This window comes from Shimia abyssi, from assembly GCF_003014475.1.
GTDB lineage: Bacteria > Pseudomonadota > Alphaproteobacteria > Rhodobacterales > Rhodobacteraceae > Shimia > Shimia abyssi.
Genome location: NZ_PYGJ01000017.1, coordinates 56,214 through 107,792, shown reverse-complemented (window position 1 = coordinate 107,792; position 51,579 = coordinate 56,214). Strand labels below are relative to the sequence as shown.

The 51,579-nt window shown below is 56.3% G+C and carries 47 protein-coding genes, 1 tRNA gene and 1 pseudogene (1 of these 49 cut by a window edge); 17 read left to right on the top strand and 32 right to left on the bottom strand.

Annotated features, from left to right (window positions below; genetic code table 11):
- Positions 1–114, top strand: a pseudogene (locus tag CLV88_RS19310) (electron transfer flavoprotein subunit alpha/FixB family protein); the annotation flags it as partial.
- A 20-nt stretch (positions 115–134) separates the two neighbouring features.
- Here the strand turns inward: CLV88_RS19310 and CLV88_RS19305 are convergent.
- A complete protein-coding gene (locus tag CLV88_RS19305; protein ID WP_106610040.1) occupies positions 135–998 on the bottom strand; it encodes a DUF6473 family protein in 864 nt (287 codons plus the stop codon).
- A 160-nt stretch (positions 999–1,158) separates the two neighbouring features.
- Between CLV88_RS19305 and CLV88_RS19300 the strand changes: the two genes are divergently transcribed.
- Positions 1,159–2,034, top strand: a complete 876-nt coding sequence (locus CLV88_RS19300; protein ID WP_106610039.1) for a 3-hydroxybutyryl-CoA dehydrogenase — start codon at positions 1,159–1,161, stop codon at positions 2,032–2,034.
- Between the two features lie 57 nt (positions 2,035–2,091).
- Here the strand turns inward: CLV88_RS19300 and CLV88_RS19295 are convergent, their stop codons facing one another.
- Genes CLV88_RS19295 through CLV88_RS19265 form a run of 7 tightly spaced genes read right to left on the bottom strand, consistent with a single transcriptional unit; the run spans position 2,092 to position 7,517 of the window.
- Positions 2,092–2,991, bottom strand: a complete 900-nt coding sequence (locus CLV88_RS19295; protein WP_106610038.1) for a lysophospholipid acyltransferase family protein — start codon at positions 2,989–2,991, stop codon at positions 2,092–2,094.
- A gap of 30 nt (positions 2,992–3,021) precedes the next feature.
- The gene (locus CLV88_RS19290; protein ID WP_106610037.1) at positions 3,022–3,300 is read right to left on the bottom strand and encodes an HPr family phosphocarrier protein; all 279 of its coding nucleotides are present in this window, start codon (positions 3,298–3,300) and stop codon (positions 3,022–3,024) included.
- A 5-nt stretch (positions 3,301–3,305) separates the two neighbouring features.
- The gene (locus CLV88_RS19285) at positions 3,306–3,698 is read right to left on the bottom strand and encodes a PTS sugar transporter subunit IIA (protein WP_106610036.1); all 393 of its coding nucleotides are present in this window, start codon (positions 3,696–3,698) and stop codon (positions 3,306–3,308) included.
- The gene (gene rapZ, locus CLV88_RS19280) at positions 3,695–4,618 is read right to left on the bottom strand and encodes an RNase adapter RapZ (protein ID WP_106610050.1); all 924 of its coding nucleotides are present in this window, start codon (positions 4,616–4,618) and stop codon (positions 3,695–3,697) included. Before rapZ ends, CLV88_RS19285 begins: the two co-directional genes overlap by 4 nt.
- A 5-nt stretch (positions 4,619–4,623) precedes the next feature.
- Positions 4,624–5,064, bottom strand: coding sequence for an HPr kinase/phosphorylase (locus CLV88_RS19275; protein WP_341477191.1), 441 nt, complete (start codon positions 5,062–5,064; stop codon positions 4,624–4,626).
- Between the two features lie 30 nt (positions 5,065–5,094).
- Positions 5,095–6,783 (bottom strand): sensor histidine kinase, encoded by a 1,689-nt coding sequence (locus tag CLV88_RS19270; protein WP_106610034.1) that lies wholly within the window; start codon positions 6,781–6,783, stop codon positions 5,095–5,097.
- Between the two features lie 32 nt (positions 6,784–6,815).
- Positions 6,816–7,517: a response regulator transcription factor gene (locus tag CLV88_RS19265; protein ID WP_106610033.1), complete on the bottom strand. Its 702-nt coding sequence runs from the start codon at positions 7,515–7,517 to the stop codon at positions 6,816–6,818.
- 375 nt (positions 7,518–7,892) lie between these two features.
- Here CLV88_RS19265 and CLV88_RS19260 point away from each other — a divergent pair, with 375 nt between their 5' ends.
- The 5 genes from CLV88_RS19260 (at position 7,893) to speB (ending at position 14,973) form a co-directional block, all read left to right on the top strand.
- Positions 7,893–9,491 carry a phosphoenolpyruvate carboxykinase gene (locus CLV88_RS19260; protein WP_106610032.1) on the top strand — a complete coding sequence of 533 codons (1,599 nt, stop codon included), beginning with the start codon at positions 7,893–7,895 and terminating at the stop codon, positions 9,489–9,491.
- Positions 9,492–9,720: 229 nt separating this feature from the next.
- The gene (speA, locus tag CLV88_RS19255; RefSeq protein WP_106610031.1) at positions 9,721–11,610 is read left to right on the top strand and encodes a biosynthetic arginine decarboxylase; all 1,890 of its coding nucleotides are present in this window, start codon (positions 9,721–9,723) and stop codon (positions 11,608–11,610) included.
- Between the two features lie 22 nt (positions 11,611–11,632).
- A complete protein-coding gene (locus CLV88_RS19250) occupies positions 11,633–12,844 on the top strand; it encodes a saccharopine dehydrogenase family protein (RefSeq protein ID WP_106610030.1) in 1,212 nt (403 codons plus the stop codon).
- A 117-nt stretch (positions 12,845–12,961) separates the two neighbouring features.
- On the top strand, positions 12,962–14,131 hold the full coding sequence (locus CLV88_RS19245) for a carboxynorspermidine decarboxylase (protein ID WP_106610029.1): 1,170 nt from the start codon (positions 12,962–12,964) through the stop codon (positions 14,129–14,131).
- The gene (speB, locus tag CLV88_RS19240) at positions 14,128–14,973 is read left to right on the top strand and encodes an agmatinase (RefSeq protein WP_106610028.1); all 846 of its coding nucleotides are present in this window, start codon (positions 14,128–14,130) and stop codon (positions 14,971–14,973) included. The genes CLV88_RS19245 and speB overlap by 4 nt, the downstream gene beginning before the upstream one ends.
- Before the next feature lie 38 nt (positions 14,974–15,011).
- On the opposite strand, the gene CLV88_RS19235 is transcribed toward speB, so the two are convergent.
- A complete protein-coding gene (locus CLV88_RS19235; RefSeq protein ID WP_106610027.1) occupies positions 15,012–16,157 on the bottom strand; it encodes an alpha-D-ribose 1-methylphosphonate 5-triphosphate diphosphatase in 1,146 nt (381 codons plus the stop codon).
- Between the two features lie 53 nt (positions 16,158–16,210).
- Here CLV88_RS19235 and CLV88_RS19230 point away from each other — a divergent pair, with 53 nt between their 5' ends.
- Positions 16,211–16,897, top strand: coding sequence for a DUF1045 domain-containing protein (locus CLV88_RS19230; RefSeq protein WP_106610049.1), 687 nt, complete (start codon positions 16,211–16,213; stop codon positions 16,895–16,897).
- Here the strand turns inward: CLV88_RS19230 and phnN are convergent.
- From phnN to phnG, 7 genes are all read right to left on the bottom strand, one after another.
- Complete coding sequence (phnN, locus tag CLV88_RS19225; RefSeq protein WP_106610026.1) at positions 16,873–17,421, bottom strand: phosphonate metabolism protein/1,5-bisphosphokinase (PRPP-forming) PhnN; 549 nt, start codon at positions 17,419–17,421, stop codon at positions 16,873–16,875. The two genes, CLV88_RS19230 and phnN, sit on opposite strands and share 25 nt — an antisense overlap.
- Positions 17,421–18,101, bottom strand: a complete 681-nt coding sequence (gene phnL / locus CLV88_RS19220) for a phosphonate C-P lyase system protein PhnL (RefSeq protein WP_106610025.1) — start codon at positions 18,099–18,101, stop codon at positions 17,421–17,423. The genes phnN and phnL overlap by 1 nt, the downstream gene beginning before the upstream one ends.
- A 77-nt stretch (positions 18,102–18,178) precedes the next feature.
- On the bottom strand, positions 18,179–18,949 hold the full coding sequence (phnK, locus tag CLV88_RS19215) for a phosphonate C-P lyase system protein PhnK (protein WP_106610024.1): 771 nt from the start codon (positions 18,947–18,949) through the stop codon (positions 18,179–18,181).
- Positions 18,946–19,815 carry an alpha-D-ribose 1-methylphosphonate 5-phosphate C-P-lyase PhnJ gene (locus tag CLV88_RS19210; RefSeq protein WP_106610048.1) on the bottom strand — a complete coding sequence of 290 codons (870 nt, stop codon included), beginning with the start codon at positions 19,813–19,815 and terminating at the stop codon, positions 18,946–18,948. The genes phnK and CLV88_RS19210 overlap by 4 nt, the downstream gene beginning before the upstream one ends.
- A gap of 220 nt (positions 19,816–20,035) precedes the next feature.
- The gene (locus tag CLV88_RS19205; protein WP_106610023.1) at positions 20,036–21,166 is read right to left on the bottom strand and encodes a carbon-phosphorus lyase complex subunit; all 1,131 of its coding nucleotides are present in this window, start codon (positions 21,164–21,166) and stop codon (positions 20,036–20,038) included.
- Positions 21,166–21,735: a phosphonate C-P lyase system protein PhnH gene (phnH, locus tag CLV88_RS19200; RefSeq protein ID WP_106610022.1), complete on the bottom strand. Its 570-nt coding sequence runs from the start codon at positions 21,733–21,735 to the stop codon at positions 21,166–21,168. Before phnH ends, CLV88_RS19205 begins: the two co-directional genes overlap by 1 nt.
- Complete coding sequence (gene phnG, locus CLV88_RS19195) at positions 21,732–22,178, bottom strand: phosphonate C-P lyase system protein PhnG (protein WP_106610021.1); 447 nt, start codon at positions 22,176–22,178, stop codon at positions 21,732–21,734. The genes phnH and phnG overlap by 4 nt, the downstream gene beginning before the upstream one ends.
- A 101-nt stretch (positions 22,179–22,279) precedes the next feature.
- On the opposite strand from phnG, the gene phnF reads away from it, so the two are divergent.
- From phnF to CLV88_RS19180, 3 genes are all read left to right on the top strand, one after another.
- Positions 22,280–22,993, top strand: a complete 714-nt coding sequence (gene phnF, locus CLV88_RS19190) for a phosphonate metabolism transcriptional regulator PhnF (protein WP_106610020.1) — start codon at positions 22,280–22,282, stop codon at positions 22,991–22,993.
- A gap of 88 nt (positions 22,994–23,081) precedes the next feature.
- Positions 23,082–24,263 carry an alpha-D-ribose 1-methylphosphonate 5-triphosphate diphosphatase gene (locus CLV88_RS19185; RefSeq protein WP_106610019.1) on the top strand — a complete coding sequence of 394 codons (1,182 nt, stop codon included), beginning with the start codon at positions 23,082–23,084 and terminating at the stop codon, positions 24,261–24,263.
- A 346-nt stretch (positions 24,264–24,609) separates the two neighbouring features.
- Positions 24,610–25,017 carry a DUF1801 domain-containing protein gene (locus tag CLV88_RS19180; protein ID WP_106610018.1) on the top strand — a complete coding sequence of 136 codons (408 nt, stop codon included), beginning with the start codon at positions 24,610–24,612 and terminating at the stop codon, positions 25,015–25,017.
- Positions 25,018–25,143: 126 nt separating this feature from the next.
- Here the strand turns inward: CLV88_RS19180 and phnE (CLV88_RS19170) are convergent, their stop codons facing one another.
- From phnE (CLV88_RS19170) to phnC, 4 genes are all read right to left on the bottom strand, one after another.
- Positions 25,144–26,460, bottom strand: coding sequence for a phosphonate ABC transporter, permease protein PhnE (phnE, locus tag CLV88_RS19170; protein ID WP_106610047.1), 1,317 nt, complete (start codon positions 26,458–26,460; stop codon positions 25,144–25,146).
- Between the two features lie 2 nt (positions 26,461–26,462).
- Entirely contained in the window at positions 26,463–27,335 is an 873-nt protein-coding gene (phnE, locus tag CLV88_RS19165) for a phosphonate ABC transporter, permease protein PhnE (RefSeq protein WP_106610017.1), read from the bottom strand.
- A gap of 71 nt (positions 27,336–27,406) precedes the next feature.
- A complete protein-coding gene (gene phnD, locus CLV88_RS19160; RefSeq protein WP_106610016.1) occupies positions 27,407–28,309 on the bottom strand; it encodes a phosphonate ABC transporter substrate-binding protein in 903 nt (300 codons plus the stop codon).
- 51 nt (positions 28,310–28,360) lie between these two features.
- Positions 28,361–29,155, bottom strand: coding sequence for a phosphonate ABC transporter ATP-binding protein (gene phnC, locus CLV88_RS19155; RefSeq protein WP_106610015.1), 795 nt, complete (start codon positions 29,153–29,155; stop codon positions 28,361–28,363).
- Between the two features lie 256 nt (positions 29,156–29,411).
- On the opposite strand from phnC, the gene CLV88_RS19150 reads away from it, so the two are divergent.
- Positions 29,412–29,488 (top strand) — tRNA-Met (locus tag CLV88_RS19150).
- Between the two features lie 84 nt (positions 29,489–29,572).
- Here the strand turns inward: CLV88_RS19150 and glpK are convergent.
- Together glpK and glpD are read right to left on the bottom strand one after the other, a co-directional pair.
- The gene (gene glpK, locus CLV88_RS19145; RefSeq protein ID WP_106610014.1) at positions 29,573–31,060 is read right to left on the bottom strand and encodes a glycerol kinase GlpK; all 1,488 of its coding nucleotides are present in this window, start codon (positions 31,058–31,060) and stop codon (positions 29,573–29,575) included.
- Between the two features lie 86 nt (positions 31,061–31,146).
- Positions 31,147–32,724: a glycerol-3-phosphate dehydrogenase gene (gene glpD, locus CLV88_RS19140; protein WP_106610046.1), complete on the bottom strand. Its 1,578-nt coding sequence runs from the start codon at positions 32,722–32,724 to the stop codon at positions 31,147–31,149.
- Positions 32,725–33,008: 284 nt separating this feature from the next.
- Here glpD and CLV88_RS19135 point away from each other — a divergent pair, with 284 nt between their 5' ends.
- Positions 33,009–33,776, top strand: coding sequence for a DeoR/GlpR family DNA-binding transcription regulator (locus CLV88_RS19135; RefSeq protein ID WP_106610013.1), 768 nt, complete (start codon positions 33,009–33,011; stop codon positions 33,774–33,776).
- Positions 33,777–33,889: 113 nt separating this feature from the next.
- Positions 33,890–34,330, top strand: a complete 441-nt coding sequence (gene aroQ, locus CLV88_RS19130; protein WP_106610012.1) for a type II 3-dehydroquinate dehydratase — start codon at positions 33,890–33,892, stop codon at positions 34,328–34,330.
- 36 nt (positions 34,331–34,366) lie between these two features.
- On the opposite strand, the gene CLV88_RS19125 is transcribed toward aroQ, so the two are convergent.
- The 4 genes from CLV88_RS19125 to modA form a co-directional block, all read right to left on the bottom strand.
- Positions 34,367–36,700 (bottom strand): Tex family protein, encoded by a 2,334-nt coding sequence (locus CLV88_RS19125; protein WP_106610011.1) that lies wholly within the window; start codon positions 36,698–36,700, stop codon positions 34,367–34,369.
- Between the two features lie 119 nt (positions 36,701–36,819).
- Positions 36,820–37,905, bottom strand: coding sequence for a molybdenum ABC transporter ATP-binding protein (gene modC / locus CLV88_RS19120; protein WP_106610010.1), 1,086 nt, complete (start codon positions 37,903–37,905; stop codon positions 36,820–36,822).
- A complete protein-coding gene (modB, locus tag CLV88_RS19115) occupies positions 37,902–38,594 on the bottom strand; it encodes a molybdate ABC transporter permease subunit (protein ID WP_106610045.1) in 693 nt (230 codons plus the stop codon). Before modB ends, modC begins: the two co-directional genes overlap by 4 nt.
- Complete coding sequence (gene modA, locus CLV88_RS19110; protein ID WP_106610009.1) at positions 38,594–39,370, bottom strand: molybdate ABC transporter substrate-binding protein; 777 nt, start codon at positions 39,368–39,370, stop codon at positions 38,594–38,596. The genes modB and modA overlap by 1 nt, the downstream gene beginning before the upstream one ends.
- 77 nt (positions 39,371–39,447) lie before the next feature.
- On the opposite strand from modA, the gene CLV88_RS19105 reads away from it, so the two are divergent.
- A complete protein-coding gene (locus CLV88_RS19105; protein WP_106610008.1) occupies positions 39,448–40,731 on the top strand; it encodes a flavin-dependent oxidoreductase in 1,284 nt (427 codons plus the stop codon).
- On the opposite strand, the gene CLV88_RS19100 is transcribed toward CLV88_RS19105, so the two are convergent.
- The 5 genes from CLV88_RS19100 to CLV88_RS19080 form a co-directional block, all read right to left on the bottom strand.
- Positions 40,728–41,729 (bottom strand): ABC transporter ATP-binding protein, encoded by a 1,002-nt coding sequence (locus CLV88_RS19100; protein WP_106610007.1) that lies wholly within the window; start codon positions 41,727–41,729, stop codon positions 40,728–40,730. The two genes, CLV88_RS19105 and CLV88_RS19100, sit on opposite strands and share 4 nt — an antisense overlap.
- Entirely contained in the window at positions 41,726–42,724 is a 999-nt protein-coding gene (locus tag CLV88_RS19095) for an ABC transporter ATP-binding protein (RefSeq protein WP_207797107.1), read from the bottom strand. Before CLV88_RS19095 ends, CLV88_RS19100 begins: the two co-directional genes overlap by 4 nt.
- Positions 42,721–43,875: an ABC transporter permease gene (locus CLV88_RS19090; protein WP_106610006.1), complete on the bottom strand. Its 1,155-nt coding sequence runs from the start codon at positions 43,873–43,875 to the stop codon at positions 42,721–42,723. Before CLV88_RS19090 ends, CLV88_RS19095 begins: the two co-directional genes overlap by 4 nt.
- A 3-nt stretch (positions 43,876–43,878) precedes the next feature.
- Positions 43,879–44,883: an ABC transporter permease gene (locus CLV88_RS19085; protein ID WP_106610005.1), complete on the bottom strand. Its 1,005-nt coding sequence runs from the start codon at positions 44,881–44,883 to the stop codon at positions 43,879–43,881.
- A gap of 117 nt (positions 44,884–45,000) precedes the next feature.
- Positions 45,001–47,040 (bottom strand): ABC transporter substrate-binding protein, encoded by a 2,040-nt coding sequence (locus tag CLV88_RS19080; protein ID WP_106610004.1) that lies wholly within the window; start codon positions 47,038–47,040, stop codon positions 45,001–45,003.
- An 878-nt stretch (positions 47,041–47,918) separates the two neighbouring features.
- Here CLV88_RS19080 and CLV88_RS19075 point away from each other — a divergent pair.
- On the top strand, positions 47,919–48,698 hold the full coding sequence (locus tag CLV88_RS19075) for a DeoR/GlpR family DNA-binding transcription regulator (protein ID WP_106610003.1): 780 nt from the start codon (positions 47,919–47,921) through the stop codon (positions 48,696–48,698).
- Positions 48,699–48,704: 6 nt separating this feature from the next.
- On the opposite strand, the gene CLV88_RS19070 is transcribed toward CLV88_RS19075, so the two are convergent.
- Positions 48,705–50,246, bottom strand: a complete 1,542-nt coding sequence (locus CLV88_RS19070) for a sulfatase-like hydrolase/transferase (RefSeq protein WP_106610002.1) — start codon at positions 50,244–50,246, stop codon at positions 48,705–48,707.
- A gap of 305 nt (positions 50,247–50,551) precedes the next feature.
- Between CLV88_RS19070 and CLV88_RS19065 the strand changes: the two genes are divergently transcribed.
- On the top strand, positions 50,552–51,579 hold the 5' portion of the coding sequence (locus CLV88_RS19065) for a glutamine synthetase family protein (RefSeq protein ID WP_106610001.1). Its footprint extends 334 nt past the window's final position; only the first 1,028 of its 1,362 coding nucleotides appear in the window; it begins with the start codon at positions 50,552–50,554; its stop codon lies beyond the right edge, outside the window.

Below are 51,579 nucleotides of genomic sequence, written 5' to 3'. Positions count from 1 at the left end.
GTGATCGTCGCCATCAACAAGGACGAAGAGGCCCCCATCTTCCAGGTCGCAGACTTCGGTCTCGTCGAAGACCTCTTCAAAGCCGTGCCTGAACTGACAGAGAAACTCGGCTGATCAGCACTGACATACTTGAACTACCCCAGAGGCCCGCTTTTTGGCGGGCCTTTCTTTGTGAGCGCTCGCTCTAAGGATCCGACCAACACCTCTGACGCCTCTGTATGTGCAGCAGGCCCTAACATCCGCTGCGCTGCGACGCGCTCCATTTGAGTGCAGTTCATGCCCTCAACGCCCTTGGCCAAGGCAGCATCGCTCGCGACAACTTCGACAATGTCATCTACCAACGGGCGCAACTCCTCTAACATATGCCTATCCACAAACAATGGATCCGGACCCAGACCGCTCATACCCAAAGACATGTCCGGCATATGATCTGCAAACCACAGCAGCAGAATCTTACCACCGATTGTATTCAGCAACAGTTTCATGCGAGCGGCCCACGCCATACGCAGCTCGTCACGGACCATGCTGTATCGATCCGGTGCCCGTGCGCAAACCGTACCAAGCATATGTCGCGTAAAGTGAAATTCGCTAAAGTCAATTTCCCGAAACACCATTCGCATCATATTCGACGCCCCCAGAAACCGATCATTGCGGCGGGGGTGCACTTTGTAAAATCTGTTCGACATGTTTTGGGCACCCATGACCTGCACAACGGTCACTCGCGCCTTCCGAGCAATATCCAACACAGATGGTTCCGCCAAAAAAACATCGACTCCGGCATTTACGAACCCAAGATTGACGCATGGCCTTGAGAGCTCACGCTCTACCAAGTCAGGGAACGGTTGAGGGATAAACTTTCCATATGTTTCGGTCCCCCCGAGAAACGCTACATCGCCCTCCTCTAAGTCTTTCTTTGGCCCTCTGAACAATAGTCGAGAGGAGCCGTATTGGCATGGCTCATAATCTAGATCGCCACCACCCATTTTCTCGTAAGACATAATCTCACCACCAATTTTTTCACCCGCTTGGGAGATTCGCTTATATAGATTGCGAAATCGCTAATGATTGACTTTGTATTAATTTTTAGGCGTTGGCGCCCCTTGCAGGCCAACCACCAGCAAGCGTAAAGTCCGCGCGAAATGCAGCAAGGGGTGTATCATGGAAATCAATACAGTCGGTGTGATCGGCGCGGGTCAAATGGGCAATGGCATCGCACATGTTCTGGCTACCGCCGGTTACAATGTGATGTTGAACGACGTCACGCAGGACGCGCTAGATGCAGCCATTTCCAAAATTGAGAAAAACCTTGACCGGCAGGTTTCAAAGGAAACCATATCAGCAACCGAAAAAGCCGCGGCGCTCAATAGAATTGAAACGACACTTCACTTGCCAGCATTGGGAAGCTCAGAACTCGTCATTGAGGCGGCAACCGAGCGTGAAGAAATCAAAAACCAAATTTTCGACACCCTCGGACCACACCTTAAACCCGACACACTATTGACTACGAACACGTCTTCCATTTCGATCACGCGGCTTGCATCTCGTACAGATCGCCCAGAGCGGTTTATGGGTTTCCATTTCATGAATCCCGTTCCCCTAATGAAACTGGTAGAATTGATCCGAGGCATCGCGACGGACGAAGAAACATATAAGGCCTGCCATGGTATTGTCGAGCGTTTGGGCAAGACAGCCTCAAGCTCGGAAGATTACCCTGCATTTATCGTCAACCGGATCTTGATCCCCATGATAAATGAGGCCTGCTACGCGCTATATGAGGGCGTGGGTAACGTGTCTTCTATCGACAATGCGATGAAGCTGGGCGCGAACCACCCAATGGGACCATTGGAACTGGGCGACTTTATCGGCCTGGACACATGTTTGGCTATTATGAATGTCTTGCACGACGGGCTCGCAGACACGAAATACCGCCCATGCCCATTGCTGACAAAATATGTCGAGGCAGGTTGGCTTGGGCGTAAAACGAGGCGTGGCTTTTACGACTACCGCGGCGACATCCCGGTACCTACACGCTAATTCAACTGAGCTCCGCTTAGGCTGAATCTGCAAGTGTTTGAGGCAACTTTTGCACGCTCAGGAATTGTGTTTGGAGGCTTGGCCCAAGGATAAAGTATGTTCTCGAAGCCAAGCCATGAACCCTCGTGGGTCCTTTGCCAGCGTTGCCATTTGCTCTTCTGTCAAAGGTGCGCCAACAATAGGTGCCTGAGGCTTGTGACAGGACCGAACAATTTCGTGCAAAAGCAGACCCTGGCGAAGAATGGGGGAAACTTGGCAGGCGATCTGATAGGCCCGCGAATTGTGGCCGGGAAAGAACAACGGCACCACCGTAGCACCCGATTTGCGAATCATTTTAGCCGTGAACACATTCCATTCACGCTCGACAGGTGAACCCCACCATGAATCCGACGACATAACGACACCCGACGGGAACAGCGCCACCACACCACCTTCAGCGAGATGCGCCATGGATTTGGCGCGCATCTCTACCATTTTTCGCTGTGCTTCCGGATCATGCGGGAATGGCACCGGGATCATGAATGACGTTGCCGCTTCATCCAGCCCGGTAAGAACAGATCTGGTCAGGATACGATAATCCTGACGCACACGACCAATCAGGTCAGCGAAGATCATCCCATCGACCATACCATGCGGATGGTTGGCAACGACCACAACGGGCCCTGTTTTGGGAATATTCGCTAATTGCTCCTCCGGGGTTAACAGGTCGATTCCCATAATATTGAGGGCACCGCGCCAGAAACTCTGACCTCGGAACTCAGCATTCTGGCGCTCAAACTTGTTTACCATGCGCAGCACGGTCAATTTCCCAGTGAACCACTCGATGGTTTTTATGGCCGTCGACGTCCAGCGATCGTCAAAGGAATTTGCATAGGTCAGCGTGCGACGGTCATAGGTCTGACCTTCGTCCTTCTTTTCCCTTTTTGCCGCACGCGGCTGTGGCAATGTTTCCACCACGGTTCATTTCCTTATACGACACTTACAGTGTCAAAACCCTTCCCCAAACTTGTCCTCGACCAGCGCTTGGATCGCATCCGCCAAAGCATTGGCATCCGGCCCGTTGGTTGCAACATCAATCGATGTCCCTTTGCTGGCCGCCAACATCAGCAGTCCCATAATACTGTCGCCGCCCGCACTCAACCCATCCTTTGATACTTCGGCGGTCGCGTCAAATCCTTCGACAACTTCCACCAGTTTGGCAGAAGCGCGCGCGTGCAATCCTTTTTCGTTAATTATCTTCAAAGAGCGGGAAGTCGTTGCGGACATTCTATTCAATCCGTTTGTATGTTTTGACTATCAATATATTTGCGTCCGGCCTCAAGAGAGGTGCGCACCGCATCAGGCACTGGCAAATGGCGAGACTTCGCCAATTTGATCAACATTGGCAAATTTGCGCCGTACAGGATGCGCCGGTTTTCCGGCGCACATGCCATGAGACTCAAATTCGACGGAGAGCCACCGAACATGTCGGTCACGATAATCACCCCTTGGCCTCGGTCGACATCGTCTGCGGCGGCACAAATTTCTTTTTGCTTAGCTGGGCGATCGTGTTCGGCATCTATGGTTATTGCGCGCGCGCCATGAAGTGACCCAACTACATGTTCCATTGCGGCCAGATATTCCTTTGCCAGTCCGCCGTGTGCCACGATCACAATACCGATCACGCTTTCGCCTCTCCATCTAACACGTCCGGCCGGTTCTTTCCGGATAATGTCGCAAACTTGTTAAGTTCGCGGTGTCTTATTGACACTTGCCACCCCTGTTGCGCAAGGGCTTGCGCAACAGTTTCTGCAATGAATACCGAACGATGCTTTCCGCCGGTACATCCGAACGTAATTACCATGTGGCTACGCCCCTCCCCGATATATGCTGGTAGAAGCATTTCCACCATTCCCATCAACCGCTCTGTAAATGGCGCAAAGTGTTCGTCTTCGGAGACATATTCACCGACCAATGAGTCTAATCCGGTCAAAGGGCGGAGGTTTTCAATCCAGTGGGGGTTTCGAAGGAACCGACAATCAAACACCAGATCGGCCACCTGTGGCAACGCCCGCTTGTAACTAAAAGACTGAATGGTCAATGCGAGCGATTGCCGACCTGGATTGGCAAACCATTTCTCAACCGAGGCGCGCAATTCATGTGGCGACAGTGAAGACGTGTCAATCAGAACATCCGCCATGTCGCGGACCAATTGCAGCATCGCAAACTCGCGTTCAATTCCTTCTCGTGGACTTGTGTCAGGTGCCATAGGATGACGACGCCGCGTTTCATTATAACGGCGCATCAATACGTCCTGATGGCAATCGAGAAACAACAATTCCGGCGAAAGACCGGGCAAATCACGCAACTGATCTAACGTTTCAAGCAGCGCCTGTGGCGAAAAGTCTCTGTTTCTTGTGTCCACCCCAAGAGCCATGGGGCGCGTCAACGGGCCAGCAAACAACCTTTCCAGCAAGCCAAGCGGCATGTTGTCGATGGTCTCGTATCCCGCATCTTCCAACGTACGAATTGCGGTTGACCGACCTGCCCCCGAAGGGCCGGTCACCAGAACCAGTCGTTGCTCAGAATCTATAGCATCCGTCATGGTCGTCACGCACCTCTTCCCAAGCGCAAGAATTGCATTATCCCTGCCGCAAAATGTGGGGCGTTCACCTTATAATACAACGGGACGTTTTGCCCCAATAGCCGCATTTCATGTGGTTGTGGCAACCTGTCTGTCTCTCTGCGGTTGAGGTCGATCGATAAAACGACCTGAGTACTCTCTACAGCCTGAGCGTTCAGAATGCCGATACCGCGAGCTTCCACTTGACCACGAATAGTTTCTGGGCATACGGCAATGAGCTTTTCATCACGAACCGTCAACAATGTCTGATCATCCGAAACCAATTGAGCGCCAAATGCCATCAATTGAAGGGCCAGCCCGGATTTTCCACTCCCCGAAGCTCCGGTTATCAGTACTCCGCGCCCGCTCAACGAAACGCACGAGGCATGTAGCAACTGTTGCTCAGTTCTCTCTGACCTAGCGATCACGAACAGCCCCTGACCGGTCGCCGATCTCGCTTAAACTGGCAAACCAACAACAAACCTTGCTCCCAACGGATCAGAGGTTACATCAGCTTCGGTGGGTCGAATATTTTCGGCCCAGATCACACCGCCATGTGCTTCGACGATTTGTTTCGAAATCGCAAGGCCCAGACCAGAGTTGTTGCCGAATTGGTTTTCTGGTCGATGCGAATAGAACCGATTGAAAATCTTGTTCAATGCTTGTTCCGGAATTCCCGGCCCGGTGTCTTCGACAACAATCAAAACACGGTTCTCTCGTTTGCGCGCCCACAACCGGATTGCGTCGCCATCTTCGCAGAAACTGATTGCGTTTGTGATCAGATTGACAAAAACCTGCGCCAGCCTCGCTTCAAGCCCATTAATCTCAATGGGTGTCTCAGGCATATCCGTGATGAACTCGATCCCTTTGCCCTTTGCATCCTCTCCAAGGTATTGGGCAAGATTTCCAATCATCGCCAACAGGTTGAATTGTTCTTCTTCCTCTTTGACTAGCTCACTATCAAGCCGCGAGGCGTTGGAAATGTCGCTAACCAACCTGTCCAAACGCCGCACATCGTGCTCAATCACATCTAGCAGTTTTTCTCGATGTTCTTCCTTTTTGACCAAGCGCAGCGACCCAACGGCAGACCGAAGGGACGCAAGCGGGTTCTTAATTTCATGTGCGACGTCGGCGGCAAACTGTTCATTGCTATCAATGCGATCATACAGCGCTGACACCATACCTCGAAGCGCTCCTGACAATCGTCCGATCTCATCCGGACGTGCAGTCAAATCAGGGATGCGCACTCGACCGGGATTCACCTTGCGTGTATCGGTGTCACGTCCGATTTCCGCAGCCGCAGCCAGATCCGAAAGTGGGTTTGATATGGTCGAAGCCAAAACCATGGATAGGCCAACCGACACAACCGTCGCAATCAGGATCATCTGCAATACGCGTTCTCGCTCGGAACGTACCATTTGGTCCAGTTCACCTACAGCGCTCGTCAAAACCACTGCGCCAACGATTGAACTCCCTTGTGATATGGGTACCGCGACGGCGAAAACGCTTGCACCACGCGGATCCTCCAACGCAACCAGTTGTTCCTGACCTTCAAGCGCTTGATCCGTGAGCTCGCGCACTTGTTCATCAATTGTTGGTCGTTGCGAATTTACGCTGTCTTCGTCGCCCCCTCGAAAAAGGCCCCAAAACCAATTCAACGCTGTCGTAAACGGTATTCCTTGCGGACGCTCAGCAAGGGCAGAAGCCGCGTCCGCAGAGGCGTCGCCCGCTCGCATGCCGACCTCGTTCTGCGCGGTGTCGAAAACAAAGACGTGTGTTCCGGTGCGAAGCGGCAGCTTTTCTAGCGATGTCCCAACATCTACGCCATCCCCGGTCGCCAAATTTACAGGCGCTCCCGCAGGTATCTGCACCTCGAAAGCTCCAGCAATCAAACGCGCCTCGGTCATCAAACCCGCGGCGCGCTGAACGGCAAATCCATCCCGCGCTGAATTGAGGTACAAAATACCACCACCCAACACCAACAAAGCGATCAAATTAAAGGTTATGATCTTTCTAGTGAGAGGTGACTTTGATAGCGGCAGCAGGCGCCGTCTTTCGCGACGCCCCCGCAATTCCTTTTCGACATTGGCCTCGGGCGCGACCCAGTCATCGCCCAATACAACGTCTCCGTCCCGCCCCTGGGCCATCTCGCGCACTTCAGTCCTTCCGGCTGCCGCTCTTACTCTTCATTATACCTATAGCCGATGCCATAGAGGGTCTCAATTGCCGAGAAATCATTATCGACAGAGCGCATTTTTTTGCGCAAACGTTTGATGTGACTATCGATCGTGCGGTCATCGACATAGACCTGATCATCATATGCCACATCCATCAACTGATCTCGGCTTTTTACAAATCCCGGACGCTGGGCAAGTGCCTGAAGCAACAAAAACTCCGTTACAGTTAGTGTAACGTCCTTGCCCTTCCAACTGACCGAATGGCGCAACGGGTCCATAACCAATTCGCCGCGGCTCATCACCTTAGTGTCTTCGGTATCGCCTACAATATCGCCATCTACGGCTTCTTGCCGACGCAACAACGCGCGAATACGTTCAACCAGCAAGCGCTGTGAAAACGGCTTCTTAACATAGTCATCTGCGCCCATGCGCAGGCCCAACACTTCGTCAATCTCATCATCCTTGGATGTCAGAAAAATGACCGGCATCGACGTTTTCTGCCGCAGACGCTGCAACAGATCCATGCCGTCCATGCGCGGCATTTTAATGTCCAGAACAGCCATATCGGGAAGCTTTTTGTTGAAAGCATCCAGCGCTTGCTGTCCGTCGTGGTAGGTCTCTACTTCAAATCCCTCAGCCTCAAGGGTAATGGAAACCGACGTCAGGATATTCCTGTCGTCGTCCACAAGGGCGATCTTCGACATGGGTCGGGTCCTTTTACTGCTCGTTTATTATTGCCTGTTTTTTAACGTATTATGCGCATTTCACCCCATGGCAATCAATCCAAAAGTGCGATTCGCGTCACAAACCGGACTTATTTGACACGGATTTTGCTAAGCAATGACTAATATGCCTCACTTATCGTCTCATAATTGAGCGGAAAGCTTCCGAACGTCATGGATGGTTGCGCTAAACTGTAAGTGATTGCGCTAACTGCGATAATCCGCCCTGTCCCGACACGTATTCCGCATGTTAAGAGCACTCACCGGCTCAAGGAGAGAGCTGGTCAGGGCCGTGAAACCCGGTCGCTGCTATCAATGACCGCCGCCTCGAACTGAGCCGGCAACAGGAGTGTGACAATGACATTTGGACGGGTAAACCCGCAGTTCCGCCTCGAAGATCAAGGGATCGAAGGAGCGGGCAATGTCTATTACAACCTTATGGAGCCAGCCCTTGTCGAGGCTGCGCTGAAGAATGGAGAGGGTTCACTTGGCCAAGGCGGCACCTTTCTAGTCAGCACCGGCGAGTTCACTGGTCGCTCACCCAACGACAAATTTACAGTGCGTACACCCACCACTGAAAACACAATTTGGTGGGACAATAATGCGCCCATGGCCCCCGACGCATTTGATCGTCTCTATGACGACATGGTCACACACATGAAAGGCCGCGATTATTATGTGCAGGATCTTTTTGCAGGGGCTGATCCAACTCTGACTCTGAATGTACGCGTCATCAACGAGCTAGCTTGGCACAACCTCTTTATTCGCCACCTGTTGCGTCGCCCAGAGCGGGCTGCGCTTGACACATTCACCTCTGACTTCACGATCATCAACTGCCCTAGCTTCAAAGCTGATCCAGCTAAACACGGCTGCCGCACAGAAACCGTGATCGCGGTGAATCTGGATCGCAAATTGATACTGATCGGTAATACTGAGTACGCTGGTGAAAACAAGAAATCTGTCTTCAGCGTACTAAACTACATTCTGCCGGACAAAGGCGTGATGCCGATGCACTGCTCGGCCAACCACGCTAATGGCAACCCAATTGATTCTGCCGTGTTCTTCGGCCTGTCTGGTACAGGCAAGACCACGCTGTCGGCTGATCCGAACCGCACGCTGATCGGGGATGACGAACACGGGTGGTCTAACCGCGGCTCCTTTAACTTCGAAGGCGGTTGCTATGCCAAAACCATTGGCCTTAATCCCGAGGCCGAGCCTGAAATCTATGCCACCACCAAAATGTTCGGCACCGTGATCGAAAACATGGTCTACGATGAAGACACCAAGGAGCTGGATTTCGAGGATAGCAGCCTGACAGAAAACATGCGCTGCGCATACCCGCTGGATTATATCCCGAACGCTTCGGATAGCGGGCTCGGCGGTCATCCCAAGAATGTCATCATGTTGACCTGCGACGCATTTGGCATTCTGCCCCCCATTGCTCGTCTGACTCCGGCCCAAGCCGAATACCACTTCTTGTCGGGCTTTACCGCCAAAATGGCAGGTACAGAACGTGGCGTGACTGAACCCAAGCCGGCCTTTTCGACCTGCTACGGTGCGCCTTTCATGCCGCGGCGCCCGGAAGTCTATGGTGCGCTGCTGCGCCAAAAAATCGCTGATCATGGCACCACCTGCTGGCTGGTTAACACGGGTTGGACTGGCGGCGCATATGGGACCGGCAATCGCATGCCGATCAAGGCAACCCGCGCTTTGCTAACGGCGGCACTGGACGGTTCTTTGAACGAATCCACGTTTCGCAAAGATCCCAACTTCGGCTTCGAAGTTCCAGTAACTGTGCCCGGCGTCGATGCCGGTCTGCTCGATCCACGCTCGACATGGGAAGATAAAGACTCATACGATGCGCAAGCCGAAAAGCTGGTGAGTATGTTCGCGGAGAACTTCGAACAATACCTCCCCTTTATTGACGCCGACGTTCGCGCCGCGACAATTGGGTGAAACTACCAATAGACACGCACAAAAGCCCCGACCAATTGGTCGGGGCTTTTTGATTCGTGGTTAGTCGGACAATCTTGTCCGACCTACGAGCCATACTCGCTACCATTGTTCTTTGCGTTCAGGCACACCGTTTCTTTTGTCCGCTACGCCGCAAAAAAGCTTGGAAGACTCACCACTTCAACTTAAACGACGCTATCCTTGAACAAACGCACGAACGGGAGACGATGGATTGACAGATTCGGTGGACGCAGGCCGCGACATCTATGGCATCGACAAATGGGGCAAAGATCTCATCGTGCCTTTGGACAACGGCGAAATTGGCCTCAAAAATCCGCTTGCCCCCAACGCGCCCGCGATCAGCCTCCCTTCGATCGTCTCAGACCTCGAAGAGCGCGGTATTCACGTCCCAATGCTTGTGCGCATTTCCAGCTATCTGGAAAACGAAATTCACCGCATCAATAGCAGTTTCCGAACCGCGATCAAAAACACCGGTTACACTGGCGAATATCGCGGCGTCTTCCCGATCAAAGTCAATCAGCAAGCACAAGTCATCGACCGCATCGTAGAGTTTGGTGAAGCGCTAGACTACGGCCTAGAGGCTGGCTCGAAACCTGAACTTGTGATCGCCCTGGCTCACAAACTCTCTCGTAATGCCCTGATCGTCTGCAATGGCGTCAAGGATGCCGAGTTTATCACATTGGCCACTCTCTCCCGCAAACTGGGCTTTAATACAGTCATCGTTCTCGAAAGCCCGAAAGAGGCCGACACGGTGATCCAAGTTTACCGCGAACTGGGCGTCGAGCCGCTTTTGGGCGTGCGCGTAAAGCTCACCAATCAAATCAGCGGCAAATGGCAGGAAAGCTCAGGCGACCGCTCGACCTTTGGCATGAACACCGACCAGCTCGTCGCCGTACTCGACAAGCTGCGTGACGCCGGTCTGCTGCACTGCCTGAAATTGCAACATTCTCATCTCGGCAGCCAAGTGCCCGACGTTAACGACGTGCGCCGCTCCGTAGGCGAGGCCTGCCGCTATTTCACCGAGCTCAAGCGCGAAGGCGTACCCCTGACCCATCTCGATCTCGGTGGCGGGCTGGGCATCGACTACACCGGCGAAAAACGCGCCAGTGAAAACTCCATAAATTACACGGTTGAGGAATACGCCGCCAATATTGTAGAAACCGTGGCCTACGCCATGGACGAGGCGGAAATCGATCACCCCACCCTTGTCACCGAAAGCGGACGCGCCGTGGTGGCCACATCCTCCATGCTGGTCTTCAACGTTTTGGAATCTACTCTTTACGACGCACCAACAGCGCCGGATGTGGCCCCAGATGACCACCATCTGCTTGCCGACCTCGCCGCAATCCTCACGTATCTGACACCAGACCGCGTTCAGGAATGCTGGAACGACGCCAGCTTTTATCGCAACGAACTGCGCGCGCTTTTCCGCCGCGGCTATATCGATCTACGCCAGATGGCGCGCGCCGAACGCATCTATCTGCACCTGATGGCGCGCATCAAATCGCTGGTCGCCTCGATGGAGGACGCCACAGATGTCACCGCTCAGCTTGAAAACGCCGCCGACATTTACCACTGCAATTTCTCGCTGTTCCAATCCCTGCCCGATGTTTGGGCCATTGATCAATTGCACCCCATCATCCCGCTGCAAATGCTTGACGAAACGCCAGACCGCCGCGCGATCCTTTCAGACATTACCTGTGACAGCGACGGCAAAATCGACAAGTTCATCCTCGCCGACGGCGTCTCTCCTTCGCTTCCCGTGCATTCCCTGCCCGACGACAAGCCATACTACCTTGGTGTCTTCTTCGTCGGTGCCTACCAAGAGACACTGGGCGACCTGCACAATCTCTTTGGCGACACCAATGTGGTCACACTAGACCTAAGTGCTGATGGCAGCTTTGATCTCTTGCACGAACAAGAAGGCGATACCATCTCCCAAGTGTTGTCTTACGTCGAATACGATCCCAACGATTGCGTTGCCGCCTTCCGCAGACTGGTTGACGGCGCAATCTCAAAAGGCACACTGAAGGCCTCGGATCGCAAACTGATCATGGGTGCCTATCGCGACTCGATCAACGGCTACACCTATTACGAATAACCTTCACCAAGGAGACCTGATCATGGGCAAAACACTGGTCGTCGGCGCAGGGGGCGTCAGCCACGCCGCCGTGCATAAAATGGCAATGAACAGCGACATCTTTACCGACATCACGCTGGCCAGCCGCACCAAGTCCAAATGCGACGCCATTGCCGCTGCCGTAAAAGAACGCACCGGGATCGAGATCAAGACAGCCGCGCTTGACGCTTACAAAGTGGCTGACACCGTTGCGCTGATCAAGGATACCGGCGCCGAACTCCTCGTGAACCTTGCCCTACCCTATCAGGATCTCGTGTTGATGGACGCCTGCCTTGAGGCGGGCTGCCACTATCTCGACACCGCCAATTACGAACCCGAAGACGTGGCCAAATTCGAATACCACTGGCAATGGGCCTATCAGGACCGTTTCAAAGAGGCCGGCCTGACCGCGATCCTAGGCTCCGGCTTTGATCCGGGCGTCACATCCGTGTTCGCCACATGGCTCAAGAAACACAAACTCGAGACTATCCGACAGATCGACATTCTCGACGCCAATGGCGGCTCCAACGATCAGGAATTCGCCACCAACTTCAACCCAGAGATCAACCTGCGCGAAGTGCTGGCCGAGGTTCGCCACTGGGAAAACGGCGCGTGGCAGACTAGCCCGGCCATGACAACCAAGGTGGAATACAACTTCCCTGCAATTGGCCTCAAGAACATGTACAAGATGTATCACGAGGAACTAGAGTCGCTCACAACCCACTTCCCCGAGATCGAGCGCGCACGTTTCTGGATGACCTTTGGTGACGCCTATATCATGCACGCCAAAGTGCTGGAAAATGTCGGAATGACCCGTATTGATCCGGTCATGCACGATGGCAAAGAAATCATCCCGATCCAGTTCCTGAAAACCCTTCTGCCCGATCCCGGCGATCTGGGCGCAGAAACGAAGGGAAAGGCTTGCATCGGTGACATCGCCACAGGTCAGGCCAAAGACGGTTCAGGCGAAAAAACCTATTACATCTACAACATCTGTGACCACGAGGAATGCTACGCCGAGGTCGGCTCGCAAGCCGTCTCGTATACCACCGGCGTCCCCGCCATGATTGGCGCTGCGCAGGTGCTGAAAGGTAATTGGGTCCAACCTGGCGTGTGGAACATGGAACAGCTCGACCCAGACAATTTCATGGATATGCTCAACGCTCACGGGCTTCCGTGGCAGGTTCACGAACTCGACGGCCCGGTTAAATTCTGACACCCACAACTAAACAAAAGGGGGGCACTCCGCCCCCTTTTCCTTTCGCCCAAATATCCCAGGGGGTACGGCGGGGGGGGTCCCCCCGGTCTCGCCCGAATTCACCCGGAGCCGCCAATGTCTGACATGATGCAAACCCAAGCTGGCGACGCAGGTGCTTTTCGCACTTTCGACCTCTCTCGCGCACCGTCGCCCTGCTTCGTCATTGACGAGGTTGCGGTGACACGCAACCTCGCCATCCTCAAAGACATTTCCAACCAATCGGGCGCGCATGTGCTCTCAGCGCTAAAAGCCTTCTCCATGTTCGCTCTTGCCCCCGTGGTGCGCGATTACCTCTCAGGCACCTGTGCTTCTGGTATCTTTGAGGCACGTCTGGCCCGAGAAGAATACGGGGGCGAGGTTGCTACTTTTTGCGCAGGTTACAAGGAAAGTGACATCGACGAGATCGTCGCGCTCTCTGACCACATCATCTTCAACAGCCCCGCACAGCTCGCCCGCTTCTCACCTAGATGCCGCGCCGCAGGGAAACAGATCGGGCTACGCATCAACCCCGAACACTCCGAAGGCGACATCCCCAAATACGACCCATGCGCCCCCTGCTCCCGCCTCGGAACCCCGGTCAGCCTCCTGACCCCCGAAATCGTCGCCCAGGTCGACGGCCTGCACATGCACACGCTTTGCGAGCAGGGGTTTGAACCACTCCAGCGCACTTGGAACGCAGTGCATCCCAAACTCGCCTCATACCTGCCCTCCCTTAAATGGCTCAATTTCGGCGGCGGCCACCACATCACCCGTGCCGACTATGCCCGTGAACAGCTCATCGATTTCATCAAATCTCTTCGCGCTGAACACGCCCTCGATATCTACCTCGAACCCGGCGAGGCCGTTGCACTTGACGCAGGCATCCTGGTGGGCGAGATCCTCGACCTGCCCACCAACGGCATGGACCTCGCCATCACCGATATCTCCGCCACCTGCCACATGCCCGATGTGATTGAGGCCCCTTATCGCCCCGCCCTGATGGACGAGGCCGAGGCGGGGCAAACTTACCGTCTCGGCGGCCCGTCCTGTCTCGCAGGCGACGTGATTGGCGACTACACATGGGACAAGCCGCTGGAAATCGGCCAGCGCTTCGCATTCCTGGATCAAGCGCACTACTCAATGGTGAAAACCAACACCTTCAACGGTGTTCCGCTTCCAGCCATCGCCCTCTGGAACAGCGATACCGATACGCTCAAAATCCTCAAACAGTTCGACTATTCCGACTTTAAAGAGAGACTCTCATGAGCATCTTCCTCAACAGCGAACTTTCCGCCCAGGAACGCGCCGACACGGCCCGCTTTCGCGTCATCCCCGTCCCTCTAGAACGCACCGTCTCCTACGGCTCCGGTACTGCGAACGGCCCTGCCGCCATCATCGAGGCGTCCAACGAACTAGAACGCATCACCAACGGCGGCGAACCTTGCGCCTTCGGCATCCACACCGAAGCGCCGCTCGACTGTTCCGGCACCATGCCCGAGGTCATGGAGCGCCTCGCCCAGCGCACTCAAGACGCCGTCGCATCCGGCAGCATTCCAGTCACACTTGGCGGCGAACACTCTCTTTCCTTCGGCGCCGTCACTGGCGTAGCCCGCGCACTCGGAAAGCCTGTCGGCATTGTCCAGATTGACGCCCACGCCGACCTTCGCATCGCCTATCAAGACGAAAAGCACTCCCATGCCTCCGTCATGCATCTCCTCGCATCCGAGGGCATTCGCCTCGCCCAGTTCGGCGTGCGTGCCCTCTGCCAACAGGAAATCGACCAACGCGTCACCCACAACGTGTTCCACAAAGACGCCGAAGAGCTCGTTACCGGCAATATTCACGCCGCCGATCTGCCCGGCGACTTCCCAGAACATATCTACATCAGCTTTGATGTCGATGGCCTCGACCCCAGCCAGATGCCCGCCACTGGCACCCCGGTTCCCGGCGGCCTCAGCTATTACCAGGCCCTGCACCTCGTCGAACACGCCCTAATGGGGCGAACATGCGTTGGTCTCGACGTCGTCGAGCTGGCTCCAGACGGCAATTCAGCATGGAATTTCACCGCCGCCCAGATCACCTACCGTCTCATGGCGGCTTGCCTCTAAACTCGCGAGGAAAGCCCCCAAGGGCTTGAGGAGCCTCCTCAGGCGGCCCGCACACCCTTGCTCCAAACCGCTCGCAGCGCCGGCACGCCTTCGGTCACCCGGAACCGGATCATGTCTGCCTGCATACCGACGCCCAATCGCCCTCGATCCACCAACCCTGTGCTCTGCGCAGGCGCCGCCGTCACGGTGTGCAGCCCCTTAGCCATGTCGCCCCAATGCTGGCCCAGCAGAACCGCTCCCAACAACAAGGACGAGGGTACATAATCCGACGAAATCACATCCAGCAAACCCAAATCCGCAAGTTCAATCGCCGCCACGTTCCCGGAATGTGATCCCCCCCGGACAAGGTTTGGCCCGCCCATAATGTTAGCAATCTCGTGCGCGCGATTGGCCTTGGCCGCTTCCACAGTTGTCGGAAACTCCGCCAGCCGAATGCCATGCCCCGCCGAATGCGCCACCTGCGCAGCGGTCGTATCATCATGGCTCGCCAACACTGCGCCATAGCGCTCCGCCGCGACCACAGCCGCCGCTTCATGTGCCACCCCTAGCTTTTCGCGCAACCCGAACAAATGTGCGACATGCGCCTCAAAATCGGCCTTGTCCAATCCGTATTTTCCGCGAATGAACCCTTCATACTTGTCCAAATTCACAAACTGCCGCTGCCCCGGGGTGTGATCCATCAGGCTCACAATCCCAATCCGATCCTCCGGCCCAAATTCGGCCAATTCTTCGATCAGAGTCTCCGAACAAGTCTCCGCGCGCAGGTGAATGTGATGACTGATCCGCAGCGCACCGCTGTCACGCATCGACAAGATCTCCGTCGCAATGGCGCGCGCATACTTGCCGTACTTCTTGTTGGGCCCGTTGATAATCGACCCCACCCGGATCGCATCAAAAACCGTCGTGATCCCAACGCTGGCCAGCTCCGCATCATGCGCAACGATCGCCGCCTGATGCGGCCAGTCGACTTTGGGACGGGGATGGATATGCCGCTCGAGATTATCAGTATGCAGCTCAATCAACCCCGGTGCCACAAAATCGCCGTCGCAATCTTCGGCTCCATTGGGCACACCCGCTCCTGTATCCATCGCCACAATCCGATCCCCCCGGATCACAACACTACCGCGCACTGTTTCATCAGGCAGCACCAGCATTGCATTGGCGAGAACCTTGTCTTGTGTCATTTCAGCGTCACATGTTGTTGTCATTTGCATCGCAAAACCCTTTCGGAGTGCCCATGCCCTACGCCAGATATGGACTTTATTACACACCCAAACCGGGGCTTCTCGCCGATTTTGGCGCACAATGGCTGGGTTGGGACCTCGCCGCCGGCACTGTTCGCGATCATCCCGAAATCGACGGCCTGCCTTGCCCTATCCCTGACATCACCGCCACGCCGCGCAAATACGGGCTCCATGGCACGATCAAGCCACCGTTCCACCTTACCCCTGGCACCACGGCCGATGGCCTGCATGACGCGACCGCCAACTTGTGTGCCAAACTGGCCCCGCTCACACTCCCGAGGCTCACCATCGCCCAAATGGGCCGGTTCCTTGCACTCAAGATCGATGGCGATCAAACACCCCTCGCCAAACTCGCCAGCACCATCGTCACCCAGCTCGATGCTTTCCGCGCACCCCCATCCGAGGCCGAGCTTGCCCGCCGCCGTAAATCCAACCTCGCGCCGCGTCAGGAAGAGTTGCTGGCCCAATGGGGCTACCCCTATGTATTGGATCAGTTCCGCTTTCACATCACTCTCAGCAGCGCGCTGTCTCCTGAACATGCCGTGCAAACCCGCGATGCCCTCGCACCATACATCATACCCTTGCTGCCCACTTCCTTTACCATCGATGACCTTACTCTGGTCGGACAGGACGCTGACGGGATGTTCCACCAAATTCATCGCTTCGCCCTCACCGGGTAAAGCGCGCTCAGCACAGCTGAAACGGTTTCCTGCACTGACCTTTCATTAGACACGTCCATGACATCCGCCCCAACCGGGCGGTTATGATCAGCGCGCGCCAAGCGGCTGGTGATCTCTGAGTGGCTCTCCCGCCCTCGCTTAACCAACCGTACTGCCAATGTCTCAGGGCGTGCCGTGAGCGACAGAACCCGGAAGCCGTCCAATTGTTCTCGTGCATCATCCAATACACTGCGTGAAAGGTTGACCAGTGCCATCTCGCCTTTAGGCCGCCCAATGACCGAACCCCGCGGCACTCCATAGCGCAGCCCATGTGCCCCCCACGATAACGCAAACGCACCTTCCGCCACCATCCGTTCAAACGCCTCACTGCCCACCGCTGTATAGTCCTCACCGCCTTCATCAGGCGCGCGTGTTATCACACGCTTGACCAGCACCATCTCAGGCCGAGCTGCTGCAAGCGCCCGCATCACTGTGTCTTTACCCGCACCCGATGGCCCAACCACCCCAATCACGCGCACAGTCATCAGGCCGCCCTCGGCGTAAAGACCGACACATCCACTTGCCGATCGCACACCCGATTTCGCGCCGCTTCATCGTGGAAGATCCCGATAATCGCAGCTCCGCGCGCCTTGGCTTCTTCGATCAGGCACAACACTGTGTCACGATTGGCTGCATCCAGGCTGGCGGTCGGCTCATCCAGCAACAGCGCCGGATAGTCATGCGCAAACCCGCGCGCAATGTTCACGCGCTGCTGCTCTCCCCCGGAAAACGATGTCGGGCTCAATGCCCATAACCGCTCAGGGATCCGTAACCGCGTCAGCAATCCACGCGCCGTCTCGCGGGCTTCTTCCAATTCAATACCCAGCACCAGCAAAGGCTCCGCCACCACATCCAGTGTCGCCACTCTTGGCACCACCCGCAAAAACTGGCTTACATATCCCAGCGTTTCGCGCCGCAGCGCCAAGATCTCGCGCGGCTCAGCCTGCACTACATCCAGACCGTCCACATAAATCCGCCCACTGCCCGCCAAGTAATTCCCGTAAACCATACGCATCAATGTCGACTTACCCGCACCCGACGCCCCAATCAGACCTACGCACTCGCCGCGCACGACTTGCAATTCGGCATCCTTCATGACTGGAATGACCACACCAGCCTGATTGTGCAGCGTGAAAGTCTTGGACAAGTCTTCAATCTTGATCATCTGATCTTCCTTTCGCCCAAAATATCCTGGGGGAATCGCTGCCCCGCAGCGATGGGGGCAACGCCCCTCTCCCCGGTTCATACCTGCAACACACTCGACACCAGCAACTGGGTGTAGGCATGTTGCGGATCATCCAGCACCTGATCCGTCAGGCCGGTTTCCACCACATGTCCATCCTTCATCACCATCAGCCGATCCGCCAACAACCGCACCACAGCCAGATCATGCGTGACGATGATGGCGCTCAGCCCCATCTGGCGCACCAACCCGCGCAACAGGTCGAGCAACCGCGCCTGGACGGATACATCCAACCCGCCCGTCGGCTCATCCATGAACACCAGCCGAGGCCCGGTCGCGAGGTTGCGTGCAATCTGCAACCGCTGCTGCATGCCGCCTGAAAACTGACCGGGCCGGTCATCTACCCGGGTTTCGTCAATCTCCACCCGACCCAGCCAATCTACTGCCGCGTCTCGGATGTCTCCATAATGGCGCGCGCCCACGGCCATCAACCGCTCGCCGACATTGCCACCCGCACTCACATTCATCCGCAACCCATCGCGCGCGTGCTGATGCACAAACGCCCAATCCGTGCGCCCTAACATGCGCCGCTCCGGCTCTGACATTGTGACCGTATCTTTCATGTCACCTGTACGGGTGTGAAACAGCACTTCACCCCCATCCGGCTCCAAATGACCCGCGAGACAATTCAACAATGTCGACTTGCCTGATCCGCTTTCTCCTACGATCCCAAGCACTTCGCGGGGATAAAGATCAAAACCAACACCCGCGCAGCCGATACGACTGCCATAGTACTTGCTTACATTCTGGACCTTGAGCAGCGGTGTCATTGCCCAATCTCCCGGTCTGCCACAGCCTGCGCGCCAACATGGCCCGCTGCGCGCCGCCCAGCGCAATAATCCGTGTCTGAACACACAAACATCCGGTTGCCCGCATCATCCATGATCACCTCATCCAGATAACTTTCTTCGGCCCCGCACATGTCACAGGCATGGTCCGCCTTGCTGGCCTCAAACGGGTAATCGTCGAAATCCAGACTCACAACTTTCGTATAGGGCGGCAACGCATAGATCCGCTGTTCGCGCCCCGCGCCAAACAGCTGAATCGCCGCCATTTCCATCTTGGGGTTGTCAAATTTCGGGATCGGGCTCGGGTCCATCACATAGCGCCCCTCCACCTTGACCGGATATGCATAGGCCGTCGCAATCGCACCGTGCTTGGCAATGTCTTCATACAGCTTCACATGCATGAGCCCATATTCTTCAAGACTGTGCATCTTGCGCGTTTCCACCTCGCTCGGTTCCAGAAATCGCAACGGCTCTGGGATCGGAACCTGATAGACCAATATTTGGTCTTCACTCAGCTCAGTTTCCGGAATCCGATGCCTTGTCTGAATGAGGCTCGCATCACTGGTCTCTTCCGTCGTCGCAACCCCCGCCGTCTTCTCGAAAAACTTGCGGATCGACACCGCATTGGTCGTGTCATCCGCACCTTGGTCGATCACCTTCAACGTATCTTCTGGTGTCAACGTCGCCGCGCTCACTTGCACGCCACCCGTACCCCAGCCATAGGGCATTGGCATCTCGCGGCTGGCAAATGGCACCTGATATCCCGGTATCGCCAACCCTTTCAGAATGGCGCGCCGGATCATGCGCTTGGTCTGCTCATCCAGATAGGCAAAATTATATTCCGACATTTCAGCGGCATTTTCTGGCGATTTTGCACTCAGATCCAACATCTTGTTGCCCCTTTTTTGCAGTATCTGCTCAACACCCGACCCTGAAACAAAACGGAGGAACCGCCATGTTTACTGTGACAAACGCGCTGCTTGTTGTGTTCTGCCTTGGCCTCATCGCCAAGGTCATGCACCAGCGCAGCACCCAAGAGGACAGCTAAATCCCTATCTAATATCGACGTCATTCCGCGGCCTCCGGAGAGGTCGCGGAGGCGTCATCTCTCGACTTTGCGTCACCCGGCTGGGCTGCGGCTTCCGCCTCACGCCGCAACTTACGGATCAGCTCCAGCTCAGATTGGAAATCCACGTAATGGGGCAGCTTGATATGCTCCAGAAACCCGGTCGCCTGAATATTGTCGCTGTGATACAGCACAAATTCTTCATCCTGCGCCGGGGCGCTCATATCGTCCTCGCCCAGCTCTTTCCAACGCAGCGCCCGATCCACAAGCGCCATGGAAATCGCCTTGCGCTCGGACTGACCAAACACCAGCCCATAACCGCGTGTAAACTGAGGCGGCTCGGTCTTGCTGCCCTGAAACTGATTGACCGTCTCACATTCGGTCAATTCGATTTCACCCACCTCAATTGCAAATCCCAGTTCCGGGATATCCATCTCAACAGCCACTTTGCCAATCCGCAATTCGCCCACAAAGGCATGGTTACGCGCATAACCACGCTGCGTTGAATAGGCCATGGACAGCACAAACCCTTCATCGCCCCGTGTCAGCGCCTGCAATCGCAGCGGGCGGTTTGATGGCAACTCCAGCGGCTCCCGCGTCAAATCTCCCGGCGTCGCTTCGCTCTCCGGCTCGGCCTGAATAAGCCCCTCCTGATTGAGAAATTCCGTGATATGCGGCGTTGGCTCCGCTCTCGGCGTGCCCACCGCCGCCTCCGGAACGTCACCTTCTGCGGCCAGTTTGAAATCCAATAACCGATGCGTATAGTCAAATGTCGGGCCCAAAATCTGCCCACCCGGCGCATCCTTAAACGTCGCAGACACGCGCCGATCACAAGCCATCGCACCAGTATCCACCGGCTCGGAATGGCCAAACCGCGGCAGCGTTGTCCGATAGGCGCGGATCAGGAAAATCGCCTCGATCATGTCACCGCGCGCCTGCTTTATCGCCAGCGCGGCCAGATCAGGATCATAGAGCGACCCCTCCCCCATGACCCGGTTCACCGCCAGCCTCAGCTGCTCACGGATCTGAGCCACCGACAATTCGGCGACATCCAGATCGCCACGCCGCTCTTCGGCCAGCCATGCATGGGCATTATCAATCGCACGCTCTCCGCCCTTTACCGCTACATACATCAGCCCGCCTCCACCTTGGTTGTGCGCGGCAATGCCACCAAACGATCCTTAGCTGTGAAAAAGAAATCCAACCCCAGCGGAAACATCATTGCATTCCGCTGAAAAACAGACACATCCGGCAGTCCCAAACGCGCCGTATCCTTGATGCCGGGGCCGCGCAAAACAGCGCCCTCTGCCACCAATTCCAGCTGCTCAACGATTACAGTCGCTGATCGATCCGGATACTCAGCCGTTCCAATCGCGAACTGATCCAGTGGCGCCAACGCGTCCCACGTCCCCAGAGCGAAGACCGCCCGCTCAGGGCGGATGAGCGGTGCGCCCACATGAAACGCAATCCACTGTCGAACCGCCTCGCAATCATGCGCACCGGCCAGATAAACCGGCGTTTCAGGGTCGCACAAGGTTAACAGCAGAACCCCCGCCGCAGCCGACATCGGCGCAGGTGGAACAGCCCCGGCAACGACCTCAATCTTACCGGGCCGCGCCATTGCATTCATCGCTGCGCGAAACCCGTGCGCCGCACCTACCGGTGCATTCGCAAACCCACCTTTCAATGCGTCAGCGTTCATTTGTCCTCTCCCCGCACCATGGTAAAGAAATCCACTTTGGTCGCCGCCGCCTTTGCCGCACGTTCCGCTTTTGCATCTCTAAATGCACCCGCAAGCGGCACCAAAACGTCCCGGCACACCCGGTCAGCCATCTCGCCTTGCATCAACGCATCCACAAGCGCCGCCATCCGTGCTTTCTCCTTGTCGCGCCCCTGCACGTATCCATGACCCACCACGCCATCATCCAACTGCAACGAGCAGCGCGTAATCGTCATCTCACCCAGATTGAACGGAGCGCCAGTGCCTCCCATACGACCACGAACCATAGTCGCGCCGACCTCTGGTGCGCGTAGCCACTGAAATTCTGGCGACATGTTTAATGCCCGCCAAAGCGGTGCTAGCTCAGCCATCGGCGCTTTTGCCAAAAGGGACATCCATCCCCGGCGATCTAATTCCACGGTCATCTAGACACCTTGTCGATTTGTCTACATTACTATACAACTAGACAAATTGTTACCGATCCAGCCCGCGTACGGCAAGGATTCCCTGATGAAAGTTTCATGACATGGCGCGCACTCCAATCTGGAAGTCCATTGCGACAACCCTGACCGACGATATATCGTCCGGTCGCTATGCCCCCAGCGACAAGCTCCCGACCGAAGCGGAACTGGCCTCTCGTTTCGGTGTAAACCGCCACACCGTGCGCCACGCGCTCAAAGCCATGGCTCAGGAAAATCTCGTCCATGCTCGCCGAGGCGCAGGTGTTTTTGTGGCACAGGTTCCGACAGATTATCCCATTGGCAAGCGCGTCCGCTTCCACCAAAACCTTAAACAGGCTGGCCGTTTACCGGGCAAAGAGATCCTGCATCTCGAAACCCGAAAACCCGACACCGCAGAATTTGAGGCGCTCGCGCTCGCAGCCACGGAAAACGTCCACGTCTACGAAGGTCTCTCGCTCGCAGACGGAAATCCAATTGCCGTCTTTCGCAGCGTCTTTCCAGCTGCTCGGTTTCCCAACCTGCCTAAACGCCTCTCTCACCTTCGCTCGGTGACCGCGGCACTCGCTGAATACGGCGTGGCTGACTACACGCGCGCCTCAACCCGCCTCACAGCTCGGCGCGCCACAGCCATCCAAGCCTTGCACCTCCGGCTTTCAGAGAGCGCCCCGGTTCTGCGTACCGTCGGTGTTAATATTGATGCAAGTGGCACGCCGATCGAATTCGGAACCACTTGGTTCGCCGCTGAACGAGTGACGCTCACGCTAACTGACGAGGACTGAGAATTTTAACCGCGCCGTCGCGCAAGGTTCATGGGCGCGACACAATTCCGCGATACCGACTGGGCAAAACCCTTGATTGAGCAGACCCATGTCCAACCCCAAGCTTTCCTTGCGCCTTACGGGCGCAACTGTCCTGCGCGACGGCGAAATGCAGGCGCGCTCGCTAGTTCTCGAACAGGGCCGTATCTCCAAGGGGCCCCTCCCCGAGGTAAATCTCGCTGGCTACTATCTTCTTCCCGGCATCATAGATCTGCACGGTGACGCTTTTGAGCGGCATGTCGCGCCGCGCCCGTCCGCGCCCTTCCCGCTGGACATGGCCCTTTGCGCCACGGATCGTGATGCAGCTACCAACGGAATAACAACCGCATGGCTCGCGCAGAGCTGGAGCTGGGAAGGCGGCCATCGAAGCCCCGATTTTGCCGAGAACCTGCTCAGCGCGCTGGACGCATACCGCGCGCAATGCGTGACTGACCTGCGTGTGCAGATCCGCTGCGAAACGCACACCGTCGACACCGCAGAGCGTCTTTTGGAAACGGTCAAAAAATACGGCATCGACTACGTTATCTTCAACAACCACATCGACGAAGCATTGCACCTTTCTCGCGCCCGCCCAGAAGACATCGCCGCCTGGGCCAATAAGTCAGGGCGCACACCAGATCAGCATATGGCCGTCGTGCGTACGGCTTGGGAACAAACACCGCGTGTGCCGCGCTTTCTGTGCACACTCGCAGAACGCTTTGACGAACTTGGTGTCACCTACGGATCCCACGACGACCCCGATGGTGACACACGCGAACGCTTTTCGACCCTTGGTGCGCGCATCTGCGAATTTCCTACGGCACGCTCCCCTGCGGCGCTCGCTAAGGCCATCAACGATCCCGTGATCATGGGTGCACCCAACGTCGTGCGCGGCGGCAGCCAATCCGGCAACATATCGGCCAGCACATTAATCGCTGACGACCTCGTTGATGCGCTGGTTTCCGATTATCACTATCCCGCCCTCGCACGTGCAGCGTTTCAACTGGTCAAAAACGGAGTGTGCACCTTGCCAAAAGCGTGGCACATGATATCGCGCAATCCTGCCGATCTCCTTGGTCTCGCGGATCGTGGCACGCTCGACTACGGCAAACGCGCCGACGTGACCATCGTCAACGCGCGCACTCGCAACGTCGAAGGGACCATCTGTGGCGGCCAGGTCAGCCATCTCACTGGCGAGGCAGCGCGCCGCTTCTTTGCTACGCCAGCTGCGGTTTCTCTCGCGGCCGAGTGAACTTCATACATCCGTAACATATCGCGGGAGAACCGGTATTCGTTAAGGGCGTCCGCATTTCATCTGACCCTTCTCTGCAAGAGCTGGCGGACATTGATGTCAATGATATCGCCCCGCCCTCGTGGGGGCTGGCCTCAATCCAATCACCTCTACTCCCGAGTGTTCCGGCCGGTCACTCACGTGGACGCACACCAAAGCCGCCAACATGGCCAATTTTTCGAAGTGGCCAGCAAGCGTCACATATTTTACAATATGCTTGGGATTGGGGTCATCCTTCTCGACGGAACGGGCCGCTCATCGTTCCCAACCACTAGCGCGTCACTGAATACCCGCCTATCTTATTCCAATGAACACACCCAAATTCGCAAACGCCAACGTCGCAGCGGCCTTTGCCGCCTACCCGGACGCTGAACGCGCTAGGCTCATGTACCTGCGCAAACTCATCTTTGAAACCGCCGCTGAAACACCGGGTGTTGGGCACCTCGAAGAGACTTTAAAATGGGGCCAACCGGCCTACCTCACCCCAAAGACCAAGTCCGGTTCAACGATCCGCCTTGGGCTGCCCAAATCCGGTGGCTACGCGCTTTACGCGCATTGTCAAACCACGATAATCTCGGATTTCGCCGGGCAATTCAGCACCGATTTCACAATCGAGGGCAACCGCGGTGTCCACTTCTCGACAAATGAACCACCACCAGAGGCCCCCCTGCGCGCGCTCATCCGTAGCGCATTGACCTATCATTTAAAGAAATGACTAAACTTCGTATTTCTCTAAAAACGCCTCAGCACTCAGGCGGCGAAAATAGTCCAGCGACAGGCGCAAAGTATCGTGGCTCAAATCCCACCACGCCAGCGCCATCAGCACGTAACGGATTTTGCATCAGCGCCCGCTCTCATCGCCCTTGATCAACTTGCGCCGCAGCCAGCCCGAGAACCAGTCCATAATCATGACCATCAGAATGATCAGTATGATGTAATAGGCCACCTCTTCCCAATCCTTCTGGGTGATCATGGCCTGCGTCAGTAACAGCCCGATACCGCCCCCCGTAATCGCGCCGATAACCGTCGCACTGCGGGTGTTGGATTCCAAAAAATAGAGGATTTGGCTCAGCAGCACCGGCGTCACTTGTGGGATCACACCAAATCGATACCGCTGCACCGGGTTGGCTCCTGTCGATTGAATCCCCTCAATCTGCTTTTCGTCCACATTCTCCAAAGCTTCCGAGAACACTTTACCAAATGTGCCGGTGTCGGTGATCAAAATGGCCAGCGCCCCGGTTAATGGACCCGGTCCAAACGCCCGCGCCAGAACAATTGTCCAGATCAGCGCATCAACGCCCCGGAAGAAGTCAAAGAACCGCCGCGTCACCTGTCGCACAATTGTAAAGGGTGAGAAATTGCGCGCCGCCATAAACGCCAGCGGCAACGCCATTATGGCCGCCCCCATCGTGCCCAGAAATGCCATCAAAATGGTCTCGAAAATAGCCCATGCTACATCCTGATGGCGCCACATCTTATTGGTCCAAAAATCCTGCCAGATGTCCGATGCTTCGCCACCTAGCGCACGTGCCATCACACCCCCGAAGCCCACTCCGTGATAGGGGCTATCCAGCGTGAAAAAGAACAACTCCCAGCCAGTGAAATACCGAAATACCTCAGTCCGGTTGCGGGTCACAGTCAGACGCCCCACATCGGTCGTCACTGTCATCCGGTTCTTGGAAACATTGATCCAATCAGGCGCATCATCCATTGGCAACTGGGCCTGAACCCCTTGCGAACGGCTTGGTTGCGCCGTGATCCGCCCGTACCCCGGTATCTCGTAGCTTACAAAATTCTCTGCGCCATAGGTGACAACATGACCCTCACCCAGATCGATCACCGTCTCTTCGCCCAGCGTCACCCACTCGGGGGCGGTGCCTTCTGAATAGGCGCCTTTGCGCTCACCCTCGATGGCGATGTTCACCGCGCCAGAACGGTTATCTCGCTCAACGTGGGTTTTGTAGCTGTAACTGTCGGCAACCAGCGCGCGCGCATTGTCCGCCTCGAGTTTTTGCACCAGCCCTAGAATGTCAAAGCTGAAAAAAATATAAACCAGATACGCCAGCACCAACGTGGGCAGACCAACGCTCATCAGACGCTTGCGTTGAAACAGTGCCTCGGACTGCTGTTTCAATGTTGCCGTGTCTATTGCGGTCATTGTCATGCCGACACCTTTTCTTTTTTGCCGTGGGTCAAACGGTCACGCAGAACACTCGACATCTGATCAACCACGATAATTGTTCCAAACAACAGCAGGAAAATCGCTGCTGCTTCGTCATATTGCCCTTTGCCCCAGCTCATCGCGTTGCGCAGCTCGTAACCAATGCCGCCCGCGCCCACAAAGCCAAGGATGGCCGACGCGCGAATGTTCACTTCCAAGCGCAACAGAGCGTAGCTGAGATAGTTCGGACTTACCTGTGGCATCACTCCTAGGATCATGCGCTGGGTCCAGTTCGCACCAACAGACTGCAATCCCTCAACCGGCTTCAAAGACGCGTTCTCGTTCACCTCTGAAAACAGCTTGCCCAGCGCGCCGGTCGTGTGGAATGCAATCGCCACCATCGCCGGAACCGGCCCTCCGCCCATCACAAAAATCAGCACCAGCGCAATCACAATCTCAGGCATCGCGCGCATGATATCCATGATCCGGCGAAACAGCGGGATCAGACGCGGCCACTTGGCCATACCCCTCGTGGACATCATCGACAAGACCATCGCCAGCATAGCCCCCAGCAATGTCGACACAGCCGCGATATTGATGGTCTCCAGCAAAGACGGCAGGAAGTTTACAAAATGCGCGGGCATCGCGCCGACCTTTTCGACCGCTTCGCCCAGCACTTCCTTGGGGAAATCAAAAACACGGTGCAAACCATCCCAGAAACCGCCAGCATTACGATCGTCCGCGATCATGAACCCCGACACCATCAGCGCCACAAAGATGGCTAGCAGAATGCCGTCCATCATCCGCTTGCGCCGCGTCAGCGCCAAATAGTCCGCGCGCATTTCATCCACGCCGCTTGTCAGATCTGCCATGTCTACCCCTCTCACGAAATCACAGGCCCCGCGACGTGCGCAGGGCCTACCATGATCTTTTTTGTGACCGATTAGTTAGACTTCAGTCTGCGGGCTTCGACGATCACTTCATAGGCTTCGTGGCCAATTGGTTGCAGGCCCTTGGCTTCGCCCGCCAGTACGCCATAGGCGCAATCGGGGTCCAACGAAGGCATAGAGGCCATCAGCGCTGTGAACTTGACCTTCACATCTTCCGGCAGCGCTTTGCGCAGCACAATCGGACCTTCCGGGATCGGTTTAGATTGCCAGATCTGTACCAGATCGTTCATGTCCACCAGACCCGCATCAACCGCACGACGCAGCGCACCCGAGTTAAAGCCATCTTCCCATTCGCCCAGACCGTCTGCCCAGGTCACACCACCGTCAACATCGCCGTTGTTTACGGCAACAATGGTCTGTTCATGGCCACCAGTGAACTTCACTTCACCAAAGTAATCGCCAGATGTCATGGTCGAACCGGTTGCTTCAGGGATCTCGATGGACGAGATCAGAAAACCAGACGTCGAGTTTGGATCACCAAAGCCGAACACTTTGCCCTTCATGTCTTCCAGCGACGCGATATCGCTGTCCCTGCGGGCGAAACCGATCGAATAATAGCCATAGCCGCCGTCGTTGTTCACTTTAACGAGGATTGGCTCAACCGCTTCCGGATCGCTTAGATAGGTCTTGGCATAAGCCGAAGCGCCCAACCAAGCCATGTCGATGGTGCCTCCCAGCAGACCCTGAATCACGCCATTGTAATCGGCAGGTGCGAACAGTTTGGTTTCAACACCCAGCAATTCTTCGGTCTGCACACGCAGACATTCGTTGTTGTTCAAACGGTCCTGTGCATTTTCACCACCCAGAATACCAATCCGGAACTCGGCGATTTCTTCAGCCATGACCGGAGCGGTCAGGGCCGTGGTTGCCAGAGCGGCAGCAATCAATTTCTTCATCTCGTCTCTCCAGTTGTATAATGCCCCGCCGTTAGGCGGGGCAGATGAAAGTCAGGCCGGAATGCGATCCAGCGCTTGGATTTCGGTTGAGGTCGCGGCTTCGGAGAAGCTGTCATCGGCGCCATAGATGTCGCGCGCGGCACCGGTGGTCAGTTGCTCAGGTGTGCCGTCGAAAACGATTCGACCGTCGCGCATTCCGATCACGCGGTCGCAATAGCGGCGCGCCGTATCCAGCGTGTGCAAGTTGGCAATCACCATGCGCCCATCTTCTTCGTGAATGCGGCGCAGGCTTTGCATAACAACTTGTGCGTTCATCGGATCAAGCGACGCAATCGGCTCATCCGCCAGAATGATCTTGGGATCCTGCATCAACGCCCGCGCAATCGCCACGCGTTGCTGCTGCCCGCCTGAAAGAGCTTCGGCGCGCTTTGGACCGTGCTCGGCAATGCCCAAACGTTCCAAAATGTCGATGGCACGGTGAATATCGGCCTTTGGGAAAAGGTTGAACACCGTCGAAACCGTTGACCGCTGGTTCAACGTACCATGAAGGACATTGCTGACCACATCCATACGCGGCACCAGATTGAACTGCTGGAAAATCATCGCGCATTCACTTTGCCAGTGGCGCTTATCCTTTCCCCTCAACTCTGTGATGTCGCACCCTTCATAAACGATCTTGCCAGAGGTCGCATCGCTCAGCCGGTTCATCATCCGCAACAACGTGGATTTACCCGCGCCCGAACGGCCAATGATGCCAACCATCGCCGGGTTCGCGATCTCGATATCTGCCTGGTCGACGGCAACATTCGGCCCAAAGGCCTTGGTGAGCTTGTGAATACTGAGCACGATCGTCCCCTGTCTGCGTTCAGGGCTGACTAGGCGCACAGCAAGAAACTAGATTAACAGTTCCGTAAAAGTTTCATGAACTGCCAAGGATATCTTATGCGCGTGAACACGAATGATCCGCGATTCAATCCGGTCGCGACAAACCGCACGGGTCTGTCCGCCAGTCAAATTCGCAGCATGTCAAAAAACAGGAAACAAAGCATCGTTTTCTCTCTTGACCCCACGCACCGACTCCCCTAAATCGGCCTCCACCTAAGGCGGTATAGCTCAGTTGGTTAGAGCAGCGGAATCATAATCCGCGTGTCCGGGGTTCAAGTCCCTGTACCGCCACCATCACCCCCCTTTTTTTGGTTGTGGACTCTGCGGGACAGGTTCAGTGAGACGTCGCCCGAGTTGCCTCTGGCGACGCCAGACACCCTAGAGTGCCAGCGTATTCTCTACCGCACGTTTCCATGCAGCATACTTGGCGTCGCGGGTCCCTGCTGCCATTGCCGGCTCAAACGTCCGCTCTAACGCCCAGGTCTTGGCGAATTCGGCCTGTCCGGGATAAAGCCCTGCCTTCATCCCCGCCAGCCACGCCGCGCCCAGCGCTGTCGTCTCTAACACTTTCGGGCGATCCACCGGACCATCCGTGATGTCTGCCAGAAACTGCATCGCCCAGTTGCTGGCACTCATCCCGCCATCCACACGCAGCTTGGCTTGCCCAGTTTCGCCACCCATATCGGCGCGCATTGCCTCCAGCAAATCGCGCGTCTGATAGCCTACGCTTTCCAGCGCTGCCTTGGCGAACTCCTTGGGACCTGAGTTGCGCGACAACCCAAAGACCGCGCCTCGGCAATCCGGGTTCCAATACGGTGCACCCAAACCGGTAAACGCGGGAACTAGCACAACGTTCTGGGTTTCATCCGCCTGTTCCGCCAACCCCTGCGTCTCCGAAGCTTCCTGAATAATTTTCAGCCCATCACGCAGCCACTGAACAACAGCACCCGCAATAAAAATCGACCCCTCAAGCGCATAGGTCGGCTTGCCGTCCAGCTGATAGGCAATCGTGGTCAGCAACCGATTGTTGCTCTGCACCGGCGCATCACCTGTGTTGAGCAACGCGAAACACCCCGTCCCATAGGTCGCCTTCAACATACCCGGCTCGAAACACGCCTGCCCGATTGTCGCCGCCTGCTGATCACCGGCCACGCCATAAATCGGAATTTCACGCCCAAACAGATCACCACGCGTCATCCCGAAATCGGCCGCGCTGTCGCGCACCTCGGGCAGCATGTTCATTGGAATATCGAACAGCTCGCAAATCGTCTGGCTCCAACGCCCTTTGCGAATGTCATACAACATCGTGCGCGCCGCATTCGTTGCGTCCGTCGCATGCACCTTGCCGCCGGTCAGCTTCCAGATCAGAAAGCAGTCGACCGTTCCGAACAACAGCTCACCGCGCTTGGCGCGCTCCCGCACGCCATCCACATTGTCCAGTATCCACTTCACCTTGGTCGCCGAAAAATACGGATCCACCAACAGCCCGGTCCGATCGGCGAACATGTCCACATGTCCCGCATCGCGCAGCTCGCGACAGAACTCACCCGTGCGCCGATCCTGCCAGACAATCGCGTTGTAAACCGGTTGGCCAGTCGCCTTATCCCAGACAACAGTTGTCTCACGCTGATTGGTGATCCCGACCGAAACAATATCCTCGGCCGACACGTCGGCCCGTTCCATGACCGCCCGGCACGTCCCCGCAGTCGACGCCCAAAGATCGCCCGGATCATGCTCGACCCATCCCGACTGCGGAAAAATTTGCGGGAATTCATCCTGCGATGCCGCCGCCGGGTTCAATCCCTCATCAAACAGGATCGCCCGTGTCGACGTTGTCCCTTGATCAATTGCCAGAACATATTTCATCTGCTGTCCTCACTCCCTTGTCGCACCTCTTACCCATGCGCTCTTGCTAGCTCCGAGCCTAGCCCGCAGCTCTGGTCTTGCAAGCCCTACTCGGCTGCAGCCGCGCTCAATCGGGCCTGCATCCACTCGTCCAATGCCATGATCTGCTCCGCGCTCATTCGCAACCCCAGCTTACTGCGCCGCCACACTATGTCTTCCGCCCGGCGCGCAAATTCCTTCTCTATCAGCCAGATCACCTCGCGCTCGCTCAACGTCGCACCAAAATCCTGCCCCAGAGCATCGACGCTCTTGGCCCCAGCCAACATCTCTTGCGCTTCCGTTCCATAGGCACGCACCAGCCTCAGCGCCCAGCGCTCATCCAAAAACGCAAACGTCGCCTGCAAATCACGTACCAAGGCTCCAACACCATCCACCGGGAAATCGCCCCCCGGCAACGCAACCCCTGCCGTCCACGGCGCATTCACACCATCAAGTGCTTCACCGATCTCATCCAACGCGCTCTCTGCCAGCCGCCGATAGGTTGTAATCTTGCCACCAAACACGTTCAGCGCCGGTGCTCCCCGGCTCTTGTCCACCTTGAGCACATAATCCCGCGTCGCCGCCGACGCGCTGTCGGCGCCATCATCATAGAGAGGGCGCACCCCCGAATAAGACCACACCACGTCTTCCGCACTAATCGTTGCCTCCAGATATTCATTGATAAATCGGATCAGGTAATCCCGCTCTTCGGGTGTGCACTCAGGTTTGACAGACGCATCCGCGTGATCTGCATCCGTGGTCCCGATCAGCGTAAAATCGGTCTCATATGGAATGGCAAAAATGATCCGCCCATCCGTGCCTTGGAAAAAGTAACACTTATCATGTTCAAACAACCGCTTGGTCACGATATGCGACCCGCGCACCAGCCGCACACCACCCTGTTCGTTGCTCTTCAATGTCCCGCGCAACACATCACCCACCCACGGGCCAGCTGCATTCACCACCATCCGCGCGGTCTTGACCTCCTGCGCACCGGTCGCGCCATCCTGCACGACAACCTGCCAGATCCCATCGACTACATCCGCCGACACGACCTTTTGGCGGGTCATAATCTGCGCGCCCCGTGCCTCAGCGTCGCGCGCATTCAAAACAACCAAACGCGAATCCTCGACCCAGCAATCGGAATACTCAAACGCCTTCTCGAACTTCGCCTTCAACGGCCCGCCCTCAACGGTGTCACGCAACGCAACACTCGTTGTTCCTGGCAACACCTCGCGCCCGCCCAAATGGTCATAAAGAAACAGCCCCAGCCGGATCAGCCACGCAGGGCGCCGCCCCTTCATCCAAGGCATAAACACGCTCAACAATTTCGATGTTGGCGTGCTGTTATCAAACCGCATACTGTGGTGATAGGGCAGCACAAACCGCATCGGCCATGAAATATGTGGCATCGCCTTTAGCAATGTCTCTCGCTCGATCAGCGACTCGCGCACCAGGCGAAACTCGAAATACTCTAGATACCGCAATCCGCCGTGGAACAGCTTGGTCGATGACGCCGACGTTGCCGATGCAATGTCGTTCATCTCAACCAGCCCCACCTTAAGGCCCCGCCCTCCCGCGTCACGCGCAATGCCACACCCGTTAATGCCTCCGCCAATCACCAAAAGATCAAACGTTTCGCCCATGTGAACACCCTCCAGCGTCATCGCACCGCAATTCATGGACGTAATGACAAATTGTGATGACAAAAAGAAGGGGAAAATGTTCGTTTATGCGACATATACCTGAAAACCACGTATTTCTGGTACGCTGGGCCGCGCTTCACGGCATCAATTCACCCGATCGATCTTCGAATCATCCGCGAAACGAACACCACAACGCGCGTATTTTCACGAATTAGGCCCTCGCACTTCACAGATCGCGCATTTACTGTTGCGCCAACACCTCCCAACCGGAACCCAAACCGCTCATGGTCCAGACCCTTCGCAAACCCGAAATCATCAATATTGCCCGCCGTGAGGGCAAAGTGACCGTCGATGGCCTTGTCGACCACTTTGGGGTTACCGCCCAAACGATCCGCCGCGATCTCACGGAACTGGCGGATTCCGGCCAGCTTGAGCGCGTACATGGCGGCGCCATTCTACCCTCAACCACAGCCAATATCGGCTATGATGACCGCCGCGAACTGCACCAACCATCCAAGGTCGACATCGCGCGGGAATGCGTGAAACACATCCCCAATGACTGTTCGCTGTTCCTCAATATCGGCACCACGACAGAGGCCGTTGCAAATGAACTTTCAGGCCATAGCGGCCTTCTAGTTGTGACCAACAATCTCAACATCGCGATGATCTTGTCTGGCAACCCCGAAATCGACGTCGTGGTAACAGGCGGCAATCTTCGCCGCTCCGATGGAGGGCTTGTCGGGTCGCTGACACAGGATTCCATCTCACAGTTCCGCTTCGATTTTGCGGTCATTGGATGCTCGGCCCTTCACCCGGGCGGCGACATCCTCGACTTTGACATCCGCGAAGTTGGCGTGAGCAAAACCATCATTCAGCGCTCGGATCAGGTGTTTCTGGCCGCCGATTGTTCCAAATTTGAGCGCAAGGCCCCGGCCCGCATCGCGTCTCTTGCGGATGTCGATATGTTCTTCACGGACGGCAATCCGCCTGCGCCTTGCGCCGCCTTCTGCGCCGAGAACACTACGCGGATCATTTCGGTTGGCGCAGCCTAGCTGACTAAGCGCACTTGCAAAAATACCCCGGTTGTATTCGAAAATTCACCACCCTCTTGCCCGCCAGCCCGTTTCACGGCTAGGTCAGCACATCCAGAAATGCAGAGATCACTATGACCGCCACCGTCTACATCCTCAACGGCCCGAATCTCAACTTGCTTGGCAAACGCCAGCCTGAGATCTACGGCAGCGACACGCTGGACGATGTCAACGCCAGTTGCGCAGCCCTTTCCGAAAAACTTGGCGTTTCGGTCAAGTTCATGCAATCCAACTACGAAGGTCAATTGATCGACTGGATTCACGAGGCCCGCCACGACGCGGCTGGCATTATCATCAATCCGGCGGCCTACACCCACACATCCGTGGCCATTTTGGATGCGTTGAACACGTTCGAAGGTCCTGTTCTAGAGGTGCATATCTCTAATGTGCACCAACGCGAATCCTTCCGCCATCATTCCTATGTGTCCCAGCGGGCGGAAGGCGTGATCGCGGGCTTTGGCGTTCAAGGCTACGACCTCGCCTTGCGTCGCATGGCGTCGCTGTTGGCGCAATAACGGTCGATCGTCGTAAGTCGGACAAATTTGTCCGACTTACCGGCGCTTCATCGCATCCCGCAACGCATCGCCCAGCGCACCATTGCCATTGGTTTGTTTTGGTACGCCCGCCTTAGGTCCGCCACCGCGCGGGCCACTGCCTTTTGGCCCGCCGCGCCCACCTGTGTTACTGCCGCGCGCATTTCGATCTTCGCGCGCAGACGCGCCGCCGTCTTTCTTCATGCTCAGGCCGATGCGTTTGCGCGGCACGTCCACCTCCGTGACACGCACCTTGACCACATCTCCAGCTTTCACAATCTCATGCGGGTCTTTCACAAATCGGTCCGCAAGCTGGCTCACATGCACTAACCCGTCCTGATGCACTCCCACATCCACAAATGCGCCAAAGGCTGCCACGTTGGTCACAGTCCCCTCCAGCATCATACCCGGTTTGAGGTCCTTAATATCTTCGACCCCATCGGCAAAACTCGCTGTCTTGAAACTTGGCCTCGGGTCCCGCCCGGGCTTTTCCAACTCACTCAGAATATCGCGCACCGTTGGCAAACCGAACCGTTCGCTGACAAACTCCTCGGCACGCACCCGCTGCAATGCTGACCCGTCTCCCATCAGGCTCCGCACATCGCGCCCGCAAGCCTGTACGATCCGCCGCGCCACATCATAGGCCTCCGGGTGCACCGAGCTTGCGTCCAGCGGCTCCTTGCCATCCGCAATCCGCAAAAACCCTGCGCATTGCTCAAACGCCACTGGCCCAAGCCGCGCCACCTTGAGCAGCTCCCTGCGCGACTTAAACGCGCCGTTTTCGTCCCGATGCGCCACAATCGCTTCAGCCAATCCCGGCCCCAACCCCGACACATGCGCCAACAGCGGTGCAGACGCCATATTAAGGTCCACGCCCACAGCGTTCACCGCATCCTCAACCACCGCTTCCAGCGACTTGCCCAGCCGGAACTGGTCCACATCATGCTGATACTGACCCACGCCAATCGACTTGGGCTCGATCTTCACCAGTTCCGCCAACGGGTCCTGCAATCGCCGGGCAATCGACACCGCACCGCGCAGGCTCACATCCAGGTCCGGAAACTCCCGCGCCGCCAGCTCGCTCGCGGAATAGACACTCGCCCCCGCTTCGCTCACCACGACCTTGGCCGGTGCCCGCACACCATTGGGCAAGCGCTTGAGCACATCGCCCACCAGTCGCTCACTCTCGCGGCTCGCCGTTCCATTGCCAATCGCCACCAGCTCAACCCCATGCCGTGCAATCAGCGCCGTCAACGCGGCTTCAGATCCACGAAGATCATTCTTAGGCTGGAACGGAAAAATCGTCGTAGTCTCCAAAACCTTGCCCGTCGCATCAACAACCGCCACCTTGCACCCCGTGCGAATACCAGGATCAAGCCCTAAAGTCGCCTTTGGCCCCGCAGGCGCGGCCAACAACAAATCCTTCAAATTACGCGCAAACACCCGAATGGCCTCTTCCTGCGCCCGTCCGCGCAGTTCCCCCATCAGATCCACCGTCATCGTCAGGCTCAGCTTCACGCGCCAGGTCCAGCCCGCCACCTTGCGTAACCACATGTCCCCCGGCCTACTGCCCCGCGTCTCCAACGCCACGGACACCATCTCTTCGGCGCGCGCCTTCCCATTTTCCGGATCCGGCCCAATATCGAGCGTCACCACGCCCTCTTTGCTGGCCCGCATCATTGCCAAGGCCCGGTGGCTTGGCACCTTGGACCACAGCTCGGAATGGGCGAAATAGTCAGAAAACTTTGCGCCCGCCTGCTCCTGCCCGGCAATAACCTTGGCGCTCACGATCGCTTCACGCTGCAAAAACCCGCGCAACCGCCCCAACAGGTCTGCATTCTCGCACAGACCCTCGGCTACGATATCGCGAGCGCCATCCAGTGCCGCTTTCACATCCGCCACAGCCTCGTTCACATAACCCGCCGCCAACACCTCTGGATCAGCCCCACGATCCGCCAAAATTGCCTCAGCCAACGGCGCCAATCCATTCTCGCGCGCAATCATCGCCTTAGTGCGCCGCTTACGCTTATAGGGCAGATAAATGTCTTCCAACGCCGCCTTGGTCTCGGCCCCGGCAATCGCTTTGGCCAGTCCGTCGGTCATTTTGCCTTGCTCAGTTATCGAGCCTACCACCGCCTCGCGCCGCGTTTCCAGTTCTCGCAAATAGGCCAACCTGTCCGCCAGCGTACGCAATTGCGTATCATCCAGCCCCCCGGTCACCTCTTTGCGATACCGGGCCACAAACGGTACCGTCGCCCCGTCATCCAACAGTGTAACAGCCGCCCCAACCTGCTCAGCGCGTGCGCCAATTTCCGTTGCAATGGTTCGGGAAATACGCGCGCTGTTGTTCATTGGTCTGCTCTCCTGAAGACGTCGGGACGACCTTCTTAGCCGCCCACCTATTCCACGCCAAGAGCCAAAACGAGAAAAGCCCGCACGGGCTTGCCGAGCTGCACTCCCCAAGCAAATATCTACCGACCACCAATATCCTGCGGCGCAACCGACACTGTCTTAACCACCGCCCAAACCGGAACTCCTTCGGCAAGCCCCAATGCCGTCGCCGACCGCCGCGTCACTCGCGCCAGCACCGGACCCGCAGGCGTCACAACAGACACAATCGCTCCCGGCCCCGCGCCCGCGCGCACTTCGCTGACATGACCTTGCATAATATTCAACGCCGACAGCCCCTTGGGCTCCTCCCGGCTCAATATCACATCATGCGCCGCAATGCGCACGCGCACGGGCTGCCCCACATGTTGCGCCAATTGCGGCAGGAACAATGCAATGCCTGCCGCATCCAGCTCTGTCAGTCCGTCCTCGTGATGCTGCGCCACGCGCGCCTCCAACACGGCACCAACAGCACGCACACCAGTTGGCGTGAAACCCGGATCCCCCAAAACCTCGGCCGCAGGTCCAACACGGCTCACGCGGCCCTGCTCCAGCGCAACTACCGTTGTCGCCAGACGCGCCACTTCGGCCATTGAATGGCTGACATACAGAACGGGTATATTCACCTCGTCCCGCAATCGCTCAAAATAGGGCAAAATCTCCGCCTTGCGCGCCTCGTCTAATGCGGCCAATGGCTCATCAGCCAAAATCATCTTCGGCTTGGCCAATAAGGCCCGCCCAATCGCCACCCGCTGCTTTTCGCCCCCAGACAGCCCACTTGGCCGCCGGTCCAGCAGTGCGCCAATGCCCAACATGTCAACAACACGATCAAGGCTGATATCACCGGCACGTGTTCTTGCAAACCACTGACCATAAGCCAAATTTTGTCGCACGGTCAGATGCGGAAACAACCGCCCTTCCTGAAACACATAACCCAATTGCCGTTTATGAGGCGGTAACCATACGCCCGCCTTGCTGTCCTGTAGCACCCAATCCTCAACGGCGATCCGCGCCTCTTTCGGGCGCGACAGACCCGCCACAGCATTCACCAGCGACGTTTTGCCAGACCCCGATGCCCCAAACAGCACCGTCACCCCGCGCGGCGCTTCAAATGCAACGTCCAACGCAAACGCCTGTGTCACTTGTTTGACCGCAACCGACAGGCTCATACGCCACCCACCCGTTTCGCCACACGTCGCGCAATCACTTCGCTCAGGATCAACGCCGCCATCGCCACAAACACCGACACCGCCACAAGACGCAGCGCCGCGTCCTCGCCGCCCGGCACCTGAAGGAAACTGTAAATTGCCGACGGTAATGTGCGCGTCTGCCCCGGAATGTTGCTTACAAACGTAATCGTCGCGCCAAACTCTCCCATGGCCTTCGCAAAGGCAAGCACCGCCCCGGCCAAAACGCCCGGCAGGATCAGGGGCAAAGTCACGGTGCCAAACACCCACAACTTAGACGCACCCAGCGTCCCGGCGGCCTGTTCCAGTTTCGGGTCAACTGCTTCGATCGACAATCGCACTGCTCGGACCAACAACGGAAACGCCATCACCGCCGCTGCTAAAGCTGCCCCGGTCCAGCGAAAGGCAAATACAATGCCAATCTCAGCCAACCAGCGCCCCAGCACACCTTGAGTGCCAAATCCAATCAACAGCAGATACCCAGTCGCCACCGGTGGCAGGATCAGCGGCAAATGCACCAGCCCATTCACCACCTGCTTGCCTGGAAACTCCCACCTTGCCAGCGCATAGGCGACAAATATCCCCGGCCCTAGCGCCCAGATTGTCGCCCACAGCGCCACTTTCAGCGACAACGCCACCGCGCTCCACTCTTCTGGCCCCAGCCACCCCATCATTCAGATGGCTCCGCAATCACGTCAAATCCCTTCGCTTCAAAAATACGCCGCGCCACTTCGCTGCTCAGAAACGTCAAAAATGCATTCCGCGCTTGGCTGTCCCGCCCGACAACACCCGCCACCGGATAAACAATTTCCGGATGCACCCCATCAGAAAACACCCCGACAATCGCGACATCCTCGCTGGCGGCTGCGTCGGTGGCATAGACAATCCCCAATGGCACCTCGCCCCGCGCCACCAACGCCAGCGCAGCGCGAACATTGTCGACCTGTGCCACCGATGCGCGCAGCTCATCCCAGACACCCAGCTCTTGAAGTGCAGCCTTGCCGTACTGCCCCGCAGGCACCGCATCCACCAGCGCCATCGCCAAACGCCCGCGCCCCAACAAGGTCAGAACATCCTCCCCAATCGCAACCTGCCCCAAGGGCTCTGCGCCCTTTGGGCCAACCAGCACAAGGTCATTTCCCAACAGATACGCGCGCGTCGCTGGATCTATACGTCCCTTTGCGGCCAAATGATCCATCCACGCCACATTTGCTGAAAGAAACACATCCGCCGGAGCGCCATATTCGATCTGCCGCGCCAGCGCCGAGGAACCCGCCAGCGAAACCACCACGTCATGCCCGCTCTCTGCCTCAAAGGCCTGCGTGACACCGTCCATCGCTTCCTTAAGGCTGGCGGCTGCGAAGACGGTGACACTCCCGGCTTGCGCCATCATGGCCCAGCCCGCCGCGACCACCGCTAAGCCGACCATATGCAAAACCCGGATCATATTGCCGCAATCGCCCTCACCCTCTTGAGCCGCCACGCTATCGCGATACAGTCAGGAACCACAAGAGGGAGGCCATCATGTCCACAAAACCAGTCCTAATCGCAGGCGGCGGCATTGGCGGCCTGTCTCTGGCGCTGACTTTGCACCAGATCGGCGTGCCCTGCACCGTGTTCGAAAGCGTCGCCACCCTTAAACCCCTCGGAGTTGGCATCAACTTGCAACCAAACGCTGTGCGTGAACTCTTCGATCTTGGGATCGAACGCGCCCAGATGGATCGTGTCGGCGTCCCGGCGCGCGAATGGGCGCTTGTTGGTCTCAATGGCAACGACATCCATTCAGAACCCCGTGGCGAAATGGCCGGATATAACTGGCCACAATACGCCGTGCACCGTGGCAAGTTTCACATGCTGCTCTATCAAACCCTGCTCGACCGGGCCGGGCCTTCCACCGTCCAACTCGGCGCGCGCGTCACGGGTTACGAGAACACGCCCGATGGTGTCATCGCTCAGATCACCAATGCAGATGGAACAATCAGCACCCAATCCGGCGCGCTTCTCATTGGGGCTGACGGAATCCACTCAGCTGTTCGCGCACAAATGCACCCCGACCAACCCCCCATTCACTGGGGTGGAGTGCTCATGTGGCGCGGTACCACCCGAATGAAACCGCTCAGAACCGGGTCAACTTTCCTCGGCCTTGGCACCTCCAAGAACCGCATGGTGATTTACCCAATCTCCCACCCAGATCCCGACACTGGCGAATGCGACGTTAACTGGATCGCCGAAATCACTGTCTCACCCGAAGAAGATTGGCAAAAAAGCGGCTGGTTCCGCCAAACCACCCCATCGGCATTTGTGCACCATTTCCGCGATTTCACCTATGACTGGCTAGATGCGCCCGCGATGATCTCAGCCGCCGATATCGCCTTTGAGAACCCGATGATCGACCGCGACCCGATCCCCACCTGGCAGGACGGCGCGGTTGCGCTCATGGGGGATGCCGCCCACGCCATGTACCCGACCGGCTCAAATGGCGCGAGCCAAGCCATCATCGACGCGCGCACGCTTGCCGCCGCTATGCTCGACCACGGCGTTACCCAAAGCGCCCTTACAGCCTATAACAAAAAACTCTGCGCGCCGGTCTCTGACCTCATATTGCGCAACCGTGGCGCTGGCCCGTTTGGCCTGCTCTCCATGGTCGAAACACGCTGCGGCGGGCATTTCGATGATATCGACGACGTGATCCCGCCAGACGAACGCGCTGCCTTTATGGCCGGGTACAAGGCGGCCGCCGGGTTTGACATTGAAACCTTGAACGCCGCCCCGCCCTTGATCAAACCCAGTGCAATAATCGGGGCCTAGGCAGGCACCATCAATTCGCGCCAGCGGTGACACGCCACCTCGTGGCCGGCCGCATCCGCGTGCTCCAGCACCGGTTCCTCACTCTTGCAACGGTCCACCGCATAGGGGCACCGCGTGTGGAACTTACAGCCCGATGGCTGGTTGGTCGGAGAAGGTATCTCCCCCTCCAGCTTTTGCGCCGTACCCCGGTCATCCGGATCCAAAGACGGGATCGCTGAAAACAGCGCTTTGGTGTAGGGGTGCTTTGCGCCTTCAAACAGCGTCCGTGTCGGCGCGGTCTCGACCAACCGCCCCAAATACATCACCGCCACATGGTCACAGGTATGTGCCACCACCGACAGGTCATGACTGATGAACATAAACGTCAGCCCCAGATCACGCTGCAACTCTTTCAACAGGTTAAGAACATCCGCCTGTATAGACACATCCAGCGCCGCAACACTCTCATCCGCCACAACAAACTTGGGATCACTCACCAATGCCCGCGCAATTGAAATTCGCTGGCGTTGGCCACCGGAAAACGCGTGCGGAAAGCGGCGCAAATGTTCCAGATTCAAACGGCACTTGGCCGCAATCTCGCGCACACGTTCATCCGTTTCGGCGCGCGAACTTGTCAAACCCATCACTTCCAGCGGCTCGGCAATAATGTCACGCACTGTCATCCGTGGGCTCAACGCCGCATAGGGATCCTGAAAAATCAGCTGCGCCCTCTTGCGATAATCCTTCAACTCTGGCCCGGCAATCTCCGCCAGATCATAGCTGACCTCACCATCCTCGTATCGCGCATGACCACCCGTGATCGGCACCGCCTTGAGAAAGGCCCGCCCCAAAGTGGTCTTGCCCGACCCGGATTCCCCCACCAAACCAAAGAACGATCCCTTTTCGATCTCAACAGTGACATTATCCACCGCCTTCAGAATCTGTTTGTTAAACAAACCCTTACCAATCTGGAACCCAACCGAAAGCCCCTCAGCGCGGATCAAAACGTCGTTGCTCATGCGCTCTCTCCTTTGGGGTATATGTGACACGCGGCCGAATGGCTCTCGTCAAGCTGATATGCCTGCGGCAAGGTCGTCTTGCACGCATCTCCGACAATCTTGGAGCACCGTGTGTGAAACACGCACCCCGATGGCCGCTCCAGTGGTGATGGAATATCGCCGGGCACAGGTGTCAGTGGCGAATCCAGATCGTCCAGCTTGGGCAACGCAGACAACAACCCTTGCGTATAGGGGTGCGCCGGGGTGCGGATTACTTCGCGCACCGGGCCTTCTTCGATCAGCTCGCCCAGATACATGACCGAAACCTTGTCCGCGGTCTGGGCCACTACCCCAAGGTCATGGGTGATGAAAATGATGCCCATGTGGAATTCGTTCACAAGGTCTTTCATTAGGTCGATCACCTGCGCCTGAATGGTCACATCCAGCGCCGTAGTCGGCTCATCCGCGATCAACAGCTTGGGCTTGGTGCTCAGCGCCATGGCAATCATCGCCCTTTGACGCATCCCACCAGACAGCTCAAACGCATACTGATCAAACCGCTTGTGCGCGTCCGAAATGCCCACACGGTCCAACATCTCAACCGAGATTTCTTTGGCCTTCGCCTTGGACATATTGCCGTGCAATTGCAGCTGTTCGACCATCTGCTTCCCAATGGTAATGGCAGGCGCGAAACTCGCCATTGGCTCTTGGAAAATCATCGAGATCGCCCCGCCACGCACCACTTGCATTTCAGAGGGTTTGGTCAATGACAAAACATCCACCTCGCCCGCCTCTGTGTGCAGGGTGATCTTGCTTTCCGGCGTGTAAACGGCATTGCGTGCATTAAGATGCATCAGCGCCTTGGCCGTCACAGACTTGCCCGACCCGGACTCGCCCACCAGCCCCATCACCTCGCCCTTTTTCAGCGAAAAGCTCACATTGTTAACCGCCGTGATCAAACCTTCGTCGGTCTTGAATTTCAGCGTCAGGTTTTTGACGTCAATCAGGCTGCTCATTTATGAGACTCCGAATAGGGGTCAGCCGCATCCCGCAGGCCATCGCCCACGAACACAAACGCCATCACCAGCACGATGAAAAAGACCACCGGAATGAAATACCACTGATAGTTCAGCATCACATCGGCACTCGTTGCCTTTTGCAACATCACACCCAGTGAACTCACTGGATCCTTGAGGCCCAGTCCGATAAAGGACAGCGCTGTCTCACTCAGCACCATGTACGGGAACGAAATCACCAGATCGACAATGATATAGCTGGTGAAACTCGGCAAAAGGTGCCGCCGGATCGTGTGTCCGGGCGACGCCCCGCACAACTGCGCGGCCAGCACGTATTCCTGATTGCGTTCCGTCAGCAAATGCGTGCGCACCCGCCGTGCCAACGTCGGCCAGCCGATCAGCCCAAGGATCATGGATATGTAGAAAAATCTTGCCTCGGCAGACAGTTCAGGCGGCATAAAGGCTGCAATCGCCATAAAGAGCGGGATCGCAGGCACTGTTCGAACCGCGTCCGTGACCATCTGGATCACACTGTCAATCCAACCACCGTAATAGCCGGCCACCCCTCCGATGATCAGCGCCAGCACAAAGGCAATAAACACCCCGATCGAGCCGACCTGCAAACTGGTCCAGACAGCGTGCAACGTTCGGCTGAAGATGTCCTGCCCATCCTCATCCGTGCCGAACAGGTGGATCTTGCCACCCTCGACTCCAAACAGATGCACAGTGCCGGGGACAAACCCAAACAACTCGTATTTGTCACCTTTGACGAACCACTGCACATACAGGCGCTTGTCTTCGTTGACCTTTGTCACCCAACGGAAATTGGTCGCCAGCGACCGCTCACGCTCAACTGCGTGGATAAAGGGACGCATCGAACAACCGTTGGTGTCGCAGAACTGCGGGATCTGCGGCGCGCCATTGGTATAGTCCTTGTCCCGCCCCGCAATCGTTGGATCATAAGGTGACAGGAACGGCGCAAAGATGCCGGACACGACCAGCACAATCAGAACCACGGCGGCGATCATCGCCGTGCGTTGTTTCTTGAACCGCGCCCAGATCAGCTGACGCTGTGAGGCGGTGAAATAGGCTTCTTTTGCCTTTTGGTCCTCTGTCGAGATCGGACCATTGGTTTGGGCTTCGCTCGTCATGGGTTACCTCAAAATGCTCTTGCGCACGCGCGGATCCAGCACCGCCAACAACACGTCTGTGAAAAAGTTCAACGTCACGATCGACGCGGTCAACAAAAAGATGATGGCTCCCGCCAACTGCTGATCGTTTGAGCGGGCCAGCGCTTCGATCAACAACGCCCCCGCATCCGTCATCACAAGAATCAACGCGACAATCGGCAACTCGTTGAAAATTCGGTTCAAATCGAACCCCAAAGAGTTCACAATTGGCCCCAGCGCATGGCGCGCGGGATAGTTCCAAAGCAGCTTGCGCCCTGAAACGCCCCGTGCGGATGCTGCCGTCACGTACAGTTTTCCAATCTCATCCGACATCAGCGCACGTACGGTCTGCAACGCAAACGCCGTAGCCGACCAACCCAGAATGAAAATCGGCAACCACGCATGTTTCATCAAATCAACAAGCTTTGCCCAGCTCCAATCCGCATCGCGGTATTCCTTGGAAAACAGCCCCGTTAACGTTTCTCCGAACCACACCGTCGAAATCAGCATGATCAACAGCGCCAACAAAAAGTTGGGCATCGCCAGACCAAAATAGCTGATAAACTTCAGCGTGTTGTTCAGGGTCGCATTGTTCGATGCTGCGGCGATGATGCCCACCGGAACCGCAATCGCATAGGCCAGAACCAATGCGGACAAACAGATCCCCAGCGACAACCAGAATTTCTGACCCAACAAATCCGCGATATTCACGCGCAAGATACAGCTATCCCCAAACTCGCCCTGGAACGCATTGGTAATCCAAACCGTCCAACGGGTGAAAAACGGCTTATCCAACCCCAACCGAGCCCGCTCGGCCTCGATATCCGCGACAGAAATTCCAGATCCTTGGGTGTTCTTGAACGCAAGGTAGCGCTCAGCGCAATCCCCCGGAACAAGCTCCATCAGCGAGAAAACGACCAGCGACACAATAATCAGCGTCGCCAATGCCATCACCGCTCGCGTCAATATGAAACGCACGAAACTCAGCATGTTTATGATCTATCCTTGCTCTTTGCACCGGGCCCCCGAGGCCGCCCCAAATGGTGCAAATTTTGGCTTTGTATCGCGGGCAGAAAACCGCCCGCGACAATGTTTAAAACCGCGAACTTACTCGCTCAACCACCACTGGGTCGCACGGTAAGGATATGTCCGATAGTACTCGTACGAATGGGTCTGCATTTCGGTAAAGTTATGCAGATTGTTGTGGTGGATCATCGGTGCGGGTGCATTCACAGTCCCGATAAACAGCATGTTCTCGGTCATGTTTTTCACCATGCGCTCGGTCAATGCAGCGAACTCGTCGCTGGCCTGATCTGCTGATTGCAGCGCGTTGATATCCTCCATCAGAGCTTTGACATAGGCAGGTGGTTCAACACCAGCGGACCCGCCGGATTCAACCCATTCCGCCCAAAGCATACCTGTACGGTTGCCAAAGTAGTTCTCGAACGGTGGCACCCACAGCTCGTTGTTGCCCAGAACGATGGCCAACGGCTGGCCTTTGCGCCACATGGACACGTCCAGCTTGTTGGATGATTGCGCCGAACGATACTCGTCCGGTGTCACTTCCTTCACAACAGAATCGACGCCAACTTCACGCCAGTACTGCGCGACAAGCTCAACTGTCTGACCCGCAATACCTTGGGTCGAGAAGTTCAGGTTCAACACCAGCGGATCGCCATTTGGCAATTCGCGGATACCGTCGCCATTTGTGTCGGCCATGCCAATTTCGTCCAGACGGGCATTTGCACCAGCCGGATCATATTCGGTCATGTAGGTCTGCCAGTCGCCGTTCACGCCACCGGGCTTGGGCGAGAAACCGATATATTGCTGCGGTGTGCCCTGACCAAAGAAACCAACTTCGTTTAGCTCGTCGCGGTTTATCGCAATCGACATCGCTTCACGGAACTTGACGTCACCAAAAACCTTGCGCTTTTCGGAATCTTCGTGGGTCACATTAAACCCAAATGCACCCATAGTGATCTCAGGCTTGAGGTGCACTTCGTAGCCACCCTTCTCCTGATTTTCCAACAGGATAGGTGCAGACGCCAGTTGCAGAGATTGTGACTTATAGTCAACTTCGCCATTCACGATTTTGAGGATGCGGACCTCATTGTCGTTGATATAAACTTCGTCCTGCTTGCTGATATAAGGCAGCTGCTGGCCGGTCACATCCACTTGGTGGAAATAGGGGTTTGCCACCAGCTGACGACCTTCGGTGGTGTCACCAACATAGATGTGGCTTTCCAGCGTCGGGTGGGTCGCTTTAGGCAGACCGCCTGCCACGTCGGGGCGCGACAGCATCGGTGTGGGTGTGTCCGTCCAATCCGAGTTGCCATAGTAGGCTTTGATCGCGTCATAGCCGTTTTCGAAACCCATGGACTGGGCATAGCTATCTGCGTCTGCATTGATACCCGGGTGGAATTGACCCAGGAAATGCTTGGGCTGGAAGCCTTGCGCATAGTGCGTGGCAAAGTGTGCCAACAGACCCGGCTTAGGGGCAGGCAGATTGAAGATGACAGTCACATCATCAGGTGTTTCCAACGTCATACGCTCGCCAGCAACGGTCACATAATCTTTGGGGCTTTCAAAGATGTTCGTGTCCATCATCAGGTCGTTGTACCAGAAAGCAACATCCGCGCTGGTAAATGGCGCACCGTCTGACCACTTGTGGCCTTTACGCAGTGTAAATGTCAGTTGGGTAAAGTCGTCGTTCCACGCCCACGATTTTGCAACGTTTGGAACGATTGTCTGAAGATCGTCCGAATACCGCACGAGGTTCACGTGACGCACAGACAGGAAATCTGATGTGCCCGCTTCGGTGGCGTTGGACAACACGTCCAGCGTGCCGCCATAGGTGCCCACGCTTTCGTATGGCACGACAACCAACGGTTCTGCCGGGATGCGATCTGCCAGCGCTGGCAATGCAGGGTTACCCACAATTTCACCATTCAGCGCTTCGGCGTCTGGGTTACCTGAGAATTCCATTTTACAGCCAGCGGCCGCTTCGAACTCACCCAGCTCGTATTGCTGAGGGAACGCGCCACCGGTGACACCTTGCATATCGGCAACGGAAATCGACGGGCAGTTTGCCCATGCGACTGCCGGCAAAAGCGCGATGGCCGCGCCGGAAAGTAGATAACGTTTCATAAGACCTCCAGTTGGTTCTTAGACATGGCAGTTGGATCCGCCCTTTTAAAAATTGTTCGGCACCTCACTAGGCACCTATAATATGCGCGAACACTCGCGCTTGAACACGGAACGGCGCGCTTCACCTGACCTGCGGATCCGGTGATTTTTTTAGCTGCCGATTGTAACCGTGATGTAAAACTTAAGTGGGCTTTTGTGCGTTTATCAGGGGTTTTTTCTGTAGTTCGTGAAATTCCCTTGCGGTTCACCCGCTTAAACACCGTGCAACCACTCTGTGTTTTCCATCTCCCTATATTGTTTTGCTACAGAAAAACCGGAAACTCCCAGTTGTTCAAGCGTTTTGTGGCTTACTGTGGATATTTGTGTCTACTTTCTGGAAAATTGGGCATTTAGATTCAAATGACCTCGAAAGCGCCCAGAACTCGCACCAAACCGCCGGGCTTCTCTCCAGTTGATCCACAGAATCAGAGACATGAGCCAAAGTTACCGAAACGGTTTCTCTATCAAACACACCTACGGAACATGCGATGCATTTTCGCGTCCGGAGATCGCCACGCCCCTAAAGGCGCAATTTTCCCACATTCACACACGTTGGCACAGTTTAGGCGCCACCTAACCAAACCAAGCGCAAACCCGCGCACGACAAATTAATCCCAGGATGCAACAAATGTCTCACCGACACGATACCGACGCAATACCGACGCCGGGTTTTTGATCCCCACAGCCACTAACATTTGCCACTACGTCCCGTTGGCCGCGACACATGCACAAGAAATATTGCTCGACCAAGGTGTCAAAACTGCTTTTTTCACGCCCTCTCATGGACATTGAATTAGCCCCCCGCATAGACTGCAACCAAGACGTGGCAGGAGATGCAGATGGCGGAACAAACTGAAACCCACGCGACGCACCGCGAGGTTGAACTGCTGGAGACCCTGCGTACACAAGGGGGCTCTGCTCGCACAGCGAAGCTGGCTCAAACTCTTGGAGTCAGTGAGGAAACTGTGCGTCGCACGGTAAAGGCGCTTGCGAAGTCCGGATTAGTGGAACGCGTACATGGCGGCGTTTACCTCTCGAACTCAGAAGCGCTTAGCCCTGTTGGAATGCGCCTTGGTACACGCACGCAAGAGAAACTCGCAATCGCTCGAGAGGTTGCCAAGCTCATCCCCGGCGGATCATCCGTTTTCCTCGATGTCGGGTCGACAACCGCCTTCGTCGCCGAGGCGCTCACCAACCACAAAGACCTCACCGTCATCACCAACGGCCTCCACGCCGCCCACGCCCTCTCCGGCCAAAACGGCAACCGCGTCTTCCTTGCGGGTGGTGAAGTTACAGCTGTCGAAGGGGGTACATTCGGTCAGGACGCAATCTCATTTGTTGAACGATTCAGCATAGATACCGCAGTCTTTTCGATTGACGGTGTCGATCCAACTTCGGGCTTTTTGCTCGCGGCACCTGCCGAAGCGGATCTCGCCCGAACCGTCGCGGCACGCGCCCAGCGAACCATAGTCGCCTGCGACACAGCAAAGTTCGGTAAGCGCGCACCCATCGTCGCGTTTCCTCCCAATTCAGTTGATATCGTAGTGACCGACCAAGACGTCAAATCAGCATTCCGAAAGCGTTTAGAGACTTGGGAAATAGAAACAATCGTGGCTTGAGTCCGGCTAATCTGGCTTATGCCGCAGCTCGCGAATGGGGCCTTTATTTGTAATCTGATCCATTGCCAGAGTTTGGTCCATGTGTGCCATACGATGGCGCAACATTGCACGTGTCAAGCGCAGGACTTCCCCGGCGTAATCAGCGTCTTCCGCAACGTTCTCGAACTCACCTCGTGACTCATGGTCAAATAAGATCGTCGGAAGATCGCAACCAAATTCCACCAATGAATAACGCCCATCACGAAGTATGCTCAGGCAGGATTCCGTTGCCCCAAAACCCAAAGCGTTGTGCCACGGCGAAGGTGTTTCAACGTCATAAAAATCATACTCAGAAAACGTATACTTTCTCCAGATTTCGGGGGTTTCCCCCTCCAGTAAAGGCGACAATGAACTGCCATCAACTGAATTGGGCACCTCTTGACCGACCCACTCCAGTACCGTTGGAACCAAATCAATCGACTCGGTTGGAGCATCAACAAGCGCCCCTGCGCGATGCTCCAACCCAGGAACCCTTACAATTAAAGGAATATGATACGCCTTGTCAAAAACCGACTGCTTGCCCCAAGCAAAGTGATCACCCAGCATCTCACCATGATCGGACGTTACTATCACCAGTGTCGTCTCATACTGGCCGCTGGACTTTAGGTATTTGATTACTCTCCCGATGTGATGATCCACCTCTGTCAATAAACCCAAATATACCGCACGTGCCTCTTGGGTCGATTTATGGTTCACCTCATAACCCGGAAACCCCAGATTGGGCTTGCTGGGTAAGTCCTTTTTCTGCGCTGGCCCCATAAATGGATGTAGCGCTGCCGCCTCTTCCGCCGAACCCACCCGAGTTGGCAATGGTAGAGTGTCAGGGTCATACATTCGATTGTATGGCTCTGGCGCGATTGGGGGCCAGTGCGGTCGGATATATGTCAGATGGGCAAACCAGCTTTCAGTCTCATATCCCGGCATCGTCTCCAAGAACCGATCCGTCAGGAATGCGGTATCGCTGTCCTCGGCCCGAAAAAACGCCGGGTCGCACAGCCTTCCGGGACCGCCATCCTCGCTAACCGGTTTGTAAATACTTTCGTACCCGTCGAACTGGTATCCTTTTCTTACCAAGTGACCGCGCCAAGGATGTGACATCTCCATGCGCATCTCGACCATTTCATGGAAGCCAGCCATTGGCATTTCGTAGGATTGAACCGCCGGGTCTTTTGGGTGATGAATGCGCGGATCGCCAGATGTATCCGTGTAGCCAAACAGCATGGGAAGGTAGCCGGCCTTACGCATTTCTGTGGCAATATTAGGCGTATCATGCCGCATAGGCGTTCCATTGCGAACAGAACGGTGGTTCATCGAATACTGCCCGGTCAACAAAGACGTCCTTGCGGGGCCGCAGGGGGCAGTAACCGTGTAGTGGTTTTGGAATGCCACAGCATCGCGCATTAGTGCCCGCATGTTGGGCAGGTCGACGTGCCCCTCCAGCGCCCCTTTCAGGCAATCAGCACGCATTTGGTCCAGTGTGATGAATAGGACATTCTTCTGATTGTTCATGCGTCGATTCCCCTGTTCCCTGCGGCAAGTTTTAGAAAAGGCCGAATGGCCGGTCTAGTCGAAATCCGGTGCCACTGTTGCGTGTAATTGACCGAAACTCGGACCAAATCCAACAATTTTGTGTGTTTTTGTGGGTAAAATTAGCCGCATACTTCCCCCAAACACCCCAAAACCCACGTTTTACGACATTTATTCGCTCAAATTGAGAATCTCCTATTGCGCCTGCCACAATGCGTTGCTGTTATGCGGACAAGTTTTTTCGAAGACACCAGCGATGCCACGACAATAGACCAAGGAGAATGCCTATGAGCGAAGTTCTGAGTTTCGATACGCTTAAAGAACAAGTTGCCGACGGCACAATCGATACTGTTCTCGTTTGCTTGGTCGACATGCAAGGGCGGCTTATGGGAAAGCGTTTCCATGCTGGCCATTTCGTAAACGGCGCCTACGAGGAAACCCATTGTTGCAACTATCTACTTGCCACCGATCTCGAAATGGGCACGCCGGATGGTTATGCCTCGACCAGCTGGGAGGGAGGTTACGGCGATTATGTCATGAAGCCAGACCTGTCAACGCTGCGGCCACTACCTTGGCTTGAAGGTACAGCAATGGTGCTGTGCGACGTGCTGGACCACCATTCCCATGCCGAAGTGCCTCATTCGCCCCGTGCCATATTAAAGAAGCAAGTTCAGCGCCTTAAGGACATGGGCTATGACGCCATGATGGCGACAGAGCTGGAATTCTTTCTGTTCGAGAAAAGCTTTGATGAAATCCGCAAAGATCAGTGGCGGGATCTGGAGCCGATTTCAGGATACAACGAAGACTACCACATTTTGCAGACTACCAAGGAGGAGCACGTGATGCGCCCCTTGCGCAATCACCTCTGGAACGCCGGACTGCCGGTTGAGAACTCTAAGGGAGAGGCCGAAGCCGGTCAGGAAGAGCTCAACATCAAATATGCTCCTGCAATGGACACCGCCGAGTTCCATACAATCGCCAAACACGCGACCAAGGAAATTGCATGGCAGCAGGGTCATGCCGTGACGTTCCTGCCCAAATGGCACCATGAAAAAGTTGGAAGTTCAAGCCATGTGCATCAATCGCTTTGGCAGGATGGAAAACCAGTCTTCTTCGACGAAAATGACCCGCTGACCATGTCGCCGCTGATGAAATCTTATATGGCAGGACTGTTGAAATACGCGCCTGATTACACCTATTTTATGGCACCTTACATCAACAGCTATAAACGTTTCATGAAAGGCACCTTTGCGCCCACACGTATCATCTGGTCAGTAGACAACCGCACAGCAGGGTATCGCCTGTGCGGCAACGG

Excerpts from the sequence above, each read along its gene's own strand:
- CLV88_RS19305 (WP_106610040.1), bottom strand. The coding sequence starts at position 998 with ATGTCTTACGAGAAAATGGGTGGTGGCGATCTAGATTATGAGCCATGC.
- CLV88_RS19300 (WP_106610039.1), top strand. The coding sequence starts at position 1,159 with ATGGAAATCAATACAGTCGGTGTGATCGGCGCGGGTCAAATGGGCAAT.
- CLV88_RS19290 (WP_106610037.1), bottom strand. The coding sequence starts at position 3,300 with ATGTCCGCAACGACTTCCCGCTCTTTGAAGATAATTAACGAAAAAGGA.
- rapZ (WP_106610050.1), bottom strand. The coding sequence starts at position 4,618 with ATGACGGATGCTATAGATTCTGAGCAACGACTGGTTCTGGTGACCGGC.
- CLV88_RS19270 (WP_106610034.1), bottom strand. The coding sequence starts at position 6,783 with ATGGCCCAGGGGCGGGACGGAGACGTTGTATTGGGCGATGACTGGGTC.
- CLV88_RS19265 (WP_106610033.1), bottom strand. The coding sequence starts at position 7,517 with ATGTCGAAGATCGCCCTTGTGGACGACGACAGGAATATCCTGACGTCG.
- CLV88_RS19260 (WP_106610032.1), top strand. The coding sequence starts at position 7,893 with ATGACATTTGGACGGGTAAACCCGCAGTTCCGCCTCGAAGATCAAGGG.
- CLV88_RS19250 (WP_106610030.1), top strand. The coding sequence starts at position 11,633 with ATGGGCAAAACACTGGTCGTCGGCGCAGGGGGCGTCAGCCACGCCGCC.
- CLV88_RS19245 (WP_106610029.1), top strand. The coding sequence starts at position 12,962 with ATGTCTGACATGATGCAAACCCAAGCTGGCGACGCAGGTGCTTTTCGC.
- speB (WP_106610028.1), top strand. The coding sequence starts at position 14,128 with ATGAGCATCTTCCTCAACAGCGAACTTTCCGCCCAGGAACGCGCCGAC.
- CLV88_RS19235 (WP_106610027.1), bottom strand. The coding sequence starts at position 16,157 with ATGACACAAGACAAGGTTCTCGCCAATGCAATGCTGGTGCTGCCTGAT.
- CLV88_RS19230 (WP_106610049.1), top strand. The coding sequence starts at position 16,211 with ATGCCCTACGCCAGATATGGACTTTATTACACACCCAAACCGGGGCTT.
- phnN (WP_106610026.1), bottom strand. The coding sequence starts at position 17,421 with ATGACTGTGCGCGTGATTGGGGTGGTTGGGCCATCGGGTGCGGGTAAA.
- phnL (WP_106610025.1), bottom strand. The coding sequence starts at position 18,101 with ATGATCAAGATTGAAGACTTGTCCAAGACTTTCACGCTGCACAATCAG.
- phnK (WP_106610024.1), bottom strand. The coding sequence starts at position 18,949 with ATGACACCGCTGCTCAAGGTCCAGAATGTAAGCAAGTACTATGGCAGT.
- CLV88_RS19210 (WP_106610048.1), bottom strand. The coding sequence starts at position 19,815 with ATGTCGGAATATAATTTTGCCTATCTGGATGAGCAGACCAAGCGCATG.
- CLV88_RS19205 (WP_106610023.1), bottom strand. The coding sequence starts at position 21,166 with ATGTATGTAGCGGTAAAGGGCGGAGAGCGTGCGATTGATAATGCCCAT.
- phnH (WP_106610022.1), bottom strand. The coding sequence starts at position 21,735 with ATGAACGCTGACGCATTGAAAGGTGGGTTTGCGAATGCACCGGTAGGT.
- phnG (WP_106610021.1), bottom strand. The coding sequence starts at position 22,178 with ATGACCGTGGAATTAGATCGCCGGGGATGGATGTCCCTTTTGGCAAAA.
- phnF (WP_106610020.1), top strand. The coding sequence starts at position 22,280 with ATGGCGCGCACTCCAATCTGGAAGTCCATTGCGACAACCCTGACCGAC.
- CLV88_RS19185 (WP_106610019.1), top strand. The coding sequence starts at position 23,082 with ATGTCCAACCCCAAGCTTTCCTTGCGCCTTACGGGCGCAACTGTCCTG.
- CLV88_RS19180 (WP_106610018.1), top strand. The coding sequence starts at position 24,610 with ATGAACACACCCAAATTCGCAAACGCCAACGTCGCAGCGGCCTTTGCC.
- phnE (WP_106610047.1), bottom strand. The coding sequence starts at position 26,460 with ATGACCGCAATAGACACGGCAACATTGAAACAGCAGTCCGAGGCACTG.
- phnE (WP_106610017.1), bottom strand. The coding sequence starts at position 27,335 with ATGGCAGATCTGACAAGCGGCGTGGATGAAATGCGCGCGGACTATTTG.
- phnD (WP_106610016.1), bottom strand. The coding sequence starts at position 28,309 with ATGAAGAAATTGATTGCTGCCGCTCTGGCAACCACGGCCCTGACCGCT.
- glpK (WP_106610014.1), bottom strand. The coding sequence starts at position 31,060 with ATGAAATATGTTCTGGCAATTGATCAAGGGACAACGTCGACACGGGCG.
- glpD (WP_106610046.1), bottom strand. The coding sequence starts at position 32,724 with ATGGGCGAAACGTTTGATCTTTTGGTGATTGGCGGAGGCATTAACGGG.
- CLV88_RS19135 (WP_106610013.1), top strand. The coding sequence starts at position 33,009 with ATGGTCCAGACCCTTCGCAAACCCGAAATCATCAATATTGCCCGCCGT.
- aroQ (WP_106610012.1), top strand. The coding sequence starts at position 33,890 with ATGACCGCCACCGTCTACATCCTCAACGGCCCGAATCTCAACTTGCTT.
- CLV88_RS19125 (WP_106610011.1), bottom strand. The coding sequence starts at position 36,700 with ATGAACAACAGCGCGCGTATTTCCCGAACCATTGCAACGGAAATTGGC.
- modC (WP_106610010.1), bottom strand. The coding sequence starts at position 37,905 with ATGAGCCTGTCGGTTGCGGTCAAACAAGTGACACAGGCGTTTGCGTTG.
- modB (WP_106610045.1), bottom strand. The coding sequence starts at position 38,594 with ATGGGGTGGCTGGGGCCAGAAGAGTGGAGCGCGGTGGCGTTGTCGCTG.
- modA (WP_106610009.1), bottom strand. The coding sequence starts at position 39,370 with ATGATCCGGGTTTTGCATATGGTCGGCTTAGCGGTGGTCGCGGCGGGC.
- CLV88_RS19105 (WP_106610008.1), top strand. The coding sequence starts at position 39,448 with ATGTCCACAAAACCAGTCCTAATCGCAGGCGGCGGCATTGGCGGCCTG.
- CLV88_RS19100 (WP_106610007.1), bottom strand. The coding sequence starts at position 41,729 with ATGAGCAACGACGTTTTGATCCGCGCTGAGGGGCTTTCGGTTGGGTTC.
- CLV88_RS19095 (WP_207797107.1), bottom strand. The coding sequence starts at position 42,724 with ATGAGCAGCCTGATTGACGTCAAAAACCTGACGCTGAAATTCAAGACC.
- CLV88_RS19090 (WP_106610006.1), bottom strand. The coding sequence starts at position 43,875 with ATGACGAGCGAAGCCCAAACCAATGGTCCGATCTCGACAGAGGACCAA.
- CLV88_RS19085 (WP_106610005.1), bottom strand. The coding sequence starts at position 44,883 with ATGCTGAGTTTCGTGCGTTTCATATTGACGCGAGCGGTGATGGCATTG.
- CLV88_RS19080 (WP_106610004.1), bottom strand. The coding sequence starts at position 47,040 with ATGAAACGTTATCTACTTTCCGGCGCGGCCATCGCGCTTTTGCCGGCA.
- CLV88_RS19075 (WP_106610003.1), top strand. The coding sequence starts at position 47,919 with ATGGCGGAACAAACTGAAACCCACGCGACGCACCGCGAGGTTGAACTG.
- CLV88_RS19070 (WP_106610002.1), bottom strand. The coding sequence starts at position 50,246 with ATGAACAATCAGAAGAATGTCCTATTCATCACACTGGACCAAATGCGT.